At 33.1% G+C, this 57,671-nt stretch carries 49 protein-coding genes and 2 tRNA genes (2 of these 51 cut by a window edge); 35 read left to right on the top strand and 16 right to left on the bottom strand.

What is annotated here, in order from left to right; genetic code table 11:
* The 4 genes in view from M0M57_RS13695 to M0M57_RS13680 are tightly spaced (at most 2 nt apart) and all read left to right on the top strand, a layout consistent with a single transcriptional unit that may run on beyond the window.
* Window positions 1-1,693 carry the 3' portion of a vWA domain-containing protein gene (locus M0M57_RS13695; protein ID WP_248433609.1) on the top strand. 248 nt of this gene lie to the left of the window's left edge, so only the last 1,693 of its 1,941 coding nucleotides appear in the window; its start codon lies off the left edge, out of view; it ends in the stop codon at window positions 1,691-1,693.
* Entirely contained in the window at window positions 1,690-2,955 is a 1,266-nt protein-coding gene (locus tag M0M57_RS13690; RefSeq protein WP_248433607.1) for a dihydroorotase, read from the top strand. The genes M0M57_RS13695 and M0M57_RS13690 overlap by 4 nt, the downstream gene beginning before the upstream one ends.
* Window positions 2,942-3,253 (top strand): DUF4870 domain-containing protein, encoded by a 312-nt coding sequence (locus M0M57_RS13685; RefSeq protein WP_248433606.1) that lies wholly within the window; start codon window positions 2,942-2,944, stop codon window positions 3,251-3,253. Before M0M57_RS13690 ends, M0M57_RS13685 begins: the two co-directional genes overlap by 14 nt.
* Window positions 3,254-3,255: 2 nt before the next feature.
* Window positions 3,256-3,900, top strand: a complete 645-nt coding sequence (locus M0M57_RS13680) for an alpha/beta hydrolase (RefSeq protein ID WP_407647435.1) — start codon at window positions 3,256-3,258, stop codon at window positions 3,898-3,900.
* A 1-nt stretch (window position 3,901) separates the two neighbouring features.
* Here M0M57_RS13680 and M0M57_RS13675 read toward each other — a convergent pair whose 3' ends face one another.
* Genes M0M57_RS13675 through M0M57_RS13665 form a run of 3 tightly spaced genes read right to left on the bottom strand, consistent with a single transcriptional unit; the run spans window position 3,902 to window position 5,682 of the window.
* Window positions 3,902-4,393, bottom strand: coding sequence for a hypothetical protein (locus M0M57_RS13675; RefSeq protein ID WP_248433604.1), 492 nt, complete (start codon window positions 4,391-4,393; stop codon window positions 3,902-3,904).
* Window positions 4,394-4,427: 34 nt separating this feature from the next.
* On the bottom strand, window positions 4,428-4,913 hold the full coding sequence (locus M0M57_RS13670; RefSeq protein WP_248433602.1) for a hypothetical protein: 486 nt from the start codon (window positions 4,911-4,913) through the stop codon (window positions 4,428-4,430).
* A 4-nt stretch (window positions 4,914-4,917) separates the two neighbouring features.
* Complete coding sequence (locus M0M57_RS13665; RefSeq protein WP_248433601.1) at window positions 4,918-5,682, bottom strand: MBL fold metallo-hydrolase; 765 nt, start codon at window positions 5,680-5,682, stop codon at window positions 4,918-4,920.
* Window positions 5,683-5,777: 95 nt separating this feature from the next.
* Between M0M57_RS13665 and M0M57_RS13660 the strand changes: the two genes are divergently transcribed.
* A complete protein-coding gene (locus M0M57_RS13660; protein ID WP_248436760.1) occupies window positions 5,778-7,241 on the top strand; it encodes a TonB-dependent receptor in 1,464 nt (487 codons plus the stop codon).
* Between the two features lie 94 nt (window positions 7,242-7,335).
* Here the strand turns inward: M0M57_RS13660 and bcp are convergent, their stop codons facing one another.
* A complete protein-coding gene (bcp, locus tag M0M57_RS13655; RefSeq protein WP_248433599.1) occupies window positions 7,336-7,788 on the bottom strand; it encodes a thioredoxin-dependent thiol peroxidase in 453 nt (150 codons plus the stop codon).
* Window positions 7,789-7,970: 182 nt separating this feature from the next.
* Here bcp and M0M57_RS13650 point away from each other — a divergent pair, with 182 nt between their 5' ends.
* Window positions 7,971-8,633, top strand: coding sequence for an endonuclease III domain-containing protein (locus tag M0M57_RS13650; protein WP_248433597.1), 663 nt, complete (start codon window positions 7,971-7,973; stop codon window positions 8,631-8,633).
* Between the two features lie 210 nt (window positions 8,634-8,843).
* Here M0M57_RS13650 and M0M57_RS13645 read toward each other — a convergent pair whose 3' ends face one another.
* A complete protein-coding gene (locus M0M57_RS13645; RefSeq protein ID WP_248433596.1) occupies window positions 8,844-9,431 on the bottom strand; it encodes an RNA polymerase sigma factor in 588 nt (195 codons plus the stop codon).
* Between the two features lie 352 nt (window positions 9,432-9,783).
* On the opposite strand from M0M57_RS13645, the gene uvrA reads away from it, so the two are divergent.
* The 4 genes from uvrA (at window position 9,784) to M0M57_RS13625 (ending at window position 15,682) form a co-directional block, all read left to right on the top strand.
* Window positions 9,784-12,576 carry an excinuclease ABC subunit UvrA gene (gene uvrA, locus M0M57_RS13640; RefSeq protein ID WP_248433594.1) on the top strand — a complete coding sequence of 931 codons (2,793 nt, stop codon included), beginning with the start codon at window positions 9,784-9,786 and terminating at the stop codon, window positions 12,574-12,576.
* A gap of 463 nt (window positions 12,577-13,039) precedes the next feature.
* Complete coding sequence (locus M0M57_RS13635) at window positions 13,040-13,657, top strand: hypothetical protein (RefSeq protein WP_248433593.1); 618 nt, start codon at window positions 13,040-13,042, stop codon at window positions 13,655-13,657.
* Between the two features lie 496 nt (window positions 13,658-14,153).
* The gene (locus tag M0M57_RS13630; protein WP_248433591.1) at window positions 14,154-14,843 is read left to right on the top strand and encodes a hypothetical protein; all 690 of its coding nucleotides are present in this window, start codon (window positions 14,154-14,156) and stop codon (window positions 14,841-14,843) included.
* Window positions 14,844-15,292: 449 nt separating this feature from the next.
* Window positions 15,293-15,682 carry a DUF2721 domain-containing protein gene (locus tag M0M57_RS13625; RefSeq protein ID WP_248433590.1) on the top strand — a complete coding sequence of 130 codons (390 nt, stop codon included), beginning with the start codon at window positions 15,293-15,295 and terminating at the stop codon, window positions 15,680-15,682.
* Between the two features lie 3 nt (window positions 15,683-15,685).
* Here the strand turns inward: M0M57_RS13625 and M0M57_RS13620 are convergent, their stop codons facing one another.
* Window positions 15,686-16,279, bottom strand: a complete 594-nt coding sequence (locus M0M57_RS13620; protein ID WP_248433589.1) for a murein L,D-transpeptidase catalytic domain-containing protein — start codon at window positions 16,277-16,279, stop codon at window positions 15,686-15,688.
* Window positions 16,280-16,425: 146 nt separating this feature from the next.
* Between M0M57_RS13620 and M0M57_RS13615 the strand changes: the two genes are divergently transcribed.
* The 20 genes from M0M57_RS13615 (at window position 16,426) to M0M57_RS13520 (ending at window position 33,865) form a co-directional block, all read left to right on the top strand.
* Window positions 16,426-17,322 carry an EamA family transporter gene (locus M0M57_RS13615; protein ID WP_248433587.1) on the top strand — a complete coding sequence of 299 codons (897 nt, stop codon included), beginning with the start codon at window positions 16,426-16,428 and terminating at the stop codon, window positions 17,320-17,322.
* Window positions 17,323-17,405: 83 nt separating this feature from the next.
* Entirely contained in the window at window positions 17,406-17,765 is a 360-nt protein-coding gene (locus M0M57_RS13610; RefSeq protein ID WP_248433586.1) for a DoxX family protein, read from the top strand.
* Between the two features lie 15 nt (window positions 17,766-17,780).
* Entirely contained in the window at window positions 17,781-18,503 is a 723-nt protein-coding gene (aqpZ, locus tag M0M57_RS13605) for an aquaporin Z (RefSeq protein ID WP_248433584.1), read from the top strand.
* A gap of 69 nt (window positions 18,504-18,572) precedes the next feature.
* Entirely contained in the window at window positions 18,573-19,175 is a 603-nt protein-coding gene (locus tag M0M57_RS13600) for an alpha-ketoglutarate-dependent dioxygenase AlkB family protein (RefSeq protein ID WP_248433583.1), read from the top strand.
* 36 nt (window positions 19,176-19,211) lie between these two features.
* The gene (locus M0M57_RS13595; protein WP_248433582.1) at window positions 19,212-20,036 is read left to right on the top strand and encodes a sterol desaturase family protein; all 825 of its coding nucleotides are present in this window, start codon (window positions 19,212-19,214) and stop codon (window positions 20,034-20,036) included.
* Between the two features lie 101 nt (window positions 20,037-20,137).
* Window positions 20,138-20,413, top strand: a complete 276-nt coding sequence (locus M0M57_RS13590; protein WP_248433581.1) for a TIGR03643 family protein — start codon at window positions 20,138-20,140, stop codon at window positions 20,411-20,413.
* A 404-nt stretch (window positions 20,414-20,817) separates the two neighbouring features.
* Window positions 20,818-21,453 carry a hypothetical protein gene (locus M0M57_RS13585; protein WP_248433580.1) on the top strand — a complete coding sequence of 212 codons (636 nt, stop codon included), beginning with the start codon at window positions 20,818-20,820 and terminating at the stop codon, window positions 21,451-21,453.
* A gap of 5 nt (window positions 21,454-21,458) precedes the next feature.
* Window positions 21,459-22,436, top strand: coding sequence for a carbon-nitrogen hydrolase family protein (locus M0M57_RS13580; protein ID WP_248433579.1), 978 nt, complete (start codon window positions 21,459-21,461; stop codon window positions 22,434-22,436).
* Between the two features lie 6 nt (window positions 22,437-22,442).
* A complete protein-coding gene (locus M0M57_RS13575; protein ID WP_248433578.1) occupies window positions 22,443-23,900 on the top strand; it encodes a S41 family peptidase in 1,458 nt (485 codons plus the stop codon).
* Between the two features lie 222 nt (window positions 23,901-24,122).
* Window positions 24,123-24,854, top strand: a complete 732-nt coding sequence (locus M0M57_RS13570) for a LytR/AlgR family response regulator transcription factor (protein WP_248433577.1) — start codon at window positions 24,123-24,125, stop codon at window positions 24,852-24,854.
* Between the two features lie 15 nt (window positions 24,855-24,869).
* Window positions 24,870-25,184: a hypothetical protein gene (locus tag M0M57_RS13565; RefSeq protein WP_248433576.1), complete on the top strand. Its 315-nt coding sequence runs from the start codon at window positions 24,870-24,872 to the stop codon at window positions 25,182-25,184.
* Window positions 25,181-26,752 (top strand): tetratricopeptide repeat-containing sensor histidine kinase, encoded by a 1,572-nt coding sequence (locus M0M57_RS13560; protein WP_248433575.1) that lies wholly within the window; start codon window positions 25,181-25,183, stop codon window positions 26,750-26,752. The genes M0M57_RS13565 and M0M57_RS13560 overlap by 4 nt, the downstream gene beginning before the upstream one ends.
* Before the next feature lie 184 nt (window positions 26,753-26,936).
* On the top strand, window positions 26,937-27,680 hold the full coding sequence (locus M0M57_RS13555; protein WP_248433574.1) for a hypothetical protein: 744 nt from the start codon (window positions 26,937-26,939) through the stop codon (window positions 27,678-27,680).
* A 25-nt stretch (window positions 27,681-27,705) separates the two neighbouring features.
* A complete protein-coding gene (locus M0M57_RS13550) occupies window positions 27,706-28,227 on the top strand; it encodes a nuclear transport factor 2 family protein (protein WP_248433573.1) in 522 nt (173 codons plus the stop codon).
* A 62-nt stretch (window positions 28,228-28,289) separates the two neighbouring features.
* Window positions 28,290-29,219, top strand: coding sequence for an NAD-dependent epimerase/dehydratase family protein (locus M0M57_RS13545; protein WP_248433572.1), 930 nt, complete (start codon window positions 28,290-28,292; stop codon window positions 29,217-29,219).
* 7 nt (window positions 29,220-29,226) lie between these two features.
* Complete coding sequence (locus M0M57_RS13540) at window positions 29,227-29,715, top strand: hypothetical protein (RefSeq protein WP_248433570.1); 489 nt, start codon at window positions 29,227-29,229, stop codon at window positions 29,713-29,715.
* An 88-nt stretch (window positions 29,716-29,803) separates the two neighbouring features.
* Complete coding sequence (locus M0M57_RS13535) at window positions 29,804-30,913, top strand: cupin domain-containing protein (protein WP_248433569.1); 1,110 nt, start codon at window positions 29,804-29,806, stop codon at window positions 30,911-30,913.
* Between the two features lie 10 nt (window positions 30,914-30,923).
* Window positions 30,924-32,108, top strand: a complete 1,185-nt coding sequence (locus M0M57_RS13530; RefSeq protein ID WP_248433568.1) for a retropepsin-like aspartic protease — start codon at window positions 30,924-30,926, stop codon at window positions 32,106-32,108.
* Between the two features lie 50 nt (window positions 32,109-32,158).
* Entirely contained in the window at window positions 32,159-33,067 is a 909-nt protein-coding gene (locus M0M57_RS13525; protein ID WP_248433567.1) for a fumarylacetoacetate hydrolase family protein, read from the top strand.
* Window positions 33,068-33,118: 51 nt separating this feature from the next.
* Complete coding sequence (locus M0M57_RS13520; protein WP_326930580.1) at window positions 33,119-33,865, top strand: maleate cis-trans isomerase family protein; 747 nt, start codon at window positions 33,119-33,121, stop codon at window positions 33,863-33,865.
* Window positions 33,866-34,017: 152 nt separating this feature from the next.
* Here M0M57_RS13520 and M0M57_RS13515 read toward each other — a convergent pair whose 3' ends face one another.
* Window positions 34,018-34,941: an NAD(+)/NADH kinase gene (locus M0M57_RS13515; RefSeq protein ID WP_248433565.1), complete on the bottom strand. Its 924-nt coding sequence runs from the start codon at window positions 34,939-34,941 to the stop codon at window positions 34,018-34,020.
* A complete protein-coding gene (locus M0M57_RS13510; protein WP_248433563.1) occupies window positions 34,938-35,927 on the bottom strand; it encodes an SPFH domain-containing protein in 990 nt (329 codons plus the stop codon). Before M0M57_RS13510 ends, M0M57_RS13515 begins: the two co-directional genes overlap by 4 nt.
* A 219-nt stretch (window positions 35,928-36,146) precedes the next feature.
* Here M0M57_RS13510 and M0M57_RS13505 point away from each other — a divergent pair, with 219 nt between their 5' ends.
* Together M0M57_RS13505 and M0M57_RS13500 are read left to right on the top strand one after the other, a co-directional pair.
* The gene (locus M0M57_RS13505; RefSeq protein WP_248433561.1) at window positions 36,147-39,263 is read left to right on the top strand and encodes a DUF6493 family protein; all 3,117 of its coding nucleotides are present in this window, start codon (window positions 36,147-36,149) and stop codon (window positions 39,261-39,263) included.
* Window positions 39,264-39,265: 2 nt separating this feature from the next.
* Complete coding sequence (locus M0M57_RS13500; RefSeq protein ID WP_248433560.1) at window positions 39,266-40,594, top strand: SWIM zinc finger family protein; 1,329 nt, start codon at window positions 39,266-39,268, stop codon at window positions 40,592-40,594.
* Window positions 40,595-40,598: 4 nt separating this feature from the next.
* Here M0M57_RS13500 and M0M57_RS13495 read toward each other — a convergent pair whose 3' ends face one another.
* The 5 genes from M0M57_RS13495 to M0M57_RS13475 all read right to left on the bottom strand — a co-directional run bounded on the left by M0M57_RS13495 (window position 40,599) and on the right by M0M57_RS13475 (window position 44,749).
* Window positions 40,599-41,147 (bottom strand): 3'-5' exonuclease, encoded by a 549-nt coding sequence (locus tag M0M57_RS13495; RefSeq protein ID WP_248433559.1) that lies wholly within the window; start codon window positions 41,145-41,147, stop codon window positions 40,599-40,601.
* 248 nt (window positions 41,148-41,395) lie between these two features.
* On the bottom strand, window positions 41,396-42,493 hold the full coding sequence (locus M0M57_RS13490; RefSeq protein WP_248433558.1) for a slipin family protein: 1,098 nt from the start codon (window positions 42,491-42,493) through the stop codon (window positions 41,396-41,398).
* A gap of 340 nt (window positions 42,494-42,833) precedes the next feature.
* Window positions 42,834-42,884 (bottom strand) — tRNA-OTHER (locus M0M57_RS13485).
* 499 nt (window positions 42,885-43,383) lie between these two features.
* Window positions 43,384-43,455: transfer RNA gene (locus M0M57_RS13480), tRNA-Asn, on the bottom strand.
* A 940-nt stretch (window positions 43,456-44,395) separates the two neighbouring features.
* A complete protein-coding gene (locus M0M57_RS13475; RefSeq protein ID WP_248433557.1) occupies window positions 44,396-44,749 on the bottom strand; it encodes a bleomycin resistance protein in 354 nt (117 codons plus the stop codon).
* A 226-nt stretch (window positions 44,750-44,975) separates the two neighbouring features.
* Between M0M57_RS13475 and M0M57_RS13470 the strand changes: the two genes are divergently transcribed.
* The gene (locus M0M57_RS13470) at window positions 44,976-46,103 is read left to right on the top strand and encodes an FG-GAP repeat domain-containing protein (RefSeq protein ID WP_248433556.1); all 1,128 of its coding nucleotides are present in this window, start codon (window positions 44,976-44,978) and stop codon (window positions 46,101-46,103) included.
* A gap of 56 nt (window positions 46,104-46,159) precedes the next feature.
* Here the strand turns inward: M0M57_RS13470 and M0M57_RS13465 are convergent, their stop codons facing one another.
* From M0M57_RS13465 to M0M57_RS13455, 3 genes are all read right to left on the bottom strand, one after another.
* Window positions 46,160-46,399 (bottom strand): hypothetical protein, encoded by a 240-nt coding sequence (locus M0M57_RS13465; protein WP_248433555.1) that lies wholly within the window; start codon window positions 46,397-46,399, stop codon window positions 46,160-46,162.
* Window positions 46,400-46,512: 113 nt separating this feature from the next.
* Window positions 46,513-50,805: a hypothetical protein gene (locus M0M57_RS13460; protein ID WP_248433554.1), complete on the bottom strand. Its 4,293-nt coding sequence runs from the start codon at window positions 50,803-50,805 to the stop codon at window positions 46,513-46,515.
* Between the two features lie 315 nt (window positions 50,806-51,120).
* Window positions 51,121-52,542: an RtcB family protein gene (locus M0M57_RS13455; RefSeq protein ID WP_248433553.1), complete on the bottom strand. Its 1,422-nt coding sequence runs from the start codon at window positions 52,540-52,542 to the stop codon at window positions 51,121-51,123.
* 167 nt (window positions 52,543-52,709) lie between these two features.
* On the opposite strand from M0M57_RS13455, the gene M0M57_RS13450 reads away from it, so the two are divergent.
* Together M0M57_RS13450 and M0M57_RS13445 are read left to right on the top strand one after the other, a co-directional pair.
* The gene (locus M0M57_RS13450; RefSeq protein WP_248433551.1) at window positions 52,710-56,723 is read left to right on the top strand and encodes an AAA domain-containing protein; all 4,014 of its coding nucleotides are present in this window, start codon (window positions 52,710-52,712) and stop codon (window positions 56,721-56,723) included.
* Window positions 56,724-56,779: 56 nt separating this feature from the next.
* Window positions 56,780-57,671, top strand: the 5' portion of a protein-coding gene (locus tag M0M57_RS13445) for a helix-turn-helix transcriptional regulator (protein WP_248433550.1). The gene runs 134 nt beyond the window's last position; the window shows 892 of its 1,026 coding nt (coding positions 1-892); its start codon is at window positions 56,780-56,782; the stop codon falls past the right edge of the window.

Genomic DNA, 57,671 nt, shown 5'->3' with positions numbered 1-57,671 from the left:
TAAAGGCGTTACGAATGAATTATACCTAGTTGTAGACAATTCGTTTAGCATGCAAGCCAAAGGAAAACAAGGCGAATTACTCAAAAGAGCTGTTCAGGAATTATTAGAAAACACACCAGAAAACACAACTTTTTCGCTGCTTACCAATGATGATGTATATTGGAATACGGATATTAAATCGATTCAAAAAGAATTGATGAATTTGGATTACAGTGCCACAAGTTTTCAATTAGATCAGAGTTTAACGAAAATTAAATCGAGAAAAACGCCTTTTAATAAAGATGTTATGGTGATTACTGACGCTATCAATTTGCAAGCAAATCAGTTAAAACCAATTGATGAAACGATTAATCCTATTTTCATACTACCAAAATCGGAACAAAAAAATAATGTGTCGGTTGATAGTGTTTATCTTCAACAAACCTTGGATAATTTTTATGAAATTGGTGTAAAATTAAAATCGTTTGGACAATCTGAACAAGAAATCCCCGTAGCTATCTACAACCAAAAACAACTGATTGCCAAAACACAAGTAAAGTTCAATCAATCAGAAAAAGATCTGTTTTTCACCATTCCAAAAGCTGATTTCAATGGTTATGTTTTTATAGACGAACCAGGATTGAATTATGACAATTATTATTATTTCAGCATTTCTAAACCGGAAAAAGCGAATGTTTTAGCCATTGGTAATCCGGATAAAAATCAATTTCTGACTAAAATTTATACTGAGAATGAATTTGTCTTTTCTCAATTTGAGTTAAAATCGTTGGATTACAATGTATTGGATAAACAAGATGCGATTATTATCAATGAAATAACAGAAATTCCACAAGCTCTTCAAACCACATTAAAAGCGTTTTATGATAAAGGCGGAAATATTATTTTTATTCCTTCAGAAGAAAACAATGTGGCGAATATAAACAGTTTGCTTAGAAATTTTGGAACATTTTCTGTAAATGAATTACTTAAAAAAGAAGCACAAATTACTACCATTTCATTTTCTCATCCACTTTATAATGGTGTTTTTGAAAAGAAAGTTGCGAATTTTCAATATCCAAATACTAAAACAAATTTCGCTTTAAAAAGTGCTTATCCTTCTATTTTGATGTATGAAGATCAAAGTCCATTTTTAACGATAGTTTCCAATTCGTTGGGTAGTTTTTATGTTTTTTCGGCACCAATCAACAAGGATAATTCTAATTTTAAAAATTCTCCTTTAATTGTTCCCACTTTTTACAACATGGCTTTTCAAAGTGCAAAATCAGGAATCAATGCGTTAACGGTTGGCACATCTTCGCCAATCACTATTGACCAACTTTTGGCAAAAGATGAAATTATTTCTGTGGTTTCGGTTACTGATGAGAAGAGTGAAAAATTTATTCCGCAACAACAAATTCTGAATAATAAAGTAAAACTTACCTTTTCGGAAAGTCCAAGTCAAGCCGGAAATTACAATGCTTTAAAAGACAATACAATTATAAAAAATATAAGTTTTAATTATTCCCGAACCGAAAGTGATTTGCGTTTGGACAATTCAAATTTATTAGAATCTTACGAAAACGGTAATTCAATTGAATCTGTTTTTGATGCTTTGCAAACCAACCGAACTGACAATACGATTTGGAAATGGTTTGTGATCCTTGCGTTATTATTTGTGGTACTGGAAATACTCATTCAAAAATTTGTGAAATGAATTTAATCATCCGAAATGCAACTATCATCGATCCAAACGGTGTGCATCACAACCAAAAAACCGACCTGAAAATTGTGGGCAAAACCATTGAAAAAATTGGTTTGAACTTACCCTCTGAAAAAGATTTTGAAGAAATTAGTTTAGAAAATCTACACATATCCAAAGGATGGTTTGAAAGCTCAGTTTCCCTTGGCGAACCTGGTTTTGAAGACCGTGAAACCATTGCTAACGGATTATCGGTGGCGGCAAAAAGCGGTTTTACAACTATTGCTTTGCAACCTAACTCGTTTCCGGTGATTGATAATCAGTCGCAAGTTCGATTTGTAAAGGAAAAAGCCAGAGATAACGCAGTAAATTTATTTCCAATTGGAGCGTTAACCAAAAGTTCTGAAGGAAATGATTTAGCTGAATTATTTGACATGAAAAATGCCGGAGCAGTTGCTTTTGGTGATTATGGAAAAAATATTGCCAATGCCAATTTGCTCAAAATCGGATTGCAATATGTGCAAGATTTTGATGGGTTAGTCATTGCTTTTTCGCAAGATGAAAAAATAAAAGGAAATGGTGTAGCTCACGAAGGTGCCGTTTCCACTCGTTTAGGATTAAAAGGAATCCCAACTTTAGCAGAAGAATTAGTGATTGCCCGAAATTTATTTTTATTAGAATATACGGGAGGTAAATTACATATTCCAACGATTTCTACTGCAAAATCCGTGGAATTAATAAAAGAGGCAAAAGCCAAAGGTTTACAAGTTTCGTGCAGTGTAGCGGTTCATCATTTGGTTTTAACGGATGAAAAATTAAGTGAATTTGACACACGTTTGAAAGTGAGTCCACCCTTGCGAGATGAAAAAACCAGAAAAGCATTAGTGCAAGGTGTTTTAGACGGAACGATTGATATGATTACTTCCGACCATAATCCGATTGATATTGAGCATAAAAAAATGGAGTATGATTTGGCCAAAAACGGAACCATTGGCTTAGAAAGTGCTTTTGGAGCTTTATTAAATGTACTTCCCATGGATGTGATTATTTCTAAATTAACCAATGGAAAAGGAACTTTTGGCATCGAAAATTCTTCCATAACAGAAGGTTCATCTGTAGATTTAACTTTTTTTAATCCTACATCAGAATGGACTTTTACGAAAGAAAATATTCTTTCAAAATCAAAAAATTCAGCCTTTTTAGGCGAAAAAATGATTGGAAAAGTATACGGAATTTATAATAATGGTAAATTAGTTTTAAATAATGGAACAAAATAAAAATGCTGCAATTGTAGCCTACTTAACGATTATTGGATCTGTAATCGCAATTTTTATGAATAGTGAAAACAAAAGTTCGTTTGCCAGTTTTCACATCAGACAAGCATTGGGAATATTTTTAACCTTTTTTGCTTTAGGATATCCGATTGGTTATTTTGATAGTTGGATGATCTCCTTCGCTTTTTATATTTTCTTTTTTATTTTATGGATTTTCGGATTTATGGGAGCCTTGAATAATGAAGAGAAAAAAGTTCCATTGTTGGGTGATTTTTACCAAAATATATTTAAAAGCCTATAATTATGTCGTTACAGTATTTAATTCGAGAGCCAAAAACAATTCAAGAAAAAAATCCTTTATTACTTTTATTGCACGGTTATGGCAGTAATAAAGAAGATTTATTTTCATTTGCATCGGAACTTCCGGAGCAATATTATGTGATTTCGGTGCAAGCTCCGCATGATTTAATGTATGGAAGCTATGCTTGGTATGCGATCAATTTTGATGCAGATGATACTAAGTTTTCCGATATAAATCAAGCCAAACAATCTAGGGATTTAATCGTTGATTTTATAGATGAATTAGTTGCAAAATTTCCGATTGATAAGGAGAATATCACTTTAATCGGATTCAGTCAAGGTGCAATTTTGAGCTACGCTATCGCTCTCTCCTATCCTGAAAAAGTTTCAAAAATTGTAGCGATGAGTGGTTATTTGAATACCGAAATGGCGAAGGATAATTTTGAAAAAAATAACTTCTCAAACTTAAAAATATTTGCTTCACACGGAACAGTTGATCAAGTAATTCCGGTGGATTGGGCAAGAAAAACAAGTCCGGTTTTAGAAAAATTAGGAATTAAATTTGTGTATAAAGAATATCCTGTTGGTCACGGTGTTGCTCCACAAAATTTTTATGATTTTAGAAATTGGCTTGGAGAAAACAAATAGATTAATCTTCCATTTTATCGCTTCCGGTGATTTTTGGTCCTACACCACCATCGCCGGCAAATAAAATATCTTCTCCTTTTTTAAGAATAAACCCTTTCCAAGGAATGAGTTGCCAATCATCAAATTTCCATGGTTGACCTTCTGAAGGACGAACCAGAATAAGAGATTTCACCTGATTAGGAAGAAATATTTCGGCTTCATTTCCTCCATTTTCGCCAAAAACAATGTAAGCATTTTTGGTTTCATCCTCATTGTTTTGATTATCCTGCGGATATAAAGTGATAGCCGATTCGTAGATTTTTATACATTCTTTATTTAATGTTGACCAAAAATAACCAGCTCCATCTAAACAACCATTTTCATCTTTGTCGGCACTGGCAATCGTATCTAACAAAGCTTGCTTTTTAATTAATTCAGGTTCTACATCCTGATCAAATTTTTTGCAGGAAACCAAACTCATAACTAAAACAATTAAAAGCAAACAATTTTTCATACCTAAAAAATTAAGGACTTAAATATACAAAAGTTTACTGTTTTGGATATAATGTTGACTGAATAATTTTAAAATCAAGTGATTCATCTTCCTCTACAAAATACTGTAAAAGTACTTCTCCCCATAGTTCTCCATTACTAAAATCGGCAATAATCCAACGGTGGTTTAATACTTCAATTTTATTGATGATGAATTTCTTGTCGTCTATTTTTCCAAAATCCACCAACGGATTTCCTTCCGGATTATCGTTTAAATCCATTAAATTGGCTTCAATTTTCGGAATTAATTTTTCGATAGAATAATCTTCTAAATAATTTTGAGCATTGTCGTTATTTCGCAACGTAAAATAATTTGCATCAAAAATCTGATTGTTAAGTGTTTGAATTGTATCATTCATCTTAGTTTTCAAATTTTCAAAACGTTCTGCTTCAAATTTTACTTTTTTGCTATAATACATATAGGTAAAAACTGTCATTAAAATACTAACAATGAACAAATAGAGAAATAATGATTTTTTCATTTTATTAAATTGAAATTTCTAAGTTATCGTATGCTAAATAAACGTTTTTTGGTAATTTTTGTTGTACTTCTTCGTGAAATCCTAGCAAATGGCTAATGTGTGTTAAATAGCTTTTTTTCGGATTGACCAAAGCTATAAAATTTAATGCTTCCTCCAAATTAAAATGTGTGCTGTGAGGTTCTTCTCGTAAAGCATTGACAACCAATACATCTAAATTCTTGAGCTTTTTAAGTTCACTTTCTGCAATGGTTTTTACATCCGTTAAATAAGCAAAATTATCAATACGATATCCAAAAACCTGAAGGTTACCGTGCATCACCTCAATTGGAATAATTGTTTTTTGACCAATTGAAAAATTACGATCTTGAATCACTTCATTAACAATAACCGAAGGAGCTCCGGGATATTTATTTTCAATTTCAAAAATATAATCAAATCGTTTTTTTAAATTTTGAATTACCCTTTGATGAGCATAAATTGGAATATCTCCTTGTTTAAAAAAAAACGGACGAATATCATCTAATCCCGCAGTATGATCGGCGTGTTCATGTGTAAAAAGAATTGCATCTAACTTTGTGCAACCGGAAGTTAACATCTGTTGTCTGAAATCGGGTCCGCAATCAACCACAAACGAATAGTCTTCATCATGAATCCAAACCGAAACTCGCAAACGTTTGTCTTTAGAATCGGAACTTTTGCAAACAGAATGATTACTCCCGATAATCGGAATTCCTTGTGATGTGCCCGTGCCTAAAAAATAAACCTTCAAGACGTTAAATTTTCACAAAAATAGCACTATTTATCTTTTATTACGGTATGATATTTGTTAACTTTGCGGTATACAACAACAGATTTATGGAAAGAATTGCGATGGAAATTAAACTTAAAGGCGATAGGGCGATTGAACAAATTCCCTCGATAAAAGATAAAGCACTGCGAATCAACCTTAACGAAAATATATACGGAACTTTTGCAGAAATTGGTGCGGGTCAGGAAACTGTTCGTCACTTTTTTAGATCGGGCGGTTCATCCGGAACGATTGCAAAAGCGATGTCTGCATATGATAAAGATTTTAGTGATGCGATTTACGGTATTGAAAAAGACGGTAGATATGTAACTGAGAGCCGTTTGAAAAAAATGTTGACGCACGAAGTAGATTTAATTGAAAAACGTTTAGATCGTGTAAAACACCCTAACAAAATGTTTTTCAGTTATGCTAATACCGTAGCGACCATTGATTTTGCAAAGCAATTTAAAGGACACGGTTGGGTTGGTGTGAAATACCAAATTGAACCGGACGAAGATTATAACGAAATCATTCTTCACATTCGATTTAAAGAAAATGATGCTCGATTGCAACAAGAAACTCTAGGTATTCTTGGTGTAAACTTAATTTATGGTGCGTTTTATAAATACAATGATCCTAAAAAATTATTGCGATATTTATATGACCATTTGGACAAAGATCAGTTAGAAATTGATACGATTAACTTTTCCGGTCCGCGATTTGCGAATGTAGATAACCGATTAATGAGTTTACAATTGGTTAAAAACGGAATGACCGATGCCGTGATGTTTGGTCCTGACGGAAATAACATTCTTCCTGCTTCGATTTTATACAAGAAAAATATTTTGGCTCTTCGTGGAAGTTTTCGCCCGGTAACTCGTGTGAATATGGATATGTATGAAAAATCGCTTGAGATGTTTTTGTGTGAAAACAAAGTGGAAGCCGATAATACGTTAGTTATTTTTGAAATTACACTTTCCAATTTACGTTCGGAAGGTGAAATTGATGAACGTGATTTTATGGATCGTGCCGAATTACTTTGTTCACTTGGTCAATATGTAATGATTTCAAACTTCCAGGAATATTATCGTGTGGTTGAATATTTCTCCAGTTACACGAAAGCCAGAATGGGATTGGCAATGGGTGTCAACAATTTGGTGGATATTTTTGATGAAAAATATTACCGTCATTTAAGTGGTGGAATTTTGGAAGCGTTTGGTAAATTATTCTACCGCGATTTGAAAGTTTTCCTTTATCCGATGAAAGAAGAAAATGGTGAAATCGTTAATTCTGAAAACTTAAAAGTTCATCCGAGAATGAAAGAATTGTACAAATTCTTTAAATTCAATGGTAAAGTGGTGGATATTGAAATTGCTAACCAAAATAACTTGGAAATTTATTCTCGTCACGTGTTGAGAATGATTGCTAAAGGAACCGAAGGTTGGGAAGAAATGCTACCAAAAGGTGTTGCCGAAATAATTAAAAAAGATAAATTATTTGGTTACGATTCTAAACCAAGAATTGAGGAACCAACAAATTAGAAGATAAAAAGCCACGAATTCCACTAATTTCACGAATTGATTTGTGTAAATTAGTGGAATTCGTGGCTTAAATTACATGAACCTGTTTTTGTTCTTATCCTAAAATTTGTGCTGCGTGGGCTTTAGTTTTTACAGAAGTGATAACCTCATCAATAATTCCGTTTTCGTTGATTACAAATGTGGTGCGATGAATTCCGTCGTATTCTTTTCCCATAAATTTTTTGGGTCCCCAAACACCAAAGGCTTGAATGACTGCTTTGTCTTCATCGGCTAAAAGTGGAAATGGAAATTCGTATTTGTTTTTGAAATTTGATTGTGCTTTGGCATTGTCGGCACTTACGCCCAAAAGTGCATAATTCTTGGCTTGGAAACGAGTAAAATTATCACGTAAATCGCAAGCTTCTGCTGTACAACCCGGCGTGTTGGCTTTTGGATAGAAGAAAACTACTAATTTTTTTCCTTTGTAATCGGATAAAGAATGGGTGTTTCCGTCTTGGTCTTTTGCTGAAAAATTGGGTGCTTTGTCGCCTTTTTCTAATGTTGTCATATGTTTGATTTTTAGATTGTTAGATGATTAGATTTTTGGATTCTTGGATTCTTAGATTATTAGAAAAGTCTGATAATCTAATAATCTAAAAATCGAATGATCCTTAATAAATCTTGGAACGGAAAGCTGGATTAGGCACATAAAAATTAATAGTATAAATTTACAATCATAAAATTACGAAAATGACGAAGAAAGACCGTGCAACGTTTGTTATAAATAAGTTAAATGAGTTATATCCGACAATTCCGGTGCCTTTGGACCACAAAGATCCGTATACTTTGTTGATTGCGGTGTTGCTTTCGGCTCAATGTACGGATGTTCGGGTGAATCAAATTACGCCACTTTTGTTTGCTAAAGCGGACAATCCGTATGATATGGTGAAAATGAGTGTGGAAGAAATTAAGGAAATTATTCGTCCGTGCGGACTTTCGCCGATGAAATCGAAGGGAATTCACGGTTTATCGGAAATTTTGATTCAAAAGCACAATGGTTTGGTTCCGCAAAGTTTTGAAGCGTTGGAAGAACTTCCTGCGGTGGGTCATAAAACGGCGAGTGTGGTGATGAGTCAGGCGTTTGGTGTGCCGGCTTTTCCGGTGGATACGCATATTCATCGTTTAATGTATCGTTGGAATTTATCCGAAGGAAAAAATGTGGTGCAAACGGAACGCGATGCGAAAGCGATCTTTCCGAGAGAATTGTGGAATGATTTGCATTTGCAGATTATTTGGTACGGACGAGAATATTCGCCGGCTCGTGGATGGAGTTTGGAGAAAGATGTGATTACAAGAACGATTGGAAGAAAGTCGGTTTTAAAAGAATACGAAAAAAAAACATCCCGACTTTAATCGGGATGTTCCTTTTAGTTAGCAATAGTTTCGAAAGACATGTTACCTACTTTAACAATGCTCAGTGCCTTGGAGTAGTTGAGCAAAAAACTTATAGTTTCTTTTTTAGGTAACATCTTTGGAGTCGCTAACTTTTTTCTAGTGTAAAGTTTTGCCATAGATAAAATATGTTTGTTTTAATCTACAACGAAAGACTTTTCCAAATATTGTTTAATTGGTTAAAATTATTTGATTTTTTTCAATTACTTTTCTTAAATTCATTAAAGCATAACGCATTCTACCTAAAGCGGTGTTAATGCTAACTCCGGTTAAATCGGCGATTTCTTTGAAACTCATATCTTGGTACATTCGCATTACCAATACTTCTTTTTGATCGGCAGGTAATTCTTCCAATAGACGTTGCAAATCACTTTCTACTTGATCGGTAATCATTCGGCCTTCAACATTCATCGAATTATCAGACATATACGAAAAGATAGAATATTCTTCTGTTTCGCGTTGCATTGGCATTTTTTTATTTCTTCTGAAGTGATCGACAACTAAATTATGAGCAATTCGCATTACCCACGGTAAAAACTTGCCTTCTTCGTTATATGAATTTGATTTTAACGTTTTAATTACCTTAATGAAAGTATCTTGAAAAACGTCATCAGTTATATCGCGATCTGCAATTTTGGAATAGATAAATCCGTAAATTTTAGATTGATGTCTTTCAATAAGAATAGCCAACGATTGCTCATCACCAGCAATGTAATTCTTAACCAATAAAGCGTCTGGGAGTTGATTAACAGTAGCCATAGTAATACCTTTTTAATTTCGCGTTTTGAACTAAATTTTTCTAAAAAAGTATTTTTTTCCTATAAGCAGTTGTTAAATAAAGATTAATCATTAGCCAAATGTAACACTATTTTATTTTAAGAAGCAAATATTAACTGAAATTTTAACATTCAAAATGCAATAAATGTGGAAAACCATAATAAATATGTCATTTTTTGCATAAAAAAGTGGCTTTTTACACCTGACAGGTTTTTGAAACCTGTCAGGTGTAGCATTCTCAGAAAGTGAGTTGTTAACTCCATAAAAAATAGAAAATCCCAACCTTTTAATTGAAATTTCAAATCACTATCTTTGCGATTCTTTCAACTTTGCTATGACACCAGAAGAATTTGCCCTACTCGAACCCAAGAAAAATATCCTAATTAAAGGAGCTCAACTACACAATCTTAAAAACATTGATGTGGCGATTCCGCGAAACAAATTAGTGGTTATCACAGGACTTTCTGGTTCCGGAAAATCGAGTTTGGCGTTTGATACGTTGTATGCCGAAGGTCAGCGACGTTATGTGGAAAGTTTGTCGTCATATGCTCGTCAATTCCTTGGAAGATTAGACAAGCCGAAAGTGGAATATATTAAAGGTATTGCTCCTGCCATTGCTATCGAGCAAAAAGTAAATACAACCAATGCTCGTTCTACGGTTGGTACTTCTACAGAAATATATGATTATCTGAAATTACTTTTTGCCCGAATTGGTAAAACTTTTTCGCCTGTTTCAGGTCAAGAAGTAAAAAAACAAAATGTTTCGGATGTGGTGAAAATCATTACCTCATTTGAACCAGAAAGCAAATGGCTCCTCCTCGCTCCTATTCATTTGGAAGAAGGAAGAGCACTGGAAGACAAATTGAAAGTGTTGCTTCAACAAGGTTTTATTCGGATTTTAGTTGAAAATGAAATGATCCGTTTGGATGAATTAGAACTGCACTCCTTAGACAATAAAGACATTCTTTTAATCATCGACCGAATTGTAGTGAAAGACGATGAGGAGTTCTTAAATCGATTAGCCGACGCCATTCAAACCGCTTTTTATGAAGGAAAAGGCGAATGTTATGTGCAAGATGTCACAACTCAAAAAAGACTCGAATTCAGCACCAATTTTCAATTAGATGGTATCACATTTTTAGAACCAAATGTTCATTTGTTCAGTTTTAATAATCCGTACGGAGCTTGTCCGACTTGTGAAGGCTACGGAAATATTATTGGAATTGATGAAGAATTAGTTGTTCCTAACACCGCTTTATCCGTTTATGAAAATGCTATTTTCCCTTGGCGAGGCGAAAGTATGGGATGGTACCGCGATCAGTTGGTGAATAATGCCTACAAATTCGATTTCCCGATTCACAAACCCTATTTTCAATTGACTGATGAACAAAAACAGTTGATTTGGAACGGAAATAAATATTTCACCGGATTACACGATTTCTTCAAAGAATTGGAAGAGAAAAATTATAAAATCCAAAACCGTGTGATGCTTTCGCGTTACCGAGGAAAAACAAAATGTCCAACTTGTAAAGGAAAACGTTTACGAACGGAAACCAATTATATTAAGGTAGGCAACAAAACCGTTTCGGAGTTGGTTGATTTGCCAATAAAAAATTTAATTGTCTTTTTTCAACAATTGGAATTATCAGAATACGATCAAAAAGTAGCGAAACGATTGCTGATTGAAATCAATAACCGATTGAAATTTTTGGATGAAGTGGGTTTGAATTATCTAACGTTAAACCGAAATTCCGCTTCTCTTTCGGGTGGCGAATCGCAACGCATCAACTTGGCTACGTCGTTAGGAAGTAGTTTGGTGGGTTCGATGTATATTTTAGATGAACCTAGCATAGGATTGCATCCAAAAGATACTGAACGGTTGATTGAAGTTTTGAAAAACCTGAGAAACCTAGGCAATACAGTAATCGTTGTTGAACATGACGAAGACATTATGAAAGCCGCCGACCGCATCATCGATATTGGTCCAGAGGCTGGAACGCACGGTGGTCATTTAGTTGCCGAAGGCGATTTTAGTGAAATTCTAAAAGCTGATTCATTAACGGCGAAATATTTAAACGGCGAATTAGAAATTGAGGTTCCTAAAAAAAGACGGAAATTCAAGAATCATATCGAAATTATCGGAGCTCGTGAAAACAATTTAAAAAATATTGACGTCAACTTTCCTTTGGATTGTTTAACCGTGATTACCGGCGTTTCAGGAAGCGGAAAAAGTACGTTAGTTAAAAAAATATTGTTTCCTGCTTTACAGAAAAAATTAGAAGGTGTGAGCGATAAAGCCGGACAATTCACTGAATTACGTGGCAATTTCTCGCATATTAAACACATTGAATACGTCGATCAAAATCCGATTGGGCGAAGTTCTCGTTCTAATCCTGTAACGTACATCAAAGCGTATGATGATATTCGGGATTTGTTTACGAAACAAAAACTATCTAAAATTAGAGGTTATTTACCGAAACATTTTTCGTTTAATGTGGATGGCGGTCGTTGTGAAACCTGCAAAGGCGATGGCGAAGTAACCATCGAAATGCAATTTATGGCCGACGTTCATTTGGAATGTGAAACCTGTGGCGGAAAACGTTTCAAAAAAGAAATCCTCGAAGTACAATTTGAAGGAAAAAATATTGATAACATTTTGACAATGACCATCGATGATGCCGTTGCTTTTTTTGACGAACAAAAGCAAACCAAAATCATTCAGAAATTGAAACCGCTTCAAGATGTTGGTTTAGGTTATGTGCAATTGGGTCAATCCTCCTCTACTCTTTCGGGTGGAGAAGCTCAACGTATTAAACTCGCCTCGTTTTTAGTGAAAGGAACAACCAAAGACAAAGCTCTTTTTGTGTTTGATGAACCTACCACCGGTTTGCATTTTCACGATATTAAAAAATTACTTGCTTCGTTTGAAGCGTTAATCGAAAAAGGACATTCCATTATTGTCATTGAGCATAATTTGGACTTAATTAAATGTGCCGATTACATCATCGACATTGGTCCGGAAGGTGGCGAAAACGGTGGGCAATTAATTGCTTTCGGAACTCCGGAAGAAGTGGCAAAAGACAAAAAATCGATTACGGGGAAGTATTTGAAGGAGAAGTTGAAGTAGTTCTCTGTTGTCTGTTGTCTGTTTTCTGTAAACTGCGACTGAAAACTGCGACTGAAAACTTTCCAAGTAGGCGATTTGTTTCCTTTTTAGCCCCGATAGAAGCGGTATCCTTTTGTGTAGCTTGCGAAACAAAAGATAGAGCGGATAGCGGGAATAAGGATGGCTGAAAATGCCCGAGCCATTCGCTTCTAAATCCGTTGTAGGTTATCCGTTGTCTGTTTTTGGAAATCGTTTATTATTTTTTTTTCAAATTTTAGAAATCTGTGTTCCCCCTTTCACCCATCACCCATTACCCATCACCCTTAAAATCAACCACTTAAAAATCATTAACAACTCATTCACAACACAAAATTCATTTTTGGCACAGCAATTGAAAATAACTAAACAAGAAACTGAAACAAATCAGTTTTTAGTGAAAGCTGAAAAACTCAAGAGTAGGCAAAAAGTTTAAATCGAATGTGTCATGAAAAAAATTACCCTCTTAGTAGCCGCAAACTTACTGGTTGGAAGTTTGGCTTTAGCAGCAGAAAAAACAACTTTTTCTGATTTTGAAAGAAATGTTGCTTACTCAAATTACATGGACGCAGAACCAATTGTATTCATGGAGCGAGGTATCGAGTTCTTTGTATTCTTAAACGGTGATTTCGATTTTAACACTCGTCCGCAAGACAGTCAAGGAGGCATCTTCTACCGCAAAGGAGGCACCCGAGGAACCACCGCAGCAGCCGTGAATTACGGAGTTCGGATTGAGCACGATAGTTTTGGAAGAGTTCGTCGCGTTGGCAACACGTTCATTAACTACGACAATAGAAACCGCGTAAGCCGTATCGGAACAGTCTATATGAGATACAACCGTTTTGCACTTTCACAAATTGGTGGCATGCAAATTGTATATAACAACAGAGGAATGATCACCCGCACAATTGGTCAAGTGAATTTTACAAGAGGAAACAATGGTTACGCCCATAACACCTACTACGGAAGTTCAGAAAACTATACCAGCGGTTACACCTACAACGACAACAGTTACTACTACTACAAAGCAGATGGAACAAAAGCGTTGATTGAAGACAAAAAATAAGTAAATAAATTTGAGTTTGGTTAGTTAGATTAAAAAGTTTGGTTAAGTTTGGTTGAAGAAAGTCCTGCGAAAATCCCCAAGTAGCAGGGCTTTCTCTTTTTTGTCAAAACCTGAAACTTGATAAAAGTCAAAAGAAAGACTAGCAAAGCAAACTTGAAACCTGAAACCTGAAACAAAAAAATTTGGGCATGACCACAAGGGTCGGGCTTTACGTTCCAAGTCCTCGTTCCGCCTACGCAAGCTCCGGCTACTCTGCGGGCTTTTCTCTTCAATCCCTCATGCGGGTTAGTGCTGTAAAGAGATTTATTTTTAATTTAAAATTATTTGTGAAAATGTTAATTTATGAGGAATTTTTGTATTTTAGTGAAAAAAAAAGGCTATTGCATGCGAGTATCACTCTTTATGATGGATGGATATACGATGTAAAGTAGCTATTATATACAAGTTCGTGGGAAATTCACAGAAAACAGTAACCAAAAAGACAAATAAATTTAAAATGGAAGATTGGGTCTCATATTTCTACGAGGAAAAATATAATTTTTCAGAAAGCTTTAAGAATGAATTATCAAAGCAATTAGGTAAAACACTTCAAAGTAGACTTGAGTATGAAAATCTATTTCAAGACTATTTTTTTAATTTATTTCTCGGAATGACTGAAATTGAAATTACTGAAAAAGATAATTTTGTTTTTGCAAATGCAGAAATTATTTCTCCTGATTCTCAATCAAGAAATATCACTATTTGTTGGAAATCAGATATTTTTGAAAATCGTTTAGAAATTCACAAATCTGAAGTTGAAGGAAAAATTGAATTCTTCTTTTGTTCAGATTTACCTATTGAAGAACTAAAAAAATACATAAAAACCAAAAAGCAGAAAAACAAAATAATCGACAAACTTAAATTTGAAATTAATTTAAATCGATTTCCTGATTTAGTTGTTAAGTTTGAAGAAAAAGAGAAGCTCACTTTAGAAGAGAAGATAGAAATAAGTAGTATTTTTAAGAAAAATAAAGATATTCATGTCTCTGAATTTATTGAAAATTTGATTCTGCTAGACTTCCAAATTGACTCACAAAAATTTAATGAAGAAGAATTTAAAGTTGCAGAAAAATACATAAATCAATCTCTTAATTTAATCAAGAAACTAAAATACAGTGAAAAAATTAGCCAAATAGTAGTAGAATAGAAGCTCTCCGCTCTACGAAGTCTCCTGACTTCGTAGCAAATAAATCATCACTTTTTAGATTTAGTATCTTCAACCAAAAAAAACTATCCGCTCTACGAAGTCTCCTGACTTCGTAGCAAATAAATCATCACTTTTTAGATTTAGTATCTTCAACCAAAAAAAAACTATCCGCTCTACGAAGTCCCTGACTTCGTAGCAAATAAATCATCATATAATTTAGCATTTTTCTAAAAAACCATTTACCTCTTCAAACTAAAATGCGATTTAAACGTTTTAGGTATTCCGTTTTCGGGAAAATTAATCATAAACTCATAATCACCATACTTTTTTTCTGTTTTTTACCCAATTATCTTTTACAAAATTTAAAGTTGAAAAAGTAAAATTTACATTAAAGTTTAAATACTATCTTTGAACTCGCAACTGGCAAACTTTAAACCCGCAACCTCACAATGACACTCACCATCGACACTCCCGCCCTGCTCTTTTCTGCCACTTCGTTAATTTTATTGGCTTATACCAATCGGTTTTTGACCATTGCTCAAATTGTTCGAGGATTAAAAAAAACCTATGACGAAAAAGAAAACAAAAGCATTTTGATCGAAATAGCCAATTTGAATCTTCGGTTAACATTGATTCGTTATATGCAATTAGCAGGAGTACTAAGCTTATTTTTGTCAGTGTTTGCAATGTTGGTTTTATTTTTTGAATACCAATTGCCGGGCATTATTCTTTTTGGAGGAAGTCTATTGGCATTATTGATTTCGCTAGGCATTTCGTTTTGGGAAATTAGTATTTCTGTAAAAGCCTTGCGAGTGCATTTAAAAGATTTGGTTGAATAGAAATCACTCCACAATCCACATCAAAACAGGTTGCTCAACAGTCTTTAGTTTTTCATCCAAAACAACCATAAATTCATCGGAAACGGCTGGACAACCCCAACTCAAAGGAGAATATTTTGGATAAATTTCTTCGTTCGCAACTGCTGGCCAGGAATGTAAAACAACCACTCTTTTAACTGCATTGTTGTTGGAAGATTCCAAACCGTGCATCCAATATTTCACATTTATTCCCCATGAACTATAATCGCGTTTACCAATTTTGAATTTGCCTTTCATCGAACAATGACTGTCTTGTTTGTTGCTGAATTTGGCTTTTTTATATTTCTCCGGATTAGTTTCAAAAACATCACAAGTTCCGTGAGTAACCAAATTTTGTTGACTCACTTTTTTCGTTTTAAAATCATATACAAAAAAGCGATTCTTACCCGAATGAATACTCATATCAATCAAGAAATAAAAATCCTGATTCATTTGATTTTCTTTACAAAAAGTCAATGCTTCGTTATGAATGGAAGTGTAATCTTTCGCATCATCAACCGGAGGAGTATGATTGCAACACACAAAACTTAAAACGAAGAGTAAAAGGAATTTTCTCACTGGACTTTTTTTATTCTAACTAAAAATCATTCGAAAAAGTATTATCAGAGCAAAAAAAACTTGAAACTTGAAACTTGAAACCTTAAACTTTCCTACCGCAACTCGTAACTTTTCCCTATCTTTGCAGGCTTTTTAAAAATTAAATTATGTTTGGAAACCGTGTGTTAAAAGGAGTTTTTTTAGTTGGATTAGGTGCTACTAGTTATGGTATGTTGGCCACTTTTGTAAAACTTGCCTACAAAGAAAATTTCACCACTGCAGAAGTAACGACAGCTCAATTTGTGTTGGGAATTATTGGTGTTTTGATAATCAATTCTTTTCAACGAGTTAAAAATAATAATACAGCTATAAAAGCATCAAAAAAGAACATTTTTCAGTTGATGCTTGCCGGAACTTCTTTAGGAATGACAAGCGTTTTTTATTATTTATGCGTTCGATACATTGATGTTTCGATTGCCATTGTCCTTTTAATGCAAACCGTTTGGATGGGCGTTTTATTAGAAATGATTTTGGATAAAAAACTTCCTTCCATTCAAAAAATCATAGCCGTTGTTATCGTTTTAATAGGTACCATTTTGGCAACAAACTTATTAAAAAATGAAATTGAATTAGACTGGAGAGGTTTATTTTGGGGAATTTTAGCCGCCGCTTCATTTACCACAACGATGTTTACTGCCAATCGTGTTTCTTTAGGTATTTCTTCGGCACAACGCAGTTTATATATGCTTTTAGGCGGAGCAGTCATTGTTTTTATTTTTGCTTTGATTACCCAAAACACACCATTCAATTTTGATATTTTCTTGAAATGGGGAATTATTTTGGCTCTTTTCGGAACTATTATTCCTCCAATGTTATTAAATGCAGGATTTCCTTACACAGGAATTGGGCTTGGTAGTATAGTTTCTTCTTTAGAATTACCCGTTTCTGTACTAATGGCCTATTTTCTCCTCAGTGAAAAGGTAAATGCTTTGCAATGGTTTGGAATTGTGTTGATTATCCTAGCCATAATTATCATGAATCTTAACTTTAAAAAGAAAAAATAATTATATTTTTTGTAGAATTTGTTCTACTTATATAATTAATTAACATTTTTTTTTTAAATTCGTAGTAATCATAGCGATTATTTATGAATTTACCTTGGCATCTCTATTGCATGGCGGCTATCTATTTTATAGCCGGTTGTAACCATTTTCGCAACCCGAGATTATATTTAAAAATCATTCCTCCTTTTTTTTCCAAACCAAAATTACTTAATATAATTTCTGGATTAGCTGAAATTGTATTAGGGATTCTTTTGTGCATCCCTCAAACAACTGTGTTAGCAGCTTGGGGTATTATACTTTTATTAGTCGCAGTTTTTCCAGCAAATTTATATATGTTTCAAAATGAAAAAGCAGGTTTAGGATTACCTAAATGGGTACGTTTTATCCGACTACCACTTCAACTCGTCTTGATTTATTGGGCATATCATTACACTAAATATTAATTAAACAAACAAATCATGAAAAAACTATTTGCAGAATTTTTTGGAACCTATTGGTTGGTTTTCGGCGGTTGCGGAAGTGCACTTTTTGCAGCTGGATTTGTAACACCAACAGAAGTTCACTTAGGTATTGGCTTTTTAGGTGTTGCTTTAGCATTTGGACTTACCGTTTTAACAATGGCTTATGCTGTTGGACACATTTCCGGCGGACACTTTAACCCTGCCGTTTCTTTCGGACTTTGGGCTAGCGGACGTTTTGATGCAAAAGAATTAGTGCCTTACATTGTTTCTCAATGCATAGGAGCATTAGCTGCCGCAGGAACATTGTATTTTATCATGAACGGACAGGACAGCTTCTTAGGTATTGACAACACCAAAGCCGGAGCTTTTGCATCCAATGGTTATGGTGCTTTTTCTCCTTCCGGGTATTCGATGGCTGCTGCTTTTGTGGTAGAATTTGTATTAACAATGTTTTTCCTTTTAGTGATTTTAGGAGCAACTGATAAGTTTGCCAACGGAAAATTTGCTGGTATTGCGATTGGTTTGGCATTAACATTAATTCATTTAATCAGTATTCCAATTACAAATACATCCGTTAACCCTGCTCGATCAACTTCTCAAGCCATTTTTACAGGTGGAGAACCTCTCATGCAACTTTGGTTATTCTGGCTTGCTCCTATTTTAGGTGCAGTGGTTGCCGGATTAATCTATAAAAACGTATTACAAAACCACGAAAACTAACAAATTTCAATCTTAAGTTTTCTCAAAAGCGATGGATATTTCCGTCGCTTTTTTTTTTATTTTTACGGAATGAATTCACTATTTCCAAAAGAAAAAATAGTATTCAATTTACCGGATGCTGAAATTGAATATTATCCTGGTTTTTTCTCTTTTGAAAAAGCCAATGAATTGTTGCTTAAATTAAAAAATGAAGTTCCTTGGCAGCAAGACAGCATAACTATTTATGGAAAAACTCACCTTCAACCCAGATTAACTGCTTTGTTTGGCAATGATGGAAAAAATTATTCCTACTCTAATATTGTAATGCATCCACACAAATGGAATCCATTATTGATGTTTATTAAAAATGAAATTGAAGAAATTACTCAAGAAAACTTCACTACCGTATTATTGAATTTGTATCGAGACGGTAAAGACAGCAACGGGTGGCATGCCGATAATGAAAAAGAATTAGGTCGAAATCCTGTGATTGCTTCTTTGAGTTTTGGTGCCGAAAGAAGTTTTCATTTGCAACACAATTCCATTAAAGATGCCAATTTAAAAATCACACTTGAACATGGTAGTTTGTTATTGATGAAAGGAACTACACAACATTTTTGGAAACATCAAATCCCGAAAACAGCCAAGCCCATTACAGAACGCATTAATTTGACTTTCAGAATAATTAAATAATTTTAATATTTTTATTACTTTAGTAAAAAAAATGCAATGCATACGCTTATCGATTATTTTGAAACCATTCCGTCTTTGCACAGAGGATTAATTCTGGTTGGCGGAATTGCCATTTTTTGGTTAATAGAAAATACCTTTCCGTTATTCAAGTTTCAATACAACAAATTAAATCACGCCGGAATTAATATTTTTTTTACCATTACAACAATCATCGTTAATTTTGTCATGGCTTTCATTTTGTTGCTAGCTGCCGACTTTGCCATCCAACAAAATTTCGGAATTTTACAATGGTTGCCCGAAATGAATATTTGGGTTTATACTTTAGTTGGATTATTGTTATTGGATTTCATCGGAGCCTATTTAGTACATTTAATTGAACACAAAGTCAAATTTTTATGGCGATTTCATCTCATTCATCACACCGATACTTGGATTGACACCACTTCCGCCAATCGTCATCATCCTGGTGAAAGTGTCATTCGATTTGTATTTACCGTTCTTGGCGTTTTGATTGTGGGCAGTCCGATGTGGATGGTTTTTCTGTATCAATCGCTTTCGGTTGTTTTTTCTCAATTTAATCACGCCAATATTCCTCTTCCAAAAAAGTTGGATAAATTATTAAGCTATTTTATCATTTCCCCAGATATGCATAAAGTACATCATCATTACAAATTGCCTTATACTGATAGTAATTATGGAAATATTTTTTCTATATGGGATCGAATTTTTGGCACTTATTCCTTTCTCGAAAGAGATAAAATTGTTTACGGAGTAGACACGCACATGAAACCGGAAGAAAATAATCATTTAAGTAATTTACTTAAGATTCCGTTTCAAAAATCACGTTCTCCTGAACTTTAACTAAAAAAAATCACCTCTTTTGAAAAAGTAATTTATTTTTTTAGTAATATTGATTGATAAAATGAAATTAAAAAATAAATATTAATTGTGCTTTTGGACTAATGAAAAAAAGTAAAAGAGTGGAACTGACTCACGAAGAACTCGAACGCGTGGTTAGTATGGCTCAAGAGGAAAAAAAACCTTTTGAAGTATTAAAAGTTGAATTCGGAATTTCAGAAAATGAAGTAACCGAAATTATGCGTAAAAAACTATCTAAAGACAATTTTGAGCTTTGGAAAAAAAAAGTTACAGCTAGTAAACCCAAGCCTAAACCCATTATCGATGATTTTGATGATGACCTAGAAGGCAAATATTACATTAAAAATAAATTTGATTAAATCATTCGTTATCAATTTGGCAATGATAGTTTTGCAGAATAATTAAAAGTATTCTAATGCTTTTTTATAGCTAAAATCGATTTGCAAGCTGTTAAAAGTTTTGGAATAATATTTTCAAATTCTAATTATTCACCATAATTGAAAAACAATACTTTTATTCTTTTTCTTATTTTTTTAAAAAACCCAATTTATCCATAAAAAGATAGTCTTTTGAAGTCAACTATTTTAAAGAAAATTTATCTTTACCATCTTTGACAAATAAAGATGAAAAACAATGTTTTAAGGATATTTGCTTCCAAAAATATTGCATACATCAAATTCTATATGTTGAAAAACTCAGTTTTATAACCTAATTAAAAAACAAAAATATCTTTCTTAATTATAATGAAATTAGTTTAATTAAAATGAACGATTTTAAAACATATATGAGTTTTATTGATGCCGAAAGTTCTTTAGAGCTAACAGCATTACTGGAAAAAAACGAAATTCCGTATATTCTTCAAGACATTAAATCGGATTTTGATCCCACAATGTCGTTAAATGAAGCCAATAAACCTTATCTGATACAAATTGAACCTGAAAATTTAGAAAAAGTAGACCAATTGGTAAAAGATAATTTTGTGGTTTCAAATGTAAATAAAGATCATTTTCTTTATGATTTTTCAAATGAAGAGCTTATCGATGTTATTAAAAACAAAGAAGAATGGCATCCTTTAGATGTACTTTTAGCAAAAAATATTATTCAAGAAAAAAACATAATTTTTGATAAAAAGGAAATTGTAGATTATCAAGAAGAGAAAAAATTAAAGTTATACAGCTATGAAAACCTACCAAAATATACTATTCCAATTGCTTATATAATCTGTTTTGCCGGCGGGATGTTAGGTTTTGCAATAGCCGTATTCTTGATAGTCAGTAAAAAGTCTTTACCGTCAGGCGACAAAATTTTCAGTTACAACCCTTCAGTGAGAAGACATGCAAAGTTAATGTTGTTGTTAAGTTCTATTTCAATGTTCTTTCTGTTTAAAAATTTAATGTAGATATTATGAAATTTCCAAAATTCAAAGCTGCTGCCGTTCAAACCTCTCCTGTTTTTTTAAACGTTGATAAAACAATTGAAAAAGCGATTTCTTTCATCAAAGAAGCCAGTTCAAACGGAGCTCAATTAATTGCATTTCCGGAAGTTTTCGTTGCCGGATATCCGTATTGGAACTGGATTATGACACCCGTGCAAGGCAGTAAATGGTATGAACAATTATATAAAAATTCAGTCGCTGTAACGGATGAGTCGATGAAACCCTTATTCAAAGCTGCAAAAGATTTCAATATGCACGTGGTCATCGGAATTAATGAACGTGGTGATAGTTATGGCGAAATTTACAACTCTAATCTCATCATCGATAATAATGGAAATCTCATCGGAAAACACCGGAAGTTAGTCCCAACTTGGGCAGAAAAACTAACGTGGTCAAGCGGTGACGGTTCGACTTTAAAAGTTTATAAAACCGAAATTGGTCCAATCGGAACATTAGCCTGTGGTGAAAACACCAATACATTAGCTCGATTTACGTTATTATCACAAGGCGAATTAATTCATATTGCCAATTACATTTCGCTTCCTGTTGCTCCACCTGATTACAATATGGCGGAAGCGATTAAAATCCGTGCTGCTGCTCATTCCTTTGAAGGGAAATTATTCACCGTTGTTTCGTGTTCCACGATTTCAAAAGAAATTATGGCTGTTTTAAAACCCGATGTTCCTAATATTGAAGAGTTATTAACTCGAAAAAGTTCCGCTTTCTCAGGAATTATTGGTCCAAACGGAGCTGTTGTTGGCGAACCTTTGATTGATGACGAAGGAATTGTGTATGCCGACATCGATTTGGAAAAATGCATTCAACCGAAACAAATGCACGATATTCTCGGACATTATAATCGCTTTGATATTTTTGATCTCCGCGTGAACACCGCTCCCACCCGAAAAATTACGTTTATAGATAACCACGAAGATTTTAATAAATAATATAGTATGAAAAACAAATTAGTTTTACTGACTTTTTTACTCACATTTACGTTGGGTTTTTCGCAAAATTGTGATTGTTTAGCTAATCTATTATGGGCAAAAAAAACATTTGAAGAAAACGATGCCGGTTATGCTTTTGTATTAGAAAAAAAAGGAAAGGATCAATATGAATTGCATAACAAGAATTTTATTGATAAAGCCAAAGAAACTAACGAATTAAATAAGTGTACTGAATTAATTTACGAATGGATGACATTTTTTAGAAAAGGTCACATAGGCATTCGTATTACAAATAATGAAACTACAAATGCTGTTCAAGATAAAAAAACTTCCGATGAGGAAATCATTGAACGATTTAAAAATTGGGAAACGTATCCTTACAACGAGAGAGAATTTGCTAAATATCTCTCAAAAATTAATAAACCAACATTCGAAGGCATTTGGGTTTCTGAACCTTATACGATTGGAGTAATCAAAAAAAATAATGAATATATCGGTTTTATAATCAAAGCCGACGGTGTTTATTGGAGAGAAAAACAGGTTAAATTTAAAATCTATGAAGAAGGTAACAAACTACGAAGTGATTTTTATTACCGTGATCATTCAAAAGTGGAAAGTGATAAAGTAGAATTAATTGGAAACACTCATCTTCAAATTGGAAGTATTTATTTGAAACGAAAAAGTCCGGAATTCAAAGAAGATAAATACATTGAACAGTTTTTTGCCTCGTTAAAAAGCAACACTCCTTTCTTAAATCAATTGGATGACAACACGTTGTATTTTAGAATTCCTGATTTCGACCATTCGCAGAAAAAATTAATTGATAGCGTAATTACAGCAAATCACGAAAAAATAATTAAAACAAAAAATTTAATTGTTGATGTCCGCAACAATGGTGGCGGAAGCGATGTAAGTTATCGAAATATAATTCCGTATTTATACACAAATCCAATTCGAATTGTTAGTGTGGAATTGTATTCAACAACGCTCAATAACGACCGTATGAAAAAGTTTATGAATGATCCGGACTGGCCGGAACAAGACAAAAAATGGGCTGCTGATGCTTATGAAAAGTTAAATAAACACCTTGGTAAATTTGTAAATTTAGATGAAAATCCTGTTACTATTCAGACGCTTGATACTATCTATGAATTCCCAAAGAATATTGGCATCATCATTAATGAAGGTAACGGAAGTACGACGGAACAATTTCTTTTAGCCGCTAAACAAAGTAAAAAAATTAAGCTGTTTGGAACGACTACTATGGGTGTTTTAGATATTTCAAATATGAACTTTGTTCCTTCTCCGTGTAACGAATTTCAACTAGGCTATTGTCTTTCCAAAAGTTTACGAATACCGGATATGTCAATTGATGACAAAGGAATTCAACCGGATTATTATCTTGATAAAGGAATTCCAAATTATAATTGGATTGATCAGGTACAAATGACATTGAACCATTAACCTTCTAGAATTGAATTGTTTACATTTTTTAAATCTAACTTATTCAATGGTTTAGACTTAAGATTTAATTGATCAAATACTTTAAAAACATCATTTTTACATAATCATAAAAATTTTAACAAAAGTTAAATAAAAAGTAGTACTTTTATACGCCTTTAATCACTTATCACTCCGCCATTTAGGATTATTACTGAGATTATTCACTTATAAGTTATTTTCTTTATGGAAGGAAAAATAAAAATTCTTATTGTGGAAGACGAGATGATTATAGGTGCCAACATTGCACTGCAATTAACTAGTCTTGGCTATGATGTATTGGGAATTATTCCTCGTGCCGAAGAAGTTTTACCAAAAATTCGTCAAACCTTACCGGATATTTTACTGCTTGACATTTATCTAAAAGGTGATTTAGACGGAATTGAATTGGCTCACTTCATTCAAAAAGAATTCAAAATCCCGATTATTTATTTGACTGCCAATGCGGATGATAAGCATTTTAACAGAGCAAAAACAACAAATCCGTACGCTTTTATCTCCAAACCTTTCAAAAAATTAGATTTACAACACGCTATTGAATTGACGATTCTTCGCATTCAAGAAGAAAAAAAGTTAGAAGTTACTGACTTAGATACTTTTGTTATGAGTGATTCGATTTTTGTTCGAAGCCACGATAAAATGATCAAAATTAATATCAACGACATTCTGTATATTGAAGCCGAACGTAATTACTGCAAAATTCATTGCAAAGAAAAAGAACACCTCATTGTCAGCACATTAAAAGATTTAGAAGAAAAGTTAAACGTTAAAAACCTGATGCGAATTCATCGCTCTTTTATCATCAATATGCATCACATCGACGAAATTGCAACCAGTCATTTGGTGATTGCTAAAAAAGCCATTCCTGTAAGTCCGGAACTAAAAAAACAACTGTTGCTTCACATACAAAAAGTATAATTTTATCTGATGACTATGAAATTAAAACTACTTATTTTGCTTTTGTTTCCTTTTATTATTCATAGTCAACAAGCTACTTTAGCTGAATTAGAACTGAAACTAAATTCCGAAAAAAATCAAACCAAAAAATTAGAAATCATTTCCGAAATGGTCAGTACTGTTTTTGAAAATGATATGAAACAAGCATTGGAATTTGCCAAAAAAGGTGTCAAACTGGCTGATCAAGTAAACGATAAAAACTGGCAACCTAAATTTTATGAAATGGAAGGCAGAATGCACGCTAACTTACTTCAGTTAGACTCAGCAAATCTATTTTTGATAAGGCAATGAAAGGATATAAAGCCATTGATGATGTAAGAGGACAAGCTTCAACTTCGTTTAAATTGGCTTGGGTTCTAAAGAAAAAAGGTGAATATGAAAAAGCGATGCAAAAAAATATTTATGCTTTAAAATTAATGGAAAGCATCGATGATAAAGCCGGAATTTGTGATGCAATGACTCGAATTTCGTGGGATTTAACCAAGCAAAACCGATTAAAAGAAGCCTTAGATTATGCTGAAAAAGCAATCGAAATGGCAGAAAAAAATAACTTGACTTCTGAATTCTTTTACGTTTATAATAATGCAGGAGACGTTGCTATTGCTATGGGAAAAAATCAACTATCATTAGACTATTTTAATAAAGCAGCCGCCATCGTTGAAGAAAAAAATTTTGGATTAATCAGTCGAGTTGATATTGGCAATAGTCAAGGAAATGCACTCAAAAAATTAGGTAGATATGATGAAGCCATTCGTTTTTATACTAATTGTTTAAAAATGGCCAAAGAAGCCAATTATCAAAACGGAATCAACACGGTAACTGCCAATTTAGGGGAAATAAATTTGTTAAAAGGAAATTATAAAGAAGCTCTTCCCTATCAACTGGAAACCGTTCGATTGCAGGAAACGAATAATGATATTGCGAATCTAATTGAAAATTATCACCACGTCAGTACAATTTATCAGAAACTAAATGACTTTGAATCCGCTTTAAATTACAAACAAAAAGCTTATAACTTACGTGATAGCATCGGTTCTATTGAAAGTGATGCAAAAATGTCGGAACTGCTAACCAAATACGAAACAGAGAAAAAAGAAGAAACTATCGCTTTTCAGGAGGCTAAAATATCCCAACAAAAGTTAGTTCAATATTTGGGAATTATTGTCGTTGGTTTGCTTGTAGGATTATTGATTTTTGGCTTCATCAGCTATCGAAACCGAAGCAAAAGCAATCGTTTGTTAGCTCAGAAAAATGCTGAAAACGAATTATTGATGAAAGAAATTCATCATCGAGTGAAAAATAATTTGGAAATAGTTTCCAGCTTACTTGCTTTACAATCGGCTCAAATTGATGATTCAAAAACAAAAGAAGCGATGACAGAAGGACAAAATCGGGTAAATTCGATTAGCATTGTTCATCAAAAACTCTATCAAGGAACGAATTTAGGTTCCATTGAGATGAAAGATTATTTTTTAAACCTCAGTCAAAGCATTCTCGACAGTTTTGGTGCAGAAGAAAAAGTCAAACTGAATTTAGCTATGGAAAAACTCGATTTAGACATCGATACAGCCGTTCCATTAGGATTGATAATCAATGAATTACTGACAAATACCATAAAATATGCTTTCCCTGAAGGCGATAAAGGAACGATTACTATCAAATTAGAAAAACAAAATGACCAACATCTTCATTTGGTTGTCACCGATGATGGCATCGGAAAATCCGGAATTACACACGGAACCGGTTTCGGAACTCAGTTGGTTTCCTTACTCACTCAACAATTAAACGGCACAATGAAAGAAGAATCAGAAAACGGAACAACCCATATTTTTGATTTTAAACTGCGAAAAGCGGCTTAATCATCAAATTGACTCATTGCCACATTGACCAATTGACACATTAAAACTCCTCCGATAAGCAAATCTGCCTTTTCGGACATTTTTTACTCCACTTCGTCCTAAACCCATTTCATTTTCAGTTAATTACATTTTACTTAGTACCGGATTTATATCCAATTCAACTAATCTTAAAAATCAATTAAACATGAAAAATTTAAAAATTACCCTCGTAGTAATGATGGCGATTGTGTTGTTACCTTTTCTTGCAGAGGCACAAGCACAAACGGAAAGTAAAATTTTGTCACTTACTGAAATCACAATTAAACAAGGTCATCGAGCCCAGTTTTTGGAAGCAGTAAAACAATGGAAAGAATGTTATATTGAAAAAAATGGTGCCGATAAATGGGGTTTTTGGCAGCAATTTCAAGGTAGTGGAAATGTATATGTATTGTCCGGCTACAACAACACTTTTGCAGAATTAGATGCGGATGATGCAGCAGGAAAAGCCTGTCGTGACATTGTGAGAGACTTTATTATGCCTCACGTAGAAAAAACCAACTACACTATTTCTAAAACAATTCCGGAAGTAAGTAACTCAACAAATAAAGAGGGTTCAGTTATTTATGTAAACTTTTATAGAGTTAAAAACGGTATTGCATTTTTTGATTTAATAAAAGAAAGAGCGGCAATTGTGAAAGAAATTGAAGGTCAGCCACGTGCCTATTGGTATTCATCTGTTGGTGGAAGTGCTGATAGTGCCGATTATTTTTCTGTGACAACTTTTAAAGATTTTGCAGAAATGGATGTGAAAAAAGAAGGTGTTTGGAAAATGATTGAACGAGTAAAAGGCAAAAAGAAATCAGATCAATTGCTTAGCTCAGGTGTCAGTCTAATTGAAAATTCTTGGTCATACATTTATGTTTATAACGAAGAACTGAGTAGAAATTAAATAATCAACTATAATTCAATTTAATATGAAAAATTCAATTATCATTCTTGTACTATTATTTTCGATAATAAGCTGTCAGAAAACAGAAACCCGTTACACCCAACAATCTCCGGAAATCGATTCGTTTAAAAAATCAATCGAAGCCTATGAAAAAGCAGATTGGGCAACAATGAAATCATTTTATGCAGATTCTGCAAAAATTGAACACAATGTCACAAAAGACAAAGCAGTTAGTGTAGATAAATTAATCGAAATAAGTAAAGAAGACGCAACACTTTTTTCAAATATAGATTTTATTGACTCCGAATCAGAATATGAAATGGTAGTTACCGATGACGGCGAAACTTGGGTTAATTTTTGGGGTGATTGGAAGGGTACATTAAAAGCTACTGGTGAAGAATACATCCTGCCTTGTGCCATCACTGCTCAGTTTGTAAACGGTAAAATTGTTCGCGAAGTAGGCTTTTGGAATACCGCCAAAATTGCCTTGGATTTACAAAAACTTTCTGCCGCCTCAACCGTGGTTGATAGTACTACAACAAGATAATTATTAATTCAAAACCTGCAAGGAACTCAAAAGCTTTGCAGGTTTCTTTAAAAAGAATAAAAATGAAAAAAGCAGGTATAATTGGTGGTTCCGGTTTCATAGGAAGCTATATCACCAAACAATTTTTAGACAATGGTTTTGAAGTAAAAGTTTCCACGACCGATATTTCAAAAGAAGAAAAATACCGTCATTTGATGAATCTGAAAAACGCCGATCATTTATACATTGAAGAATTAAATGTTGAAGATAAAGCACAATTGAAAGATTTTGTAAGTGAATGTGATATTGTTATTCACAGCGGAACACCTTTTCAACTAACCATTACCGATCCCGAAAAAGAACTCTTCACTCCTACTATCAAAGGCACAGAAAACTTTTTGGAAGTCATTAAAGCTACGCCAAGCGTAAAAAAAGTTGTTCTTCTTGCTTCTGTCGCGGCTTGGAATACCAATTTCCCGATGCCTGCAGATGGCAAAAATTTTACCGATACGTTTGATGAAAATGACAAAAGATTTACCAGCGAAATGAGTCATCCCTATTGTCAAGCGAAATTCATCGCCAATCAAGTGGTTGACCAATTTATAAAAGACAATCCTAACCTTTCGTTCGAAATTAGTTCTGTTTCACCCGTTATGGTGATGGGAAAATCAATGTCGGATAGAGAAGATTCTACTTCAACCGGAATGCAATTTTTAATCAAAAATAAAATCGCACCCGATGAATTTGTTCAATCTTTATTTGATAATGATGTGCCTTTTGCCATTGTGGATGTGAAAGACGTGGCACTGGCTACTTTTAAAGCAGCAACGACAAACAATTTACACGGAAAAGATTATCTGTTAACCAGTGAAACCTACAAAGTATCTGATATTCACGAAATGTTGAATGACAGAAAACCTAAATCATCAGCTGAAATTATTTATAAAAATGATTTGGCTAAAAAAGAGTTAAATATGTCGTTCATACCCGTTTTGGAAACGTTAACACAGTAAAATTGAGATGAAGTTTTTATTCGAAAATAATCATATATTCCTCAAAAAATGGTTTTTCATAGTATTTGTACTAATTTTTCAATTGTCGAATAGCTCCGTATTTGCTCAGAAAAGTGAAATAGAAAAAGAAATTTGGCAGCTGGAAAATCGCTATTGGAATTACCTTGAAAGAAACGATTCAACTTCCTATAAAAAACTTTGGATTCATAGTCAAGTCAATTACCAATCGGATGAAATGAATCTATCCGAAGTAAAAAAATGTTCCTATTGGATGAATGAAATCAATGAAGATAGTGGTTTGGAATTCAGTTGCACTTTACACAAAAAAGCAATTGAAATAACTGAAAACGCAATTACAATTCACTATGATGTTGATAAATTTTGGACAGATAAACAGCATAATATCCACAAAAGTGAAACATTCAGTTTTTCACATACGTGGATTAAATTCGAAAATTCGTGGTTATTATCTGATGGAATCGCAATTAAAAATTAGTCATTCAAAGTAATACATTGCCAATTTCACCCTTGAAAAATTCAAAGAATAATTGTAAATTTACCGTTTTATACTTTGAAAATTCAACATGGACGCAAAACATTCGGACGAAGTTTACGGAAGAGCAAGAGTTCAAGAATCAGATGAACTAAAAGCTTACTACAAAGAATTAGAGAATCTTGGAGCTGGTGCTTTATGGACGGTTGCTAATGCTATCGAACCTTGGGAACCTCGCTCCTCTTCTATTCCGATGCTTTGGAAATATGATGATTTGAGAGAATTAGTCCTTAAATCGTCAGAACTCGTAACTCCTGAACAAGCCGGTCGTCGTGTTGTCTATTTGGTCAACGATAAACGAAAAGACGTTTCGGCAGCTGTAGGTTGGTTATATACCGGTATTCAGGTAACTCGTCCGGGCGAATTTACGTCTGCTCATCGCCATCGTGCTTCAGCCCTTCGTTTTATTATGGAAGGCGAAAAAGGGTACACTGTTGTGGATGGAAATAAGATTATGCTTGAAGTCAATGATTTCGTCATCACACCCAATTCTACTTGGCATGAACACGGTGTGGAAGAAGGCGGAAAAACCTGCATTTGGCAAGATGGTCTCGATATTCCTTTAATTAATGCGTTAGAAGCGAACGATTATGCCGTTTTGGATGGCAAACAAGAATTAGCAGCTCCTTTAAATTACTCACCCATTTCCTATGGTTGTGCCGGATTAATTCCAGCTGATAAAACGTGGGACAAACCATATTCTCCACTTTTCAAATATTCTTGGTCGAATGTTTATCCGGCTTTGCTAGAAACGCAAAAAGTGAGTGAAGCAAATCCTTTTGACGGGATTTTTATGAATTATACCAATCCGCTCACTGGTGGTCATGTTATGCAAACGATGGGTGCTTCAATTCAATTATTGCCTGCCGGTTTCAATGGTAAAGCTCATAAACATACAGGATCTTTTGTGTATCAATGTGCTAAAGGTAAAGGCTATTCTATTATAAACGGTCAGCGTTTTGACTGGAAAGAGCGAGATATTTTCTGCGTTCCATCTTGGGCTTGGCACGAACATCATAATCTTTCCGATTCGGAAGATGCTTGTTTATTTGCATTTAATGATTTACCGGTCATTGAAAAATTGGGATTATATCAAGAAAAAATATATTCAGAAAATAATGGTTTTCAATCTTATAACTAAAATTAATTAAATGATAAGATTAAATATATTGATTCTGTTTCTATTTGTTTCAAGTTTAATATTTTCTCAAAAATTAGCATTTGATCAAGGAAAAATCAATCAAAAGAATTACTACGAAGAAATCAGTTTTGAATTGGTAAATGATAAAATCATGCTTCCGGTAGTCATCAATAACAAAACCTTTACATTTTTATTGGATACCGGTGCTCCTAATTTAATTTCAAAACGAGTTTTAGAAGAAATTAATGTCCAAAACACAAAAAAAATAAACGTTTCCGATGCCAACAATCAAAGTGATGAAATGGAAATGGTTGCTATCGAATCAATGAAACTGGGTAATCTTTCGTTTGAAAACAATGTGGCTTTGGTGAGTGATTTGGATAATCATTTTATATTGAAATGTTTTAAAATGGATGGTTTTATTGGTAGTAATTTATTGCGTAATTCAGTAATAAAAATCAGTTTAAAAGATAAAAGAATTATTATTACAGATGATATTAAAAATCTTAAAACTAAATCGAAACCATCTAAATTGAAATTATTTGGAGAACAAAAATCGCCCTACGTAAAAATTAATTTTTCAAAAGATGGTAAGAAAGATGTTACCGAAGAAGTATTAATTGATACAGGAATGGATGGTTTTTATGAAATGTCAAATAGAGCTTTCGGTATTCTTTCTACAGAAAATGTATGGGAAGAATTATCAAGAAGTACCGGTTCAAGTAGCATTGGGCTTTTTGGAACAGCTCCGTTAAAAGAACAAGTTTTACTCAAAGCTCCTTTTTTTGAAATAAATAACACCAGGTTCGAAAATTTAATTACGAACACCACAGATGATAATAATTCCAGACTTGGTTTAGATTTATTAAAGCATGGTGATATTATCATCGACTTTAAAAAGAAGAAATTCTATTTTGAAGCTGTTGAAAATATCGTTTTAGATAAAAAACCGCCTATTTACAGTGCTACAATTATTGATCATAAATATTCAGTTGGATTTGTTTGGGATGTTACTTTAAGAGATAAAATGAATTATGGAGATGAAATCATCCGAGTGGATTCGTTTGTAATTGAAGAAATGGACTTTTGCGATATTGTTAAAATAAAAAACTTCAGAAAAGATAATCAAGCATACGAAATTGAAGTAAAATCGAAAGATAAAACAGAAACAAACATACTACTTATAGAACAGTAAAGACGTTGCAATGCAACGTCTCTATTCGATACAAAAACAAAAAAACAAAAATGAAACTACTCACCTACAAAACAAAAGACACAGAACCCCGCCTAGGCTTTCTTCACAACAACCTAATCATTGATATGGAAGATTTTGGAGAAATATCCAATTTTCCATTACCAATTGATATGTTAGATTTAATTGATTTAGGATTTGAAATCATCGAAGAAATCACAGAAATGATAAAAGAAACCCGTGAAATCGACTTCGAACAAATTGGTTATACCTTTGATGAAGTAGAAATTTTGGCACCCATTCAACGTCCACGAAAAAACATTATCGGAATTGGTTTAAACTACACCGAACACGTAGCAGAAAGTGCTCGAACACTTGATACTACCGGAAAATTACCTCAAAAACCAATCATCTTTTCTAAACCACCAACAGCTGTTACCGGTCCAAATACCGAAATTATATTAAACACAAAACTGACCCAACAATTAGACTGGGAAGTCGAATTGGCTGTCGTTATTGGCGAATATGGAAAATATGTTCCGAAAGAAAATGCGTTAGATTATGTATTTGGTTATACGGTTATAAATGATATTTCTGCGAGAGATTGCCGTCGCGAAGGTCAATGGATTGTTTCCAAAGGACAAGATACTTTTGCACCGATGGGGCCTTATTTGGTTACAAAAGATGAAATTTCAGATCCTCATAATTTGAATTTATCTTTGAAAGTAAATGGCGTTGAAAAACAAAATTCTAACACTAAATACTTACTATTCAACATCAATGCGTTGATTGAAGATTTAAGTACCGTTTTCACTTTAGAACCCGGCGATATCATCGCAACAGGAACACCTTCTGGAGTTGGAGCCGGTCGTAATCCGCAAGAATGGATGTGGGATGGCGATGTTGTGGAAGCCACTGTGGAGGGAATTGGAACGATTGTTAATACTGTAAAAGAAATTTAGTATTCTGTTATTTATATTAACTTGAAACTTTAAACCTGAAACTTTTTTAAAATGAAATACAGAATAGGCCAAATCGTCCCTTCCTCCAACGTAACAATGGAAACCGAAATCCCAGCTATTTTCAGAGCAAGGGAAACTATTTTACCAGAACGTTTTACCTTTCATTCCAGTCGCATGCGAATGAAAAAGGTAACAAAGGAAGAACTCGAAGCAATGGATGCGATGAGTCTAAAATGTGCACAAGAATTATCTGATGCCCACGTTGATGTGATGGGCTATGCTTGTTTAGTGGCCATTATGAGTATGGGTCGTGGTTATCATTGTGTTTCCGAAGTAAATTTGCATCAGGAAACAGTAGCAAACGACTTCCCTACTCCAATTGTAACTTCTGCCGGAGCATTGATTAATGGTTTGAAAGTTTTGGGTGCCAAACAAATTTCGATTATAACCCCATATATGCGTCCGCTCACGGATATGGTTGTAGATTATATCGAACACCAAGGTATTAAAGTGAAAGAAAGCATCGCTCTTGAAATTCCTGATAATTTAGAAGTAGCGGCTCAAAATCCTATGAATTTATTGGAAATATACAAACAATTGGATTTAGCTGACGTTGATGTTTTAGTTGTTTCAGCCTGTGTACAAATGCCTTCGTTAGAAGCTATTGATTCAATTCAGGTAGAATGCGGAATCCCGGTGACTTCCGCTGCAGTTTGTACGACTTATGAAATGATGAAAAAGTTAGGAATAGAAGCTAAATCAAGTATTGGTGGCGAATTGTTGAGTGGAAAATATTGAAAAAGTTCATAACATACAAAATCAAATTTTTCTTGTTTTTGTTGATGGGAATTATGCTGCTGAAATGGTTTGGAATATATTTTGCTTTATCAATTCCAATTCTCGCTTTTGTATTTATAACAATCGTGAAAATTAAAAATCACAATTAATTTCTACTTTTTTAATACGATGTTAGCTGTTTCAGCTGCAATGCCAATAGTTACAATTGAACCACTATTAAATTTTAGAAAATCAGATTCAATTCCATCACTAAAAATAATTCCGCCAGTCGGCATTAAGGATTCGATAGTCAAATGATTTTGACCTTTAATTATTCCGGTCGTAATTCCGGTTTGCGTTCTAATACTTTGAAACGGTTCTCGAACAGCAAATAACAATTCATTATCCTTCAGTTTGGGTTTTTTTGGTTTAAGATTTTTTTCAAACATTCCTGCTACACCATACGCCATATTAAAAACAGAGCTCAACCATCCTGTAGAACCTGCCGGTGTTGAAACAATTAATCCGCTGGAGGAATGTTCTTCGCTTAATTTATTAAAGGCAATTTTATAACGAGCAGAAACATGAGAAGAAGCTCCAATAAACAGATCATTAAATGCTAAAAGTCGTTGTCCGTCATTCAACTTTGCTTCTGCAAATCGCATAGTTTTTGATTGGAATTGTTTCGAAATAACTTGTTCAACACCAACCAAAAAATCAGAAGTATCAAACGGTAACAATACACCATCATATCTTTCTTTATCAGGATTTACGGCTACTATCGGACATCCTTTAGAATATTTAGCTGTGTTTGCAACCAACCCATCTTGGCCAATTACAATAATCAAATTCTTTTCAGAAAATAAAAATGATGGAAGATATAATCGTTCAATAGTTTTGTTTTTTACAACTTTTGAAAGCTGAGTTTGCAATTCAACCAACGCATGATGAAAAGTTTCATGTTCACGAACATAGTCATCAAAATTTCCACCTAGACTTTCGATATAAAACTTGGCTTGAGCCTTTGTGTTAAATCGTTCAATTAAGGCCTCAAGTCGAGTTTTATTCTTGACAATTATAGCGTATTCGATACTCATTTTTTAATTTCTCGCTTATCACTTAAAATAGATTCTAGAAGTTCCGGGCTAATATTTAAATTCCCAATTTTATCAGCATTTTCGGCAAGTTGTCTGAAAGCGAGAGCAATATTAAATTTCGGATCCGGGTTATTATTCAAAGCTGTTAAAATCTTCCAGTCAATATCTTTATAAGGTTTTAAAGTCGTTTCAATTACAAAACCTTGCGTTTCAGCTTCTTTTTTATCGTTGGCCGTTTGTTGCTCGATTAATAATTTTCGTTGATTTTCAACAGCAATATCTGCTTCGAGTTTCATTTCACGGAGTTTTCTGTCGTTATCTGCTTTTTGAACATCCGACTCCATTTTCTTTTCAGCAATTTGCTTTTGCTTTTCTTCCACAGCAATTTCGGTATTCAATTCGGTTTCTCTAATTCTTCGCTCCTGCTCTACAGCAAAATTTCTGCGTTCATAAATGGCTTGGTCGGCTTCTTGTTGCAACTGTTCACGGGTTTCAGTTTCCAATGCTCTCGCCATTTCAGGTGTAGCTTGAATGGCTAAAATATTGGCTCCTAAAATTTCAATTCCAAGCATAGTAATTGCCGGTGATACTTTTAAACCTTCCAAAATTCTATCCTCAATCGTTTTGGCAGATCGAATGGCATCTTTCAATTTAATTTCATGAATATAAGAGGAAGTCGCGGTTTGTGCTTCGTTAATAATTCGCTGATTCAATTTCTCAATATCATTTTTTTTATATTGTCCGATATCAGTAACGGTAAAATCAAGAACATCGGCCAATGTTTTCGGATTGCTTATTTTATAACTAATTTGACCTTGAATCGTCACTGTTTGATAGTCATTCGTCGATTCATTAAAAATAAACGGCAAATCATTACTTCCCATCGGAATCGCAACAATGGAACTATTAGGAGCAAAATAGAAAAAAGAAAGACCTCTACCTTCTCTCGAAATCTTTCCATTCGAGAATTGAAGAACGTAAGTCATTGAATCAAATTTGATGTGTTTTATACCGAACATAGGTTTGTGGTTTTTATCGAAATCAAAGCTATACAAATTAATGTAAGAATCAAAAAAGAATAGTAAATGAATTTTCAGTAAAAAATGTTAGAAATTAACAAACAAAAAAAATGCTTCATTTATTAAATTCAATAAATATTTTAGATATTTACTATTTTAAAAATATCGCTATAATCTTATAATTATATGAATAAACATCTCAAGTACATTGACGGAAATTCAGATAAATTTTGGCAAATTGAAGTTAAAGGAAATCAATATACTGTTACCTACGGCAAAAATGGAACTTCAGGTGTATCACAAATCAAATCATTTGAGAGTGATGAACTTTGTCTTAAAATAGCCGAAAAACTTGTAAATGAAAAACTTAAGAAAGGATATTCAGAAACAGGAGAAGTTGCTATTAAAGATAAAATTGATGCTAAAACCGGAAAAGTAACAAATATAAGTGCCATTCTGGAAGAATATGACGACATTATTAAACGTAAGGATGTAACTCTTTTACTTCCTTTTTTGATTAAATATACAAAAGGAAATTTAGAACCAATTCGTAAACACATCAAAAAAAATAAACGATATTGGATGACCTATGTTGATTTGAACCTTGAACCCGGTGCGAAATTTAAGAGGAATGAATGGCGTTGGGGAATTAGAGGTGATGAAAAGATTACAGAAATAATCTCTCTTAGTGCAATGGCCACGTTTGACAAAACAGATATAATTTCATTTGAAGAGGTGTTTTCTGTTTTGGAAAAAGCAAATGAACCACACATTTTAGAAATTCTTCAATGGGCAAAACCTACATGGATAGAGTTTTTTCTGTTGGATAGGTTCAGAAAAAATGATTGGATTAGTTTTGATTATAACTCTTTACGTTTTCTTGAAGAAAATGATTTTTTATCCTATAATCCTGAACTTTTTACACTTTGTTTATCACGATTTAATAGTTGGCACGGAAAAGTTAAACCGCGGGAATTTATTTTGTTTCTCGTAAATGATAAAACTGCCTACGAAAGGGATGTTCCTCAATTGTATAATTATGAAACTAACATTCAAAATAGTACATTTAGAGAAAATGAAACGGCAAGTTACAGAGAATTCAATACTTGGTCAATTTTATTTTTGCAACTATTAGAAGAAAATAAGTTAGATAAAAAAACATTTATTGAAAATGCAATTCTTATTCAAACCAAAGATTGGAACAATAATCTGAAACTGTTTTTTAGAAAGCTATTAACAGACATAAATCCATCATCAGATGAATTAATTCCTTTTCAAGAATATATATTTACATTTTTTCATAATTCTAATCCAACTATTGTTAATTACGGGGCAGAGTTAATCAAGAAATTGTTTGACCATCCAAAATTTAAAACAAAAATCTATTTGGAATGGTTAGAAAGTTTGATGATGCGAAATGATTGTAAAAACGCCATCAAATCAAGCTTAATGGTGTTAGAAAAATTAAGTAAATCCAATGCTAAATTAAACAAACAAATTGCTTCTTTAATAGTGGACATCTATGTGATTCCGGATTTGAACTTACAAGAAAGAACAACGAAATTACTCATAAAAATTGGCAATGAAAAAGATAAAACACTCACCGAAAAATTAGAATCTTATTCTTCTTATTTACAAGGAAGTATTAAACCACTTTTGAGTAAATTCTTAAGCGAAGAGATAATTCTTGAAAACGAAACCTTCTCTGCCGCGTATCAATATCATCCGCAAAGAGAAAATTATCTTGTTGAAGAAGTTGAATTACCAAAAGATTGGAACGATATTCTTATGCAAATTGGACGTTTTATTTCTTCAGATGATGTCATTGATTCAGAAATTATCTTAAATATCTTCATTACGCAAAGAGATTTATTTCCAGATGATTATAGTAAGCAATTGCAACCTTATTTAAAACAATTGGATAAAACTTATTTTAATAGTGTTTTGAAAAATTATGTCAAAAATTTACTTATAAATAAAATCCCAAACAAAAATCTTGTATATAAAATTGAAGACAAAGAATATATTTCGCTTACAACTTTAAAATTAATTAAACCATTAATCGAAATTACGTTACAAAAGAATAATAAAAACTCAACGTTACCTTTACTTTCGTTACCAACCCACAAGCCGCATTGGATTGAACCAAAAACACTTTTGAACAGATTAATTCAATACGAATCTGCTAATGAAAATATTGACATGGTTGATTTAAGTATTGCCATTAGCAGAATGCCACGTGAAAATGTGGAAAAGGCAATTCCTTTATTAGATAAATTAAATCCTGAAATGAAGGAATTAATGGCGTATTGTTTAGGTACTTCAAATGAACTTAAAATCAATAACAATTCGACTTCACTATTATCAAAACTTTTTCAAAAAGCAACCGGAAATTCGCAAAACGCAGAAAAATTAGCACTTTGGGCTGTGGCTGCACGAACTTTTTATCCAAATGATACTTTTAATGATTTTGAAAAAACCGAACTCAAGGAAATTCCTTTTGTAACAGCTCCTTTTGTCCCAAAAATTGAATTTAAAGAGAAATGGAATGAGTGGAAAAATTATCAAACAAAGGAATTGGAACGTTCGCCATCTTGGACGGAGTTACGATACAACCTTCCAGTTGAAAAATCGGTTCCTAGAAATTTTATTTATAATTTAGATTTGCATCCCAAAAAAGAAAGATATACTTGGCATTCTGAATATGTTTTGAATTCCGACGAAAACACATATTACTGGAATAGCCTAATGCCCCAAAATAACGAACCATTGGCTTGTCTTTTGCTGAAAAAAAACTGCAAAACTGCCGATGGAACAAACAATGAGTTAAAAGGTTTTTTAAATGTAATAAACCAGAATGGATTTCAATTTACTGATACCTCCTTACTCGTTTTTGCTTGTTGTTTTTTTCAAGAAAAAAAAGAAGTTAGGTTATTGGCTTCTGAGGTTTTAATTAATTTAGTAGAAAAACAAGCAATTGACATACATACTTTTTCTGAAAAAATAGCCTTATTAGTTTCAAATAAATATGGTGTTTTACTGCGAATGGTTGACGGAGTTATAGCGTTAAAAGATACTTCGCCTCAACATAATGCCGCTTTATTTTTAGTATTAGATGGGATTTTTAAACGATTCGTTATCAAAGATAAATTGCCTACAAACTTTAAAAAAATGGTTGAAAATTATGTGGATGTTACGCTAAAAACAAATAGTAAGCCTTCTTCTGAAAGTATCGCTTTTTTTGAAAAACACAAAGAGAACAATTCATTAAAACAATTAATCAAACAACTACCAATCTCTTAGCTATGAATGATTTACAATATAAATATCAAAGTATTTCTACTCTCAATAAAACCAAAGGAATTAATAATTTGGTAATGGCTCATCAATCAGAAATTGAAGAAGTAAATACAATTCCATGCTTTTTTTGGGGTAGTTTAACAGAACCCTATATTACTGCCAAATGTTGGAGCACCATTGCAAAAGTGGTTCGATCCAGTTTTGGTCCGATTCCGCCAAGTCTTCGCGATCCAATTGTGTCTGCCGGTGCAGAACGACTTCGGTTTGAAGGTTTCTCATCCTGCAATGGCGTTTATGTTCGCTTAGACATGAAACCGGAAGCAATTGATGGAGAATTCATTGCATCAGGAACGACCAATGTTGATTTTAATGAACCTATGCTGAATGCTTTAAATGCAATACAAAAAAATGAAAAGGTAACGCTTGCTGTAGGTCAACACGACGTTCAAGTGATAACCACCAAAACGAAAGTAGTAGAAAAAAAAATTACACTTCCAACCCGCTGGATAAAAGGATTAACGAGTGTTCAACTCTATTTAGCTGATATGGAATTGAAATTTGAATTGTCTAAAATACAAACCATTCAACTTTTTCAAAACCTTCCTAAAGGAAATGTAAAAGGAGAATTCTATATTACTAAAAGAGCCGATAAATTTATGTTTTCAACTTTATCAACGATAGATAGTACCAGAATTGGCGGAATTCATAGACTTCGACTATTGGAAGGAATTCTACCGATTGTTGAGAAAATTATGATTTATGAATCTATGGATAAGGAAACTTGTGCAGTGGTTGCAGAATTTGGAAAAATGCAATTACTTATGGCCTTTTCTCCTGATGCTTACCGTGGTTTTTCAGGAGAAGGAAAAGCATTGGAAAACATGTCTGAAAATTTACCCGTCGAGTGGATTTATGGTTTAAATAGTCTATTAAAATCAAATGAATCTTTTGACCCTACCCTACTTTCATTAGAAAATGATATCGATTTTAAAACAATGGAGAATTTGACAGCCAGTCTATCATCAATGGGATTATTGGGATATGATATTACACAAAGAAATCACTTTTATAGACGATTACCATTTAAAACAGAAAGAATTCTAAGTCTTAATCCACGTTTAAAAAACGCAAAAAAATTAATTGATAATGATGACATCCAAATAGTAACAAAACGACACAATTACATCGAAGCCAATGTAAAAGGAACTGGTGTAACACATCGGGTTATTTTAGATGGCAATAACCAACATTGCACCTGCGATTGGTTTACAACCTATCAAGGAAAAAGAGGTATTTGTAAACATATTTTGGGTGTAAAAATGATAGGGGAATAGTTTATCACTCTTCCCCTAAACACCAATGCAAAATCTTAGCAATATTCTTAGCATCATCTACTCCTCGGTGATGTGTACCTTCTAATGGAAGATTCAATAGTGCTAAAGCTCCGTTCATGCCAACTTTCTTATGCATACCACGGACTTCACTAAACAATTCTTTCACATTGATGTGATGGCTGCCTAGCGGGTAATGCACATTTCTGAGTTTGCATTGTTTTTTAAGCATATTCAAATCATACTGACCATAGCTAGCCCATGTGTATTGGTCTGGTTGATAGTCACGTTCAAGCATCTCGATAGCTTCTTCAAAACTCACACCCTCCCTATCCAATAGTTCTTGTGTGATGGTAGTTAATTCCGTGCAAAATGGACTCACTACCGAACGTTCGGGTTGGATTAATATGCCTTTGTTTTTGGAAATCATTCCGGTTTTTGTATTTAATTCACAAATACCGATTTCTATGATTTCATTCACTTGCCCTTTCGGAATTTCTCCGTTCCAGCAAGTGGCTTCTAAATCGATTACGATTATTTTTTCTGTTGTTTTCATTTTGTTTTTTGAGGCTCAAAGCCTTCGTGATTTTTAATTATTAATTTGTGAATTCAGTGTTGAATTCTATTCTGAATTTTTAATCCAAAACTCCATTTTGCTTTTAATTACAGCTTGCAGCAAAAGCAAATATTTTGATAACTAATATAGCTATTTTCAAAAAATCCATAAAATCTATGTTGTTATTATTATCTTCCATCTTTTCTTGGTTTTAAAGAAACCCCGAAAAAATGTTTTCAGGGTTTCGGTTATTTTACAAAAATGTCTTTTAATTGTCCAATGATGTTTCCGCTTCCGGATACGGTGATCTCACCAATTTTATCGGCAATTTTCTCTACGTATTCCATCTCTTTCAATTTCCACAACATTTCATTATCCTCCATTAATTTGGCGGTGTTCAACAAGCTTCTCATGGCAGCTGTTTCTTCTCTTCGCATGATGCTGTTGGCTTGGGCTTTCTTTTCGGCCACCAACACTTGGTTCATGATTTCTTTCATATCACCCGGCAAGATAATATCTCTAATTCCGGCATCACTGATTTTCAATCCTAACGCATCGCTTTTCAAGTCGGTTTGCTCTAAAATATCTTGAGCAATCGTATCTTTTCTGCTCAACAATTCATCTAAAGTAAAACTTCCTACAAAAGCTCGTAACGCTAACTGCATCAATACATACAATTGTTTTTCAAAATCTTTGTTTTCAACCAACGCTCTTGTAATGTTGACCACTTGGTATCTCACAAAAAAGTTAATTCTCAAGGCTGCTTTGTCTTTGGTTAACAATTCTTGACCGGAAATTTCCATTTGTTGCATTCTGACATCAGCGGTTTTCACCTCAACAGAAATTGTGTTATTCCAGAAATAATATGTTCCTGCTTGTAACTCTTTTACAAAAGTTCCGTTTACAAACAATAAACCTTTTTCATAGTTCATCACTTGAAATATTTTGATATAAGCTCTCAACTTACTGTTTTCCAAAAGTGCTTGATTCACAGCTTCTGTGATTTCAACTTTAGACAAATCCACTTTAATGAAACTATTTTCTTTATAACCTTTCCAGAAAGCATATCTTCCGGTGGTCAAGACTTCGCTAAAAATACCGTTGACAAAGTACAAGGCAATTTCAGCATCGCCTACTTCAACAATTTCTAACAAAGAAGCTAAGGTTTCATTTTGCAATAAAATGGCTAATTCAATTGGTGCTACGAAAGATTGTTTCATTTCATACACCATAATTTCTCTTTTGCCCAAAATCCAGAATTCGCCTTCTTGCAACACTCTTTCTAATTTTCTGTTTCTAAATACCAATCCTACTTGATAGGCATTAATTGTAATTTTTCTAATCATTTTATTTCGTTTTTTGTTTGTTTATTTATAAAAAACCATTGATCTATGTCCTCAAAAAAAGGACGGAATAAAGGAGGTTTACGTAAGTATTTGATTGGTTTCTATCTTATTTTCTAAAAGAAATCACTTCTTTCAGGCAAAGCAAAAAGCAAAAAAACAGTTGCGAGAACGTCGTCTTCATTCAGGTCTTTTTTGGAGTGTGATTGGTTTACGAATAAACCCATCACCAACAAAGACCAACAGTTTTACTTTTCATTCTTTTGGTGAGTGAATGAAACTCGGTGAACAGTTTTCAAGACTGCTGGGTGACATCCTCTGTCAAACACAATTAAATGTTGTGTGTAGGATTCGAACCTACGTAACCAAAACTAATGCTCTAACCAACTGAGCTATCCGCCTAGGCGGAATGGGAGTCGAACCCACGACCGTTAGTGGCGATGATTTTTTGGCAAACCACCGAAACCTCCAACTCAAGTTGCACAGTACAACATCATTCGCCAAAGCGAAACGAATACTGCAATGGTGCTATACAGAAACACGCAACAGGACTTGGTTAGTATTTTACTTCCATTTGTCATTTCGACGTGAGACCTGTCCGCCGTGGCGGAAGAAATCTAATAATCTTTATATTCAAAGAACTTGTTTGTTAAACAAAGATTTCTAAATAACTACGCAATTATTCTGCGTAGAATAAAATTTGTCTGGGAAGCAATCCCGATAGCCATCGGGAGAACCTGCGACCTCCTGCGTCCAAGGCGGGTAAACAACCACTGTTATCTTCCCAGTTTTGCGGCTTATACGAGAATCGAACTCGTGGTGCCCGAGAGACAGTCGGGCATCCCGATAATTATCGGGACCAATAAGCCGGTTCCTTTCTACAGAACTATTTGCGATTTTGACAGGACTTGAACCTGTAACCTTTTGATTAACAATCAACCGCTCTACCATTGAGCTACAAAATCATTATTCTCTTTTCTTTATAAAATCCGTTACAATCCATGTTTGGCAAAGCCAATCCGTTTCATCCGCATTCTATTTTTTCGCCACGGATTACACTGATTTTAAATGATTTAAATTGATTGCATTATTCTAATTTTTAAAATCTGTATTCAAATTATTAGACATAAAAAAAGCACCTCATCAAAGGTGCTTCGTATCATTACATTGGAATACTATTATTCCAACTGCCTGCTCTCTTGCACCTGTTTATTATCAAATCCGAACTCAAAACTTGAGTTATGATCTTTGTTACTATCTATTTTATTTGAATAACGCATATTCTATTTTTTATAAAAATTATTTATTTTCTAATTATTGGTAAAAGGATTAATTTTCTAATTGACATATTGACAAATTATCGAATTGCCCCATCAAAAATTCCTCCGCAAAGATAAAGTCAAAAAAAACTAACTTCCAAATAAAAAATTGATTTATTTTACTGATTATCAATTACTTAAATCTATTTTTACACAATAAAAATCCTGTCCGTATTGCTACAGATTCGATGAAATTGTCAAATGACTGTCTCTCATTTGGTTACTTTTCAAGGTTATGATTCAATCATTTGGTTACTTGTGAAACATTTTTTTAAATTATTTTTCATTTTTTTCATTTTCAATCGGTATTAAAACAAAAAAACGCCCTTTTTGCAAAGGACGTTTGTGTATATTTAGCTGTTTTTATGTCAAAATCAATTCAATTTTTCTTCAAAACAAACCCCACGTCCCATAAATTTACCCGGATTTTTCCCGAATAAACGATCACTTTCTATCGAAAGGATACTGTTTCTATGTTGGTTTGTGTTTTTCATGATGGGGCAAATGTAGAAAAAAAAGATGGAATAAAACAAATGGGCTGGTTTGAGTGACTTAATTTTTTGTGATTGACAGATGATTATAATTGTCATCCTTCGCCAAACGTCAACAAATTACTGTCGGGATCCAAAAGTGAAAACTCTCGTTGCCCCCAAGGCTTTTTTTCTAGTAAACCATTCGGATGAATTCTCACTTTATTGTCTAATAGGGTTTGATAAAAATTATCAATTTGATTCACACGTAGGTAAACCTGGCCATAATTTTGTTCAGGATCGAGGTCTGCAAACAGAAAAAAATGAATTTGAATGCTATCTTTTTCAACCATCAAATACTCGGGATAATCGTGACTTCCGAAGATTTTGAAACCTAACTTTTCAGTATAATACCGTATGGTGATAGTTTTATCCCGCATTGGTAATTTTGGGTGGATTGCTGTGAGCATGTTAGTTATTGTATTTATTATATATTCGAAAATACAAAAAACTAAATAAAATAACCTCCTTTTAAATTTACATCTTTTGTCATGATATGAAATCACATATCTCTAATTAATTCAATATCTTGCATTAAAATTGAAAAGAATAATTTCAATAATAACGAATGAAAATGCAGTTGTAAAGTGATTTTATAATGTAAGTTAACAACCATAACCCATCAAAAATTCAACTATGAAAAAACTCATTTACTTCTTCTTGCTCTTCAATTCTCTACTATCCTTTGCTCAAGACCGTGGTTTTTATTCGATTAATGATATGAATTCAGAAGAACCAAGATTTAGTTTTGGCTTACAAAAACAACGAACTGCATCGATTAGTCTAGGCGACATTAATAAGGATGGAAAGATGGATGCCGTTGTGGCAAATGGACGACATTGGCCTGAAACAAATTACATATTCTATAATTCCGGTAAAGGTTTTAATTCGATGAAGCCTTTGGATAACCTCAGCTCAACCAGTTATGCTGCGGAATTAGTGGACTTAAATAACGACGGACATTTAGACATTTTAGAAATAAACGATAACGCACCGCATAAAATTTACCTCAACGATGGTTCGGGAAATTTCACATTTCATTCTGAAGTTGGCGAAGTTTCTAATGCTCGAAACGTGGCATTGGGCGACCTTGACAATAACGGATTCATCGATTTTATCATCACTAATAGAAGTCAGCAGAACATGATTTGCTACAACAATGGAAAACTGGATTTTGATTGCGTAAAATTGCAAACCACAAAAAACTCAACCATTGACATTGCCATACACGATTTAAATGGTGATGGTCTCCCCGATTTGGTTCTGGCCAACAGAGATACTATTCCGAATGAAATTTACCTCAACAAAGGCAAACGCCAATTTGAAAAAAAACTTGATTTTGGCACCGGAACATTTGAAACCCGTTCGGTTGCCATTGCCGACATGAATAACGACGGCATGTTGGATATTGTTACCGGAAATATTAATGGAGCCAATATAATTTACTTTGGAAATAAGAATTTCACCTTCAGCGAAACACGCTCATTTGGTCGAGACGATACGGACACCTACAGCATTGCCCTAGCCGATTTTAATAAAGACGGTTTTATAGATATCGTGACCGGCAATTACGGAAAACCAAATACCGTTTTTATGAATCGTGATGGAACTAATTTTGAAGAAATCAATCTAACCGAAAGAGCCTCCCTCACCTATGGTGTAACCGTTGGCGATTTAAATGGCGACGGCTGGCTAGACATTGTTATCGCCAATTCTGATGATTTTAATGTTTATTATTTGAATGTTTTTTTTAGGGAGAAGTAGGTTTGTTTGAAAGATTGATTGTATTGGCAATACTTTACTTTTTACTTGTTTATAGTTCAGCTCTGAAATTTAATAACCCCTAACCAAACCAACACAATATAAACCAAACACATCACCGCCATGAAACGAGTGAGATAATGAACTATCGTAAAATACCAAGGAGCTTTCTCCACCAAACCCGGATTGATTTTGGTTAATCGCTTTTTGAAAATGGATGTACCAATAGGAGCTACATACCAAAATAAGGCAAAGCCGATGAGGAAAAATAAAGTGAATTGGAGTTTTTGGAGTATCATTAATTTATAAGTTGTATAATTCCTCTCGTATCTTAACCAACATTGAAATCGCTTTTTCTTGATTCGGTTGTTCGGAATAAAAAAAGTTCAATATAATTTTACAATAAAATCAATTAATTTTTTATTCTAACATTAGGGTTACCGTATAAGTGCATTGCTAACCTTCCTTCGGCTACAAAGTATGCACTTGAAATAGATTCTTTATAATTAGAAAGCTCATTATTAGCATAATAAACAGCTTCACTAATATAAACTCCTGTTTTAAACTTTTTGATGAACTCATCAAGCCAAAACTCAGGAATTGTAACTTCTAATGCCCAACAAGGAGCAATTACAGTCTTATATCCAAAGTTTATAATTTCATGAACTAAAGATGTTACACGATTAGAAAAGAAATTTTTATCCATCTTCCCAGAATGACAAACAAATAATATCGCAATATCTCCACTTCCAAACAAAAATTCATTTGACATTATTGCACTATAATTTTCTTGGCTTTTATAAATTGCTTTAAATGATGAACCATTTAATTCTCCATGAGCAAAGAAAATATTAATATTGGAATTTAAATGTTCAGAATTTAAATTTATTATTGTTTTAATTTGGTTAGCTTCTAGAACATGCTTTAATTTATCATATCCATAATTTATATCAGGGTCACCTTCTTCAATTGGAGCCCAACAAGTAGAGGTGAAATTCTTTTCAAGAGTATAATCTTCATTATTCTCAATAAACCATTCCAACAACATAACATTTGATAATTTATAACTTGAACCAAGAAATTCATCATTATTTACAATAAGATTAATTGGAAAGTTTGATAGTTCTATGCTTGTAGAAATTAATAATTCATCAAAAGAATTAGTATTTAAATCTAAATTTGTATAAGATAGTTCATTAATTAGATTTTTATATTCTATTTCTTGTTCATTAACATCAAAATATTTTTTAGAATTAAAGTAGAAATCTTTTTTCTCTTTCTGCCATTTATTCATCTTTTTAATTGACCAGTCATTAGCTTTTGTAATTGTAAACTCTTTTTTAGAATTAATGGTTAAAAAATAAACTTCTCCATTTGAATTAAACAAGTAAATGAATAACTGATTATCTTTAAGGTAGATTTTACTTTTTATAAAGTCTAAATAGTTATTTAAAAAATCAAAGTTTTTATTGCTCATAATAAGAGGAACAACAGTATTCTTTTCATAATATATGTTCTTGTATATAGGACTTATGTCATTTGCTATGAAACCCGACAAAAGAATACTTTCAAAGTCATGGTTAATTATGCCTTCTCTGACAAGGTTATGCATGTCTAATTCAAGGTTTTGATTTTCAAAAACAAAATCATCAATCACTGCTGTGTTTAATGTTTTCTTTAATGAGTCAATAAAGTTGTTTTTTAAATTTTCATTAGAAAAATGTTTCTCTTTAAATGGTAAAAATTGCTCACTACTAACTTTACTTTCTAATAGTTCAATGTAGTCATCTACATTATATCTATTATCAATTACACCTTCATCAATTAGTCTTTTGATATTATAAAAATAATTTAACCAAGGTAAAATTCCTTTCTCATTGAATTTTATTATTTTTTTTGATTTAAATTTAAAATAATTAAAAGAGTCTTCCATTAATAATTCCATATCCTTTTTATCAGAATTCAAAAAAGCAGATAGATAATAGCTTAAATGAACTTTTTGCTCATCATATTCTTTAAGGTTTATAGATTTCAAATATTTAAACACACTTTGAACTAATTGTTTAGAAAATATGTTTCTTGAAAATTTAAGCACATTAAAGAATAATTCAACAGTTTCATGGTAAGTTAATTCTTCTTCTAAAGATATGGCTGTAATATATAAACAGCCATAAATGGAAGCATCAAATATATTTTTTTGTTGCTCATAGCACACAAATAAAACTCCCCATCCTCGGTGTAATCTTTTCTCATCTATTGAAATTAAAAGTACTTCTTCTGAAAGATTTCTTGCTGTTTGATAATAATTATTGAAGTTTAATGATGAAATTATGTTGTTGACAGCACTATAAAATTCAAAGTGTAGGTTGTATTTATCTTTATAGTTCTTTATTATTGCTAAGGATAACAAAAAAATATTAAAATCTTCGGGTAAATATCTTGTAATTGTAACTGTTGCTAACACTTCAAGGTTTAAAGTAATAATTTGTTTCTCCTCTACCTTGTTTAAATTAGTATCTGATTTGAATTCAGATAATCTGATTACATTATTGCCAACTAATAACTTATCCATCAATTTATAAGTATCTTCGGTTTCAAACTTAACTGAATTAAAAGTTTTTGTGTTTTTTACTTTAATTGATTCAAGATTATTTAGTGTATTAGTAAAATAATGAATTAAATGGGCAAATCCCCTAATATTGATTTTTTGAAATGATTTTGAAATTTCATTTCTGTTCAAACCAAATTCATATTTACTATGTGCTAAAAGATTGAAAATATCAGTCAAATAATATTGGATTGTTTTATCAATCAACTTATCATCATCATTACTATTTGAGTTGTAGTATTGTAGATTCAATACATTATTTAGTTGATTGATTTTGATTTCAAGATTTTCCCTTTCATCTACATAATCACACACATCTATATATAACTGCATCCTATCAGAATTAGGAAATACAGCTTGTTCTTTCCAGTATAGCTTACTTAATATTTCCATTATTGGTAATGGTTTTATTTGAAAATTTAAAAACGCATTATTGAACTCATCCTCATTTTCATAATAACTGAAAATATTATAAACTACATTTTTTTTGCTTTTAGAACCATAGTTTATTCTTCCTCTTTGAAATTCTCCTGTGACAAAATAGTTATTTAACAATCTTTTATCAAATATTGAAACTCCATCTAAAAACATTCCAGAGAAGATGGAATAATTTAAAACAATTATTGGTACAAAATCTTTTTCCTTATAAACCTTTTTTAGAGATTGTATTTTGGATTGTATTTTTTCAACAGATTCACTAACATAATTAAGTGAATCATTAATTTCTGATGACTCTATTGGCATTTTTTCCAAAACAACAACTTCAATTATTAGAAAATAATCCCTTAACTCATAAACAATATTATTTTCTTGTTTATCATTTGAAATATTAATTAAATCAAATTTGTACTCGTTGTCTATATTTAATCCTTCAATTATTTCTTTTTTAAAATTGATTATCTTTTCCTTTTTTTCAATTTTAGCTACTTCAATGATGCTTTCAAATAATAGATCTACATTGGGTGCACTTAATAATGAAAATGACAAGTATATTGTTTCATTAAAATAGTATAAAGGTTTTCTCCAAAAGTAGGGCTCTTCACTTTTTTCTGTTATAGCATCGATAACTTTATCAATACTATTGTTGTTTAAATTGCTTACACTTGATAAGTAATTTATCAATTCCTGCTTATTTATTTTAAAAGCTGTTGAAAAACTATTTTTCTTTTTAATTTGAAAATTAACAATCCTCTCAATATATATTATTACTTTATGAATCTCGATTAATTTTAAACCATCATAATATTCAAAGTTTAAATTTTCTAAATACTTATTTGTTTTTAAATACCTTGAAAAATCTAATATTTCATTTTCATCTCTTCCATTATTTTTCTCAAAATTTATATTATGTATATTTCCATTAGTAACATTATAGTTTAAAATTTTATACTCGATAAAAATATTTTTGTTTTTAAAGCCATTTGCAAACACACTATATTCATTAACATGATTTCTATCTCTTATTTCAGAAACACTAGAAAGTGTTCTAATTAATCTAGATTGGTCTGAAAGTTTTATTTTAGTTAGATTTAAATCTTCATCAATTAATATGGAACCTCTGTCCTCAATAAGAATTTCATAGAAAGATTTAAAACTATAAATGTTTCCCGCACAATACCAAACTGCATAGAAATTCTTTTCTTCCTCAACTATGCTTTTTTCAATTTTTTGACTGATTTCTTCCTCATTTTCAAGTATAAAAATTAATATATTAAGTATATCTCCTCCTCTTTCTAAGATATCTTTAGCATTTATTTCAACATTATCTTGATTATTATATTTCACAAAACCGAGTCTTTCAGCATTTAAAGAAAATGTATCTCCCGCAAATGGTTTTTTAAAAATATCGGAATGTGCTTGTAAATAAATTTCATTTAATGATTTAAAAACAAAATCAAGAACTTCTTCTTTATTCTCAAATGATGCAAAAATATTTGATATTATTTTAATACTATCTAAATATATTTTGTTACATTCAATAGAAAAATTTATAAAATCTAAATCTTCTTTATCTAAGTTTTGGTAATCAAATTCTAGAATAATATCATCTAATCTAAAGTTAAAAGTAAAGGGGTCGGGTATTTGAACTTTTCTCATAAAGAAGTTATTTTATGAATTAATCATTTTAAATTAGATGTAACAAAGGTGCCTTCTTTTTCTTTTAACTATTCCAGTATTTTATCTTTCATACTTTAACAAATTTAACAAAAAACCAACCACAAAACCAATGTAATATATTGACTTTGCGGTTGATTTATTAACATTTTTTTGAGGGGCTGAGTTGCTGAGATGCTGAGTTACGTTCATTCAAACAAACTGCTTTGTAAGAAAAACATTCTCACCAATTACCAAGCAACCTGAAACCTGAAACCCGCAACCCGCAACTCGCAACTCGCAACCCGCAACCTTCAACTAATCCTCCCGGCTCCCATCATCCGCCATTCTCACCAACTTCGGTGTAAACTTCGCCACTACGTCCACCAATTCCTGTTGGGCAGCCATCACTTGATGAATGTCTTTGTAGGCCATTGGAGCTTCGTCTAAGCCGGCACCAATTAAGGTAACGCCGTGGTCCTTTAGGATGGTTTGCATGGCGTTTTTGGTAATGGTTTTTTCGGCTTGGGTTCGGCTCATTTGTCGTCCCGCTCCGTGTGAGGCAGAATTAATCGCTTGCTCCTCGCCTTTTCCTCGCACCAAAAATCCGGGTGCAGTCATACTGCCAGGGATAATTCCCATCACGTCTTTTCCGGCTGGAGTAGCTCCTTTTCGGTGAACGATGACTTCTTCGCCATTCCACACTTCTTTCCAAGCAAAGTTGTGGTGGTTTTCCACTTTTGCCAAAACGGTTGCTCCCAAGGCGTTGGCAATTTTGTCGTGAATCACTTCGTGACAAGCCGACGCATAATCGCCGGCTAAATTCATTGCCAACCAATATTCTTGTCCCAATTGCGAGTTTAAATCCAAATAGGCTAAGTTTTTGGCCACTTCGGGTAACTTGCAAACGTCTTTGGCTAGTTTGGTATAATGTCCGGCAATCGTAGCTCCAAAACCTCTGGAACCAGAATGGGTTAACAACGCCACATAGTTTCCTTTCGGGATGTTTAACACCGCATCGTCTTGAGCAAATTCTAAAATACCGAATTCCACAAAGTGATTTCCACCTCCCGATGAACCCAATTGCGACCACGCTTTGTCTTTCAGGTTTTTGATGAATGGATTGGTGTCAAAGTCTTTGCTTTCCAACACGGCATGATCGGTTTTATACTGTCCATGAAAACCGTGACCGGCTCCAAATTTAGTATGAGCAATTAATTCACGTTTGAATTTATCTTCGTTTTCAAAATAGAAATCTGCTGCAATATCATAAATAGAAAGTGCCATTCTGCAGCCAATATCCACGCCCACTCCATACGGAATAATGGCATTGTTGGTGGCCAAAACCCCTCCAATTGGCAAACCATAGCCTTGGTGAGCATCGGGCATCAAGGCTCCGGCAACGGTAACAGGTAACTGCATGGCAATTTCCATTTGTTTGATGGCACCTTGTTCAATATGATCGGAACCATAGGCAACATAGGCTTTGGTTTCGGGATTTAACTGAATAAAATCTTCCGGCTTTTCATTGCTTTTTTCGATGATGGCAGTGGCTAATTTGCCAAAGACTTTGTCATCCAAATAGTTTTCCGGTTGGGCTAAAACAGAGACATAATGCGTCATCATTTCGGCACGGTTGTATCCGGTTCTTTTTTTATTGATGCGTAGAGCAATGCCCATGATCGAACCTTGTTCGTATCCCAAGGCTAATAAATCGTTTCCGTTGATTGGTGTGTTCATGTTTTCTTTCCTTTTGTGAACCCGACTGTTGTCCGTTGCAACAGTCGGGTTGATTTTCTGTTACAAAGATTTAAGCATTGCTACGCAATTATTTTGCGTAGTAAAATATTTTCTCTAAATAAACCAAAAAATTCTATATTTACCTCTTAACTTATCGCTTTTTAAAGATGAATTTTACACCGGATATTTTTCAAGCCTTTCAAACCAAATTAAAAGTAGGAAACCGCAGAACCATTCACTTGAATGCTATTCCCGGAAATTCGAGGTATAAATTCGATTTGGCACGTTTGGCTACCATTCACAAAAGCTTACCGGAACATTTTATATTGGATTTGCTGACATTGCGGAATGTGAATTTCAAATTTTCCATTCATGACAAACCCCAGAAAGCTCAGGAAGTTGCAACAAAAAGCGACAGTATTTATTTGAATGACTATGAAGATTTTGAGCCCAAACCCAAAGTAAAAGAAAAAACAACCGACCTGAGTAAAGAAGAAGCCGAACGGTTGATTGATTTACAAAAATTGGCTTCAGGATTGGAAAATCTGATTTTTCAAAATGAAGTAATTCAGTCCGAAAAAGGATTGAATTCGTTAGGATTTGGTTTTCCGCTATTGATTAGAAGAGATATGCACGACGGACAAATTTCGGTTTCTCCTATTCTGATTTGGTCTATTAAAATCAAGCCTTCACCGGAAATGAATACGTGGGAAGTGAGCCGCACCGAAGAAGATCCAATCTATCTGAATGAAGTATTAATCAATCATTTGCAAACCGATTCGGGTGTTTTTTTAGAACCCATTCCGGCTGAAATGCTTGAAGATGGCAAGATTGACAAACCGGAATTGCAAGCCATTTGTCAATCGATTTTGCAGCAATTGCATGTAGATCAAAACCTAGATTTTATTCTGAACAATTACGAAGCCATTTTACCAATCAAAAACAAAGCGGCTTACGAAAAACTTTTACCCAAAAAAGGCGATGCAGTTATTGAAAAATGCGGACTCTTTTCGTTGTTTGAAGTACAAAAGCAAAACATCATCAATGATTATGGCGATTTGATTTCGAATTTTAAAGCGGAAGAAAAAGCGGCAATCGAAAAAGTATTTCAATCGATCACGGCTGTTGAAACCGACCCATCGCAACAAGGTGTGTTAGAATCTCTAAAAACCAATTCCAAAATAGTTATTCAAGGTCCACCCGGAACAGGAAAAAGTCAAACCTTAACGGCTTTGCTAATCAATGCATTGGAAAACAAGCAAAAAACCATAGTAGTATGTGAGAAACAAACCGCTTTGGAAGTCTTGCAAACTGCCATGCAAAACCATAAATTAGACAAGTATTGTGTGATGATTAAAGACAGCGTTTCCGACCGGAAAAATGTGGTGGATGCAGTTCGAAATGTGGTGGATAATACCAAATTTAAAGAAGCCACACAAGTGTATCCACAGAGTGTTTTGCAAGAACAATTGGATAGCATTCATTTGTCTAAAAATGAGATTAACGCCGTACATCACAAATTAAATGAACAGCTGATTAACAATCAAAGCTGGTCGGAAATCATTGGGCAATTATTGGATAGTTTAACGTTAAAAGAAGACGTCAACCTACAAGCCTTGCCGTTTGCATTTGATTCGGAAGAATGGATTAGGCTAACGGAAATGATCGAGCAAGGTCAACCGTTGTATGACAAGTTCAAACCCTACAGCGAAAATTTGTTTTACAATTCAACTAAAATTACCGAAACCGATGCCTTTACTAGCCAACTTGGTTTGAATGAAGCTTTTCAGAAGTACCAATCTGATTGGCAGAAAATCAATCAAATTATAAAGAATTACGAAGCATTTTATTATACCAAACGAAAGGAAGAATTTACTCTTCAACTGGAAGAACTACAAAAAAGCCGAAACGAAATGTTTGTGCTAACCGCCACTTTAGGCGAGCAAAGTGATGAATTTAATCTCGCTAAAACCAATGGTTTTTTCTATAAAGTTTCTTCTTGGTTTTCTTCTTCCAAAAAAACGGTTTTGCAACATCAGGAAACCTTGCGGGAATTGGGTAAGAAAATCAAAACCATCAGTTTGCATCAAAATTTTTATCCGATAGAAATCACTGCTAATTTGTGGCAAAACTTATTGGAATGCAAGAATTATGAAGACAAAATCGAGTTAGCCAAACAAACGTTTTCCGAAAAAATGGAAAATGATTTTAAACAAACTGACTTATTAAACTTTTTTGAACGCAATTATCAAAATGCCGATTTGGATCAAATCGTTTTAAAAACTAAAAAACTAAAACGATCGCTACAAGAGGATAATTGGTTGCATCAATTGGAAATGGGAACTACTTTTCCGCAGTTCAATGAAAGTATAACTACTGTTTTAAATCAACATGAAGCGAATAAAATGCATCCGGACAATCCGTTTTTGATTGCTTACAATTGGCATGCGTTTCATCAATCGTTAACTAATTTTCAAAAACAAATTCTTACGCATCTTTATCCGGTAAAGTATTGGAAAGACTCGTTTTTGTTTGCTTATTTAAATCTTTTGCTGAAAAACAATTCGAATAATAGTCTCAATTTCAGTGAAGAACATTATGCTTCGATGGCAAAAAAATTGGTTTATTTTTCCGGTACGCAAAAAAATTACATTGAAAGTTATTGGAAAAATAAACAATTGAAAGCAGCCGTTCATTTTGAAAAAGAAAACAAAGAAATTACGGTGGCCAATTTATATAACAAACGTAAAAGTGTAAAATTTAATCGGCTTACGTTACGACAAATTGTGAATATGGATACCGATTTGTTTACTGCCTTTTTTCCAGTTTTATTTACGACTCCCGATGTGTGTTGTAATTTATTTCAAGGAAAAAATTTCTATTTTGATAATGTGGTATTTGACGAAGCCAGTCAGCTCAAATTAGAAGACAATTTACCGGCATTGTTGAAAGGGAAAAATATTATTATTGCCGGTGATGAACACCAAATGCCGCCGTCCAATTACTTTAGTAAAGTGTTTGACGGTTCGTTTGAAGACGAAGATGATTTGGAGGAAGAAACCGTTATCACTCAAAAAAATGCTTTATTAAACATTGAATCGCTGTTGGATTTTGCGTTGGAATATAAATTTGATAAAAACCATTTAGATTTTCATTACCGTTCCAGACATCCGTATTTGATTGACTTTTCCAATCATGCATTTTATGATGCTCGATTGAAACCATTACCCGCTTTAAACAATCAAAAACCAATTGAATTTTTTGAAGTAAACGGAATTTTTCATGAACATATTAATGAAGAAGAAGCGGATAAAATCGTAGAAATTTTAGAAGAAATTCAACCAAATGCTGCCGGAAAATATCCTTCTGTTGGAATTGCAACATTTAATATAACGCAACGAAATTACATCAAACGAAAAATTGCTTACAAACAAAGTTTGGAAGAAAACAGTGATTTCAGAGAAAAAATTACGCAATTAGAAGCGGCCGGATTATTTATAAAAAACTTAGAAAACATTCAAGGTGATGAACGAGATATTATCATTATTTCGACCACCTATGGCAGAAAAAAAGACGGGAAATTTATTCAAAGTTTTGGCCCAATAAACCATTCTAAAGGCTATAAATTACTGAATGTGATTGTGACTAGAGCGAAAGAAAAGATTTATATCTGTAATTCCATTCCAACTGAAAGTTACAGTAACTACAAAGAGGTTTTAAAGCAAGAAGGAAGCAACAATCGTCGTGCTGTTTTTTATGCTTATTTAGCCTATTGCAAAGCTGTTAGCGATGAAAATGAAAACAAAAGAAAAGAAATTTTGCATGATTTAGATCAATTTAGTAATAAACAAACTGTTTCTGAGAATGACTTAAAAAATAAGTTCAAAGAACAAGTGTACAAACAATTAAAAAACGGTATGCCTGAAGCTGAAATTCTGATTAATCATCCGTTTGGAGGATATAATTTAGATATGCTCATCAAAACAAATAGTGGAAAAAACATTGCTGTAGAATGTTTGAGTAAAGAAGAATACCGTGGTGAATTGGCTTATTTGGAAGACATTCACAAAGAAAAAATTCTCAAAAAAGCCGGATTTGATTACCAGCGGATATGGAGTCAACATTGGTGGCAAAACCCCGAAAGAGAAACCTTGAAATGGAAGGGAAAAGTGGTTGATTAGTAAAGATAATACTGATAACAAACAACAGACGACCGACAACCGACAACTCAAAAAAAATGTCACAAAACAAAAACGCCCTCATCCGCTACAAAACCATAGATAAATGTTTGCAAAACACCTATCGTCAATGGACGTTAGACGATTTGATAAACGCCTGTAGTGAGGCTTTGTATGAGTATGAAGGAAAAGAAAATCCGGTTAGCAAAAGAACAATTCAATTGGATATTCAGATGATGAGAAGCGAAAAATTGGGTTATAATGCTCCAATTGAAGTGTATGACAAAAAGTTTTATCATTATGCGGAAGAAGGTTTCACGATTACTGATATTCCTTTAACCGAAACGGATATTAATGTGCTGACTGAAACGGTTTCGATGTTGAAACAATTCAAAGATTTTTCACTTTTTAGCGATGTCTCGGATATCGTTCAGCGATTGGAGGACAAGATTTATGCGGAGAAATCACATACGCAACCGGTCATTCATTTAGACAAAAACGAAAGTTTGAAAGGGTTACATTTTTTGGATGAAATTTATCAAGCCATTGTGAAGAAAATAGTTTTAGTAATCACCTATAAATCTTTCAAATCCAAAGAAGAAAACCAATTTAATTTTCATCCGTTTATTCTGAAAGAATTCAATAACCGTTGGTTTGTGGTGGGAAAGAAGAAAGGAACTCATCCCATTTCAAATTTGGCTTTAGACCGAATTATCAAAATTGATTATGATTTTCAAATGCCTTTTTTAGATCATCATTTTGATGTTGAAAAATATTATAAAAATGTAATTGGTGTTACCGTAAATGAAGGCTTACAACCGAGAGTAATTCAGCTTTGGATTGATTCAATTAATGCTCCGTATGTGATAACAAAGCCACTGCATCACTCACAACGCGTCTTGCAACAAAATGAAGATGGAAGTATTATCATCAACCTTTTTCTGATTGAAA

Origin of the sequence: Flavobacterium azooxidireducens (assembly GCF_023195775.1) — a bacterium.
Taxonomy (GTDB): domain Bacteria; phylum Bacteroidota; class Bacteroidia; order Flavobacteriales; family Flavobacteriaceae; genus Flavobacterium; species Flavobacterium azooxidireducens.
The sequence above is the reverse complement of the archived record's forward strand: the minus strand, read 5'-3'. Positions and strand labels throughout refer to the sequence as shown.

Bases quoted from the DNA above. Each gene is read 5' to 3' on its own strand.
- M0M57_RS13545 (WP_248433572.1), top strand. From the start codon at position 28,290: ATGAAAAAAGCAGGTATAATTGGTGGTTCCGGTTTCATAGGAAGCTAT.
- M0M57_RS13610 (WP_248433586.1), top strand. From the start codon at position 17,406: ATGAATTTACCTTGGCATCTCTATTGCATGGCGGCTATCTATTTTATA.
- M0M57_RS13615 (WP_248433587.1), top strand. From the start codon at position 16,426: ATGTTTGGAAACCGTGTGTTAAAAGGAGTTTTTTTAGTTGGATTAGGT.
- M0M57_RS13635 (WP_248433593.1), top strand. From the start codon at position 13,040: ATGAAAAAAATTACCCTCTTAGTAGCCGCAAACTTACTGGTTGGAAGT.
- M0M57_RS13540 (WP_248433570.1), top strand. From the start codon at position 29,227: ATGAAGTTTTTATTCGAAAATAATCATATATTCCTCAAAAAATGGTTT.
- M0M57_RS13510 (WP_248433563.1), bottom strand. From the start codon at position 35,927: ATGACTTACGTTCTTCAATTCTCGAATGGAAAGATTTCGAGAGAAGGT.
- M0M57_RS13580 (WP_248433579.1), top strand. From the start codon at position 21,459: ATGAAATTTCCAAAATTCAAAGCTGCTGCCGTTCAAACCTCTCCTGTT.
- M0M57_RS13465 (WP_248433555.1), bottom strand. From the start codon at position 46,399: ATGATACTCCAAAAACTCCAATTCACTTTATTTTTCCTCATCGGCTTT.
- M0M57_RS13475 (WP_248433557.1), bottom strand. From the start codon at position 44,749: ATGCTCACAGCAATCCACCCAAAATTACCAATGCGGGATAAAACTATC.
- M0M57_RS13670 (WP_248433602.1), bottom strand. From the start codon at position 4,913: ATGAAAAAATCATTATTTCTCTATTTGTTCATTGTTAGTATTTTAATG.
- M0M57_RS13555 (WP_248433574.1), top strand. From the start codon at position 26,937: ATGAAAAATTTAAAAATTACCCTCGTAGTAATGATGGCGATTGTGTTG.
- M0M57_RS13520 (WP_326930580.1), top strand. From the start codon at position 33,119: ATGAAATACAGAATAGGCCAAATCGTCCCTTCCTCCAACGTAACAATG.
- uvrA (WP_248433594.1), top strand. From the start codon at position 9,784: ATGACACCAGAAGAATTTGCCCTACTCGAACCCAAGAAAAATATCCTA.
- M0M57_RS13565 (WP_248433576.1), top strand. From the start codon at position 24,870: ATGAAATTAAAACTACTTATTTTGCTTTTGTTTCCTTTTATTATTCAT.
- M0M57_RS13505 (WP_248433561.1), top strand. From the start codon at position 36,147: ATGAATAAACATCTCAAGTACATTGACGGAAATTCAGATAAATTTTGG.
- M0M57_RS13630 (WP_248433591.1), top strand. From the start codon at position 14,154: ATGGAAGATTGGGTCTCATATTTCTACGAGGAAAAATATAATTTTTCA.
- M0M57_RS13535 (WP_248433569.1), top strand. From the start codon at position 29,804: ATGGACGCAAAACATTCGGACGAAGTTTACGGAAGAGCAAGAGTTCAA.
- M0M57_RS13590 (WP_248433581.1), top strand. From the start codon at position 20,138: ATGAAAAAAAGTAAAAGAGTGGAACTGACTCACGAAGAACTCGAACGC.
- M0M57_RS13550 (WP_248433573.1), top strand. From the start codon at position 27,706: ATGAAAAATTCAATTATCATTCTTGTACTATTATTTTCGATAATAAGC.
- M0M57_RS13690 (WP_248433607.1), top strand. From the start codon at position 1,690: ATGAATTTAATCATCCGAAATGCAACTATCATCGATCCAAACGGTGTG.
- M0M57_RS13600 (WP_248433583.1), top strand. From the start codon at position 18,573: ATGAATTCACTATTTCCAAAAGAAAAAATAGTATTCAATTTACCGGAT.
- M0M57_RS13675 (WP_248433604.1), bottom strand. From the start codon at position 4,393: ATGAAAAATTGTTTGCTTTTAATTGTTTTAGTTATGAGTTTGGTTTCC.
- M0M57_RS13455 (WP_248433553.1), bottom strand. From the start codon at position 52,542: ATGAACACACCAATCAACGGAAACGATTTATTAGCCTTGGGATACGAA.
- M0M57_RS13525 (WP_248433567.1), top strand. From the start codon at position 32,159: ATGAAACTACTCACCTACAAAACAAAAGACACAGAACCCCGCCTAGGC.
- M0M57_RS13645 (WP_248433596.1), bottom strand. From the start codon at position 9,431: ATGGCTACTGTTAATCAACTCCCAGACGCTTTATTGGTTAAGAATTAC.
- aqpZ (WP_248433584.1), top strand. From the start codon at position 17,781: ATGAAAAAACTATTTGCAGAATTTTTTGGAACCTATTGGTTGGTTTTC.
- M0M57_RS13570 (WP_248433577.1), top strand. From the start codon at position 24,123: ATGGAAGGAAAAATAAAAATTCTTATTGTGGAAGACGAGATGATTATA.
- M0M57_RS13450 (WP_248433551.1), top strand. From the start codon at position 52,710: ATGAATTTTACACCGGATATTTTTCAAGCCTTTCAAACCAAATTAAAA.
- M0M57_RS13460 (WP_248433554.1), bottom strand. From the start codon at position 50,805: ATGAGAAAAGTTCAAATACCCGACCCCTTTACTTTTAACTTTAGATTA.
- M0M57_RS13685 (WP_248433606.1), top strand. From the start codon at position 2,942: ATGGAACAAAATAAAAATGCTGCAATTGTAGCCTACTTAACGATTATT.
- M0M57_RS13585 (WP_248433580.1), top strand. From the start codon at position 20,818: ATGAACGATTTTAAAACATATATGAGTTTTATTGATGCCGAAAGTTCT.
- M0M57_RS13650 (WP_248433597.1), top strand. From the start codon at position 7,971: ATGACGAAGAAAGACCGTGCAACGTTTGTTATAAATAAGTTAAATGAG.
- M0M57_RS13625 (WP_248433590.1), top strand. From the start codon at position 15,293: ATGACACTCACCATCGACACTCCCGCCCTGCTCTTTTCTGCCACTTCG.
- M0M57_RS13515 (WP_248433565.1), bottom strand. From the start codon at position 34,941: ATGAGTATCGAATACGCTATAATTGTCAAGAATAAAACTCGACTTGAG.
- M0M57_RS13575 (WP_248433578.1), top strand. From the start codon at position 22,443: ATGAAAAACAAATTAGTTTTACTGACTTTTTTACTCACATTTACGTTG.
- M0M57_RS13530 (WP_248433568.1), top strand. From the start codon at position 30,924: ATGATAAGATTAAATATATTGATTCTGTTTCTATTTGTTTCAAGTTTA.
- M0M57_RS13495 (WP_248433559.1), bottom strand. From the start codon at position 41,147: ATGAAAACAACAGAAAAAATAATCGTAATCGATTTAGAAGCCACTTGC.
- M0M57_RS13500 (WP_248433560.1), top strand. From the start codon at position 39,266: ATGAATGATTTACAATATAAATATCAAAGTATTTCTACTCTCAATAAA.
- bcp (WP_248433599.1), bottom strand. From the start codon at position 7,788: ATGACAACATTAGAAAAAGGCGACAAAGCACCCAATTTTTCAGCAAAA.
- M0M57_RS13470 (WP_248433556.1), top strand. From the start codon at position 44,976: ATGAAAAAACTCATTTACTTCTTCTTGCTCTTCAATTCTCTACTATCC.
- M0M57_RS13560 (WP_248433575.1), top strand. From the start codon at position 25,181: ATGAAAGGATATAAAGCCATTGATGATGTAAGAGGACAAGCTTCAACT.
- M0M57_RS13680 (WP_407647435.1), top strand. From the start codon at position 3,256: ATGTCGTTACAGTATTTAATTCGAGAGCCAAAAACAATTCAAGAAAAA.
- M0M57_RS13490 (WP_248433558.1), bottom strand. From the start codon at position 42,493: ATGATTAGAAAAATTACAATTAATGCCTATCAAGTAGGATTGGTATTT.
- M0M57_RS13595 (WP_248433582.1), top strand. From the start codon at position 19,212: ATGCATACGCTTATCGATTATTTTGAAACCATTCCGTCTTTGCACAGA.